Origin of the sequence: Calidifontibacillus erzurumensis (assembly GCF_013303125.1) — a bacterium.
Lineage (GTDB): Bacteria > Bacillota > Bacilli > Bacillales > Bacillaceae_J > Calidifontibacillus > Calidifontibacillus erzurumensis.
This window is the reverse complement of the sequence record NZ_JABTTE010000009.1, coordinates 1-57,671: the sequence shown is the minus strand read 5'-3', so window position 1 is coordinate 57,671 and position 57,671 is coordinate 1. Positions and strand designations below refer to the sequence as shown.

The window sequence follows — 57,671 nt, the reverse complement described above, 5'->3', positions numbered from 1 at the left end:
TCCTCCCTCTGTGCAATTAAATATAGGCCGTAAATCTCCTTCATTACGAAAAGTAATGACCATATCCTCAAAAGTTTTTTTCATCCCTAAAAAAACGTAATCACTATTTACTTCATCACCATAATAACCTTTCAATTTAACAAACCTTTTATTATTTTGAAAATCATATTGATTTACACTTTTCAAATTTCTGTTTCCTTCTGCGTGTGTTAAATTATTTGTATATGCCAAATCTTGTCCTATGAATGCTATTGGCCCAGTAGAAATATTTTTTGCTATAAAAAAACAATCATTAGCAACTGATGAACCTCCTTTTACAAAACCAAGCTCTTTACCAATAGTCTTATTGACCCACTTTTCCAGTTGCTTATCATCTTTATTGAAAGCCACTTTAATACCTGTATGTTTTTTCGGGATATCTTTATGAACAACTAAACTGTAAAATAATGGTATATTATCATATTGAATATTCTTAAAATGCTCCCAATTACCTACTCCTCCATCAATTGATACAATTAGATGCGGTTGAATGCCTGCATTTAATAGAGGATTTATCGTGGAGCCTGCTGCAATAATAAGCGCAGATTCATTTTCTTTCACTAACTTTAGTAGATCCAATTGTTTTGTTAGTGATGGACCGGAAGATGCAATAATTACCGGACAGTTTAATTTGTTTTTAAAGTTTTCGAAAGGAAGTGACTTCCATAATTCTTTTAAATTGCATAATAAATTTTCTTGCCAAACTTTTGAAAAAAGTGTCATCGTATTAATATTCACCAAAGCTAGATATACATTTTTTTTAATTATATCTTTTAATACATTAATAAAAATTGGATAAATCTTTTCATAATTAGGGGAAACAATAAATTCGACTTGTGCCATATACTTTGTATGTATTAAATATTCTATCTTTGCCTCAATTTTTTTTTCATCAAAGCCTACTATAAAGAAGACGTTTGGATGATTTATTAACTGAGATAATAACCCTAATTTTTTTACACGATCAAATAAATTTTTACTAGGTTCAATTATTAAAAGAAAATCACTTTCATCAATTTTTTTTAGGAGCTCTATTGCTAAATAAGATGAACTTAACCCGAATAAAATATGGACATGGTTCTTTTTATAATGATGTTCTGCGAGTAATTCGGCCTCTTTTATTGGGGAGTATTGGCTATTCAAAAACAAACCATTAAATTTCATAATCGGCAGACCGCTTTTGCTTTTTAACATTATGATATTTTCATTTACCCGTTGCTCATCGTTATCGGCTATGCATATGTTATTCATAGTTTCAGCACTCCTTATTAATTTTAAAACAGGCAACCAAAAAGGTTGCCTGTTTTAAAATATAAATAATAAATTAGCGTAATAATTGTAATACATTTTGCGGCTGTTGGTTAGCCTGAGCTAGCATTGCTTGAGACGCTTGAGCAAGAATAGACGCTTTTGTTTGTTCCATCATTTCTTTTGCCATATCGACATCGCGAATACGAGATTCAGCAGCAGTTAAGTTTTCAGCACTAGTATTCAAGTTATTGATCGTATGTTCTAAACGATTTTGGTAAGCTCCTAGTTTAGAACGCTCTCCTGACACCTTTTCAATCGCCTTATCTAAAGTCGAAATAAATTCTGTATATTTACCATATGAGGTTAAATTAGAAATATTAGTACTTGTTATATTTGTTACACCAGTTCCAGCAACTAAATTAGAAGCATTCATTTGATTAAGTGTTAATGTTATCTTTTGGCTAGAGTTAGCACCAATTTGGAAATTATAAGTTCCCACAGCATTAATAAGTTTTTGTTTGTTAAATTCTGTATCAGTTGAAATACGGTCAATTTCTTTCTTTAATTCTAGCAACTCATCATTGATTGCCTTACGATCTGCAGTTACATTTGTGTCATTTGCACCTTGTACAGCTAATTCACGCATACGTTGCAAAATTGCATGTGTTTCGTTTAAAGCCCCTTCTGCAGTTTGAATTAATGAAATTCCATCTTGAGCATTACGAGAAGCTTGTTCCAAACCGCGAATTTGACCTCTCATTTTTTCAGAAATAGAAAGACCCGCAGCATCGTCTCCAGCACGGTTAATTCGAAGGCCTGAAGATAATTTTTCCATTGATTTAAGTTGTGCATTGTTTGCATTACCTAATTGACGATACGTATTAAGCGCTGCAATGTTGTGATTGATTCTCATTTTAATTTCCTCCCTGAATTTTTGTTTTTCACATCCATGTGATTTTTGTTTTGGTTAGTGATTAAATCGGCCGCCTTTAATACTAACCTTGTACATTTTTTATATCGGTACATGTTTTAGAAGTTTAATAGATTTAAAAAAATTTTTTTGATTTCACATTTTTTTCACAAAAAAACCACTTAGACAAATGTTGCTCTAAGTGGTTTAGGCCAGTCTTTTCGACCGCGGGAAATAGAAGCTAAGATATGCGAGAGGACTCTTTTTATTTTTTTCGTAATTGCTTGGACAAGCTTTCCAACACATCTTTTGGAATTGCTGAGGCCTGTGCATTTTCTTGTTGAATAGCTAAATACACTTCTTTTCTATGAATATCAATATGCTTTGGCGCGTTGATGCCGATTTTTACTTGTTCACCTTCAATAGCAAGGATGGTAAGTTCGATATTGTCGCCAATTTGAATCGATTGGTTTATTTTTCTTGTTAATACAAGCATGATCAACCCTCCTCGCCGATCGGAGCAGGGGATTTTTTGATAATGCGGTGTTTTGTTGTGTATTTGTCATTGTTTAAGATGACTTGTTTGCCGAGCTGTGCTTTTGTATTGACAACGATTGGTGCGCGCAAGTTTGCCGTTGTATTTTCGAACGGTTCATGCACCGTTAAAATTGTAAAAACAACAACTTCATTTTCATTTTCTATTTTTAATTTTTTAACAGCCGCATCCGGTAAGACTGCATCATAGTCAGGAAAATATTCAAATGGGCTGATGAGCACAAAGCCAAGGCTGGCCGTTTTTACCGATTGGAGGATCAAAAATGGACTGTCTTCTAGCGGCAAGATGATAAATTGTTTTTCATCTTCGAAGCTCGGAATGCCTTCTTCAAAATGAATGATCTTTTTTTCGTCTATTTCAAGTTCACCGTGATATTTTGTTTGAATGATCATTTTTTTCATCACCATTTTCTATTTTGTATTTACTTCACGCATAGAACAAATGAAACAACTATTTTCAAATAGCTTTAAATCGTGCGGTCGTAAGTTGTCCGAGCACTAAATTCAATGGATGGTTTTTGTCTCAGATAAACTTGCACATCACCAGGACGATACTTTATGATCGGTTTGTTTACCTTGACCGCAATTTTTGGCTCATATTCACCCACATGAATTGAAATCTTTGACGGCGTGTAGTGGAACTTGACCTTTAACGGTGTTTCCGGAATGAAAGCGATATTTGCTTGTTTGTAGTCAGGCTCACTTTTCTCCTTAGCGATTTGAGCGATGGCATTCGTATGTGATTCGATTTTCATTAGACGACTGCCTTCCCTTGCTTCTTCTGCAAGGTATTGCAGCAATATTTGCTTTGCTTGTTGTGCTCTTTCTTTTATCCATCTATGAACCGGCTTTAAGTTTGCATCGGCAAATGCTTCGGATTGATCGATTTCCAATTTGCTATTTGTTTTTGTGATTGTCACATCAGGTAAAGGCTGCCGAATTTTCATGTCAGCAGGCGGCTGGCGTATTTCTAAGACAGCATCATAAGAACGAATACCGATTTTACCGAATTGGCTTGTAATTTCAAGGCGTGGAAGCTGCACGGATCTCACCCCTCTTTTCGTAAAAACAGTTCTAATTTTTATAGAAATTGAAAATGTAATCAAAAAACATATAGGACAATTTACAAAACTTACAGTTCTATTTTTTCCGCAAAAATGTGCCCAAGATATTGCAAATGATCCGACGACCTATATAAGCAATGTTTTTTCTTCGTATCTTTTGAATGCCCTACATTAATGTCATAGGTGATTAGTAGGTTCTAATTTCCTTATATTTTATCCAACTTCTTAATTTCAAAAAAGCAGTTCTATCATATTTTATCTGTGGACGCTAAGTTGACACCAAAAATTCCCTATTAAAGAAAACAGCAGGGATGTGTTCCCTACTGTTTAGCTTCCTTATCGTAAAAAGTCTAGTAATGTCGGTTGAATGATGCGTGCACCGGCTGCCAGTGCTGCCCGGTGAAGGCTTTCTTGGGTGGTCAAATCGATGATCGCTTTTTCAAAGTCAATATCTTCGTTATCGGACACCGTTTTTTCAGCAATAACTTGTTGCATTAACAACCGGTTTTCTACTAAATCAGCACGGTTTTGACGGGCACCGACCTCCGCCCTTGTAGAGTTGACACCTGATAGCAATTGATCGATCGATTGAATGGCTTTGTTAATGTCTTTCCCTTCCGCATTTTCGTTTTTCAACATTTTTATGATCGATTCAATCGAACTGAATAATTCAATAGAATAAGCATCTTGCGGACGAATATTGATCGGGATTGTGACACCCTTCATTACTTCAACTACTACATCTTCTGTATTCGCTGACACTGCATCAATTGCAGAAATAACTAAATCACTGCTATTTATAGTTTTTTCAATAACAACTGGCTGGCCGTCTTTATATTTTAATTCCTCTTGATATTGATAGATAACTTCGCCTGAATTAGTATCTATGAGAATCTTATTGCCGAACTTAGATTCAAATTCCAATGTTGTCCCATTGGTTGTCTGGTATTTATACGTCTCCCCGTTGTAGCTAACTACATAATTCTCAGGTTGACTGGTGCTTTCAAGCTCATTAAATTCGATGTTTATTCGGTTGCTATTGACTGGCTCTGAATCAGTTTTCGTTCCATTAAAAATATAATTATCTCCCACTTTTGTATTGGCCATCGAGACTAAATGGAGCCTAAGCTGTTCGATTTCTTTGGCGATGCTGTCGCGTGCAACCGGATCGTACGTATCGTTTGATGCTTGTACAACAAGATCACGAATGCGGTTCAGTACTTGCGTCGTTTCTTCTAACGCTGCATCACTGTTTTCCAGCCAAGTAAAACCTTCTGTTAAATTGCGGTAAAACTGTTCTACTTCCACTAATTGGCTGCGATAACGCATCCCTTTCATAGCAACGACAGGATCTTGAGAGGGACGGGTTATTTTTTTGCCTGTATTAATTTGATCTTGTATTTGAGCTAAACGTTCATAATTTTTGCTAATATACTTTAAAGTGTTGCTTGTCAGCATATTTTGCGTAACTCGCAATTGTTCTCACCTGCCTTATCTACCTGAGACGCCCATGCCATTAATCACTTTATCCAACATTTCGTCGATCATTGTGATCATGCGTGCTGATGCGTTGTAGGCGTGCTGGAATTTAACCATATTTGTCATTTCCTCATCCAACGACACATTACCAATCGACATGCGCCGGTGGTCAACGGACTCTTTTAAAACAGCTGCCGTATTCGACATGCGGTTTGCTTCAGATGCCATATCGCCCATTGATCCGATCATACCTTGGTAAAATGTATGGACGTTTGTTTGACTTCCGCCATAATTTAAAATAGCATCTTTCACATTGGCCAAATTTAATGCATTGGAACCGTCCCCGGCATTAGCCGTACCGCTAGTAGGATTGGAAGCGGCAGCAATATAACTTACATCCTCTAATATTTTTTGGTGCACACTTATATTGCTAGCCGAAGGAGGATTTCCGAAGTCAAAAAAGTCATATCCATTTGGGTCATAAGTGTTGGTTCGAATTTCATGCAAGCTCCAACCTTCACGATGTACTTTGTTAAATTCTTCTGCAAATGTAATAGCCATTTCATCAAGATCTGCGAGCATTTTGTTGTAAAGACCTTTTACATCTGCTCCTTCAATATAACCATATCCTTCAATATATCCTTTTAAACTGCCATTCGTATTAAAATTAGAAAATGAAAGACTTTGATATTTATCTACCGTATTTTCAAAACCTTCTTCAGTCTGTTTGAGTTCGTAAAAATGAATTTGTTCAACAGGACTATCAAGGTTTGTCCCATTATATTCAATATAAATTCCAAAGGCTGTATGCGTACTTGAATCAATCAATTGATATTGATTCGTACCATCGTTTAAAATATCACCTTCAGGTGTTGCTAAGTAAATATCATATAAACCTTCCGCATTCGGTGAGGCTAATCCCCCGCTAGATTTTGGTACTATTTTAATATTGATATAAGTTGATAGCTCATCAACTAAACGATCGCGTTCATCGTACAAATCATTTGGAAGATATCCATGAGGTTCAATTGCACCAATTTGTTTGTTCACCTGGTTAATTTGTCGTAATAACGAATTGATCCGCTTTTCGGTAATATCGATTTCATTTCGATAGTCAGATTGAACCGCTTTTAACGAATTGTATATATAGTTAAACGTGTTCGCTAAAGCAATCCCGCGCTGGCGGACGACACGTCTAGCGCCATCATTTTGTGGTTGCACCGCCAAATCTTGCAATGAATTCCAAAATTCATCCATCGATTTAGCTAAACCTGTATCAGACGGCTCATTCATAATGTCTTCCATTTGCCTTAACATATCCGCTTTTGCTTGCCAATAGCCAAACTTGCTGTTTTCACTACGAAATTGTGCATCAACAAATGAATCCCGAATGCGCTGGATTTCTCCAGCCGTCACCCCAGTTCCCAACTGTCCCGGCATTTGAGGTCGGTTTCTCGCTGGAGCAGGATATGGTTCCGTTTGTTCAAAATTAACCCGTTGTCTCGTATATCCAGGTGTGTTTGCGTTGGCGATATTATGACCGGTTGTATAAAGGGCAGCTTGCTGGCTCATCATTCCTCTTCGCGCCACTTCTAAACCGTGAAACGTTGAAACTGACATCGATCGGTTCACCTCCAAGGTTAGTCCGTTCATTATTACTCTATTTAAATAAAAAGAATGCTAGTTTGCGAGAATTTGTATATTTCACTAAAAAATGAAATTTAGTTTGATACAAAAATTAAGTAATGATTCTTTGTTAAAAAAACATCCATGGGCTTGCGACCGCAACCCAGAATGAAAATAATTTCAAATGCCTTTTTCATCGAAAACATTCATGAACTTTTGTTTTAAAAATTTTCACGCCTTTTTTCGCAGAAATAAAAAATGCCTATGTACTTAATTTCTATTGATGAAAAAAACATTCATTGTTTTTCGGCCACAACCCCGAATGTAAATAATTTTCCACCATTATATTTTCACAGAAAACTACCATGATGTTTCGACCACAACCCAGAATGAAAATAATCTCCGTCAACATTTTAATAGAAAAATGACGGTCAAACTTTCGAGTTAAAAAACGAACGCCCTTCCCCATACGGCTGGGAAGTCTGTCCAGGCCGTTCATAATTGTAAGCATCAATTTCCGGCATGAATAAATCCAGCGATAAGTTAACAAATTGCAAAGATTGAATGAGCAACTCTTGATTTAGTTTGTTCCGGTTTGACAATTCATTAATTTCTTTTTCCAAATCGTTTTTTAATTGCTGCAATTTCTGTTTCTCTTTTCCATTGGCATACGTAATGCAGTCAGAAATCGTCGCATTGGCAGGATTCTGAGGCTGCATTGTTTGGCGAGCGGCTTGTTGAGAATGTTGATTAAAAGCAGGGCTGTTAAAGCCTAAGGCAGGATATTGATCGAAAGCTTGGTTTGGCTTACTCCCTGATAACAACTGTTTAGAATCGTCATTTTGTTGATGAAGCCCACTTGCGGCTTCTGCAACAAATTGATTTGCTAAATATTGCCGTTCTTTCTCTAATTTTTGGATGGCTTCAATATGATGCTTTTCTTCATTTAAAAGATTGCTTAGGACATCAGTGTCCCCTGCCTTTAAAATATCTGTTTTTTTCTTAGCCAGCTGATGCAAGCTTTTATGCAAAACAAGCATTTTTTCTAAAATTTGAATGAGCGGCTTAGCTGATTGAGACACTGACAATCCCCTCCTTTAGCGTTTTAGGAATTCTTGTACTAGTGATTATTCTTCATGATTCCAAAATTCGTACATTTTTTTTGCAATTTCACGTGGGTTTACCTTGTATTCGCCCGCTTCAATTTTTTTCTTCAATTCTTCTACTTTCGCTTGTCGGTCAAGTTCAATGCGGTTAGCTTTTTGCAATTCCAACGCTTCAGCTGAAATTTGCACCTTATCAGTTTTCGCCGTTTTTTCCGCTTTGTCGAATTTTTCAATTTGCTTGCGATAAGGATTCATATGAACCGGACGAAAGTTATTAATTTTCAAGACTGTCACCTCTTTTCTAATTGAGTTTTTTATCCCATTTAACACCATACAATGGTTAGCTTTGTTTACGGTTAGCGTGTATCTTTTTAAGGTTGGTGCCTTATCTTCTACTCCATCTGGAAGGAAATGAGTAGGTTATCTCTATAAGTTTTAGAGGTACTCTCCCCTCTCCCCGTACTAATCCAAAAATACAAGCAGTTGTGTATTTCATTTGCTTTTATTATTTATATCGGCACTTTTGGCACAAAGTTTACATACTGTGTTAAGTTAATCATCAATTCTAGAATCTTTTGTATAATAAGTTCGCTCTCTTCTTTCAGCTTCCTCTCGTTCCCGCTTCCATTTTTCTTCCTCTTCATGTTTTTTAAGATCAGTCTGAAGTTTTTGCGTACATTTTATACAAAGCTTGCCTTGTTGAATGAGCGTTCCGCATTTCTCACAACGGTAGCCGAGGTTTGGAAATTGCGCTGTCCGTAATCGGCCTTCTTTCACAAAACGCATAATGGTGTCTTCAGGAACACCAGTTGCCTCTACAACTTCTATAATTGTAGCAGATCGGTTTTCACGTTTTCTAATATATTGATAAACTTTCTCGAATAATTTATCTTCTTCTTTACGGCAAACATCACATATCCGGCGAGCATTACGTACGTATAGGCGTCCGCATCTCTCACAATTGTCTAGTTCTGGCATGCTGTTGTTCCCCCTTAGACGTTCTCTACTATAGTTATTATATCGTCAAAAAGAGATTAGATATTTAGAGTAATAGAAATTTTTTTAATCTATTAGCCCCGCGCCAATGTTAATGCACAAATTGATTTGGGAGAAAGAGGCTTTAATACTTTCGAAATTTGCCGGAGCGTTGTGCCTGTTGTGTATATATCATCAATTAATAAAAGCTGTTTATTTGCGTATCGGTCTCTTTGGATGTTGTGTCTGAGGGAAAATGGGGAATCAGCCAAAACTCTTTCCGTCCGTTTTTTCTTGCTTTGTTTTTCTGTATGCACTCTCTCAAGAATATCATCAATCGGAAAGTGCAAGAGACTTGCTAGTGAGTAAGCTTGGTTAAAACCTCTTTCATACAAACGTTCGGGGCTAAGGGGAACAGGTATTATAATTGGAGTATTTTTTCGGTCAGAGATTTGTTTAAATTTTTGTCTCATGTAGCTGGCGAAAATGTTGACAAGTTCGTGATCGCCGCGAAACTTAAAACGGGCAAGAACTTCTTTTAAAAATTCATTGTAATGAAAAATGGATAGGTTTCGTTCTAGCAAGCCGCTCCATTCCGGCTGCTCTTCCCAAATAAAACAGTCGTTGCAAAGGTCTCCTTTTCGATACTTCGCTGCAAGTTTTGAAAAAGGCCGGCTGCATAGGCGGCATTGCTCTCCGCTGATTTCTTCTAGCTGCTGCATACACTCTGTGCAAAGCGGTGATTTGTGTTGTGATCTAGAGAGAGAAAATAACATATTCCAAGTCGTTGTGTTTGAGATAGTCTGATTACAGACGAGGCATAGCATTTATTTTCCTCCTTGGTGTTCTTTCTTAAAAGATAAAACACAGCAGTTTGCATTTACATTCCAATCAAAAGCTTATTCACCAAGTATTCTTCCAGCGGATTCTTTTGAAAATGGCTTTTTCAATACGAGGGGTCACAATTCGAAGTTTGTTTTCTCATTAATCTAATAACCCTAGCCTTTTCCCTTCTTTATTCATTTTTAAAATTTGCGCTCTCGCGGCAACCATTGCATTTGTTTTTCCATAATGAAAAAATATAACTTCACCAGTAGGGTATTTGGGATTGCGGCCGACACGTCCTGCGATTTGGACTAGGGCACTTTCTGTAAAAATCGAATCTTCAGCACCTAAAACGGCTACATCTGTATTTGGGACAGTTACGCCTCTTTCAAGGATCGTTGTTGTTACTATAATTGGAATCTCACCAGATCGGAATGCTTGTACTTTTTCTTTCCGTTTCTGATCTTCCGCATGAACACCTTCAATAGCCGGATGTTCTTTTTGCAAAACTGCAACGACTTTGTTGAGCGTTTCAATATCAGGAACAAACAAAAATGCTTGTTTTTCTGTTTGCAAATGGGATACAACCCATGATTGGACTTTCAGTGGAAGACTACGTTTTCGATGAAGCTGTTTCTTCCAGTTTCCGCACCAGTGGAAAGTTGGAACTGGCAAAGGGTGGCGGTGATATCTTGCTGGGATTGTAACAGTATCAATCTTCTTCATTTTTGCTTTTCTCTTAAATTCTTCGCTTGGGGTGGCCGTTAAGTAAATGGTTGCTGCATCTTCTTTTTTAGTCTGTTCGACCGCATATTGCAAAGTGGCATCGGCTGAGTATGGAAAAGCATCGACCTCGTCGATTATGACGACATCGAAGTTTTTATAATAGCGGAGCAATTGGTGAGTTGTTGCAATTGTAAGCTGTGCTGATTTGCAGCGGTCATCGCTTCCTCCGTATAAAGAAATGACAGGTGTTTGCGGGAACGCTTGCTTTAACCGAGGAGTAAGTTCCAAAACGACGTCAGTCCTTGGTGTCGTCACACAGACGTGCTTTCCTTGTTCGAGAGCCGTTAATATGCCTTGAAAGAGTACTTCCGTTTTCCCAGATCCACACACTGCCCAAACGAAAAGATCGTTTTTGTTAGTAATCGCTTCAACTACTTTTTTTGATGCTAGTTGTTGGCCAGGTGACAACTGGCCTGTCCAATTTAGTACATGAGTGTTGGTCTGTTGCCCGTTTGTAACTGGAACAGTCCATGTTATGAGAGGAGTACATTGGCTGACACGGCCCATCATGATGCAATGACGGCAGTATGTACAAGCTGGTTCATGGCAGCGGGCACAAGCAAAGGAAGCAAAAAGCGCATCGTTTTGATTGCCGCACCGCTGGCATATAAATTGCTTTGGAATTTTTGATTTCGTAATAATTCCGTGTTCGTATTGAATATAACCGTGGAGATAGTGGTCATGAAGTTCTTCAAGTGAAAACGGGATTTCATCCAAAAGTAGTCGTTTTCCTTGTAAAAATTTCTGGAGATCGCGGGAGTATTCGAATTCGGGGTTTATCGGTTGTGGTAGTAGATTTTGAATTTTACTGATGGATTGAAATGGGTTATCGTTGTTTTTCGTTTCATCACCGAAAATTTCTGGAACAAGAAACATTTTGTCATCCCGTTTTTGGACGGAAAACCTCACATGTAAGCACCTTCCTTTTATATAATAAATAGCAAGGCCACTTTTTTGAGAACCAAAGACCCACTAAAATTATAGGTTTAGAGCGTGGATTTTTTCGATGAACATTAGGTTCAAGTTAATATGAATAAGGGAAATTGCTGATATAAAGAGGAAATGATACGAGTGAAAAGTTAAGAGAAGGCACTAACAGCCAGGCAACCGCTAGTGCCATTTATTTATATCTCAAATCGAGGTATTCTTTCACGAATGAAAAAAATTTTTACCATTAATCAAGAGGTCCTACTATTATTTTTTATACCATACTAATCCTAATGCACCTTCACCTAAATGGGTGCCGATGACCGGTCCAAAATAGCTGATACTTATTTCTACATTTGGATAATTTTCTTGAATTTGATTTTTTATCTGTTCAGCTGTTTCAGGGCGGTTGGCGTGAATAACCGATGCTACAATTGGCACACCTGTATTGGCATCTTCATCAAACAACTCTAATATTCGCTTAAGCGCTTTTTTCTGAGTGCGAATTTTTTCAAACGGAACAATTTTTGTATTTTCAAAATGCAAAATCGGCTTTACTTGAAGCAAGCTGCCGATCAATGCTTGTGCTCCGCTCAAACGGCCACCGCGCTGTAAATGGGACAAGTCATCAACCATAAAATAAGCAACCATTGAATTTTTTATTTCGTCAAGACGCGCAAGAATTTCGAATACTTTCTTTCCTTGCTTTGCCATTTGTGCTGCTTCAATGACATAAAATCCTTGTGCCATACAGCTAATTTCAGAATCATAAGAATAGACAGTAATACCTTCGACCATATCAGCAGCCGTTCGCGACGCTTGATACGTTCCACTTATCCCGCTTGATAAATGGATGGATATGACCGCTTCATACCCTTTGTCTTTTAGTTTTCTGTATGTTTGTTCAAACAAGCCGATCGCCGGCTGTGATGTTTTTGGCAGTTCAGTTGAATGTCTGACCTTTTCGTAAAATTCTTCAATCGTTAGTTCAATTTCTTCTTGGTATGATTCTGTTCCAAAAATTACATTTAGCGGGATCATTTCGATCTCCAATTGCTCACGCACATTTTTCGGAATGTAAGCGGTGCTATCTGTAACGATGGCAATTTTCATATTAGATACCTTCCTTGTATTTTAATTCATTGCGGCATTGGTAAAACATATTCTGTTTATTATTCTTTGATAGGAATAGCCATCTTAGCCGCAATTAGTATTAGTCCCCCTATGATTGTACAAAAATTTGCAAGGAATTTCAGCTTGAAATTACACACTCTGAAACAGATAGTGAAAACATTAAAATATACGAATAAATAGTGAGGTTAAAGCTTTACGTGTAAATATTTATCAACAGACCTTTAATTTCGCCAACCATGCTCAAAATATCTAGGCTCTTTTGTTCTTTATCTAAAACTGTATTCGTTAATTCAATCAGTTTTTTATCGACTTCTTTGACGATCTTATAAATTTTTGTCCGTCCGCGCCGGTTGAAACCGCGGCGTTCTTCAAGCTGCAATCCATGCTGCACCGCTTCATCCATAAATTGTTTAACCATTTTTTTATATTTACGCAGTTCATCAATTGTTCTCGATTCTGCCAACACTTTTCCTTGTTCTTCGATGTCTTGGACAAGTTTTGTCAATTTTTCATAGACCATTTCTTGGCGCGACTTTCCCATCACTTCTTGAAAAGAAATACTCTCAGTTGGTACAGATTTTTTTGCTTTTATTTGGTTCAAGCCTATTTTTCCAATTTTTTGTACATCCATCATGACCACGCCTTCGTTTGAAATTTCACATAAGTAAATCGTATATTTACAACAAAAATTTTGCTCGAACAAGGTGATAACTTCTATTTTGTACAAAATTGTTTCAAACAAATGATTGCAATAAACTACCGATAGATTGGTAAGATGCAAGGTTGGTTCTTTTGATTTGATTCGAATGATAGGTTGACTGCTCCTCCACTCGAGAAACTTTTCTTCCTAGCTTGGAAACATTTATTGGATATCCATTCTATTATAACATAAGCATTTTTGAAAAAGAGAGCCTGTCAGAAAAGTGGAAAGCTTTATAAATTCAGAAGTTAGTTAGCCGATGGAAGGGCGTTGCCAGGTTCGAAAATGAGGCTATCTGAACAATCTTTTAAAAAAAGAGGCTCGTCTGATGTGAGATCAAACAGGCCTCCATATAAGAATAAAATTTATTAACTTTGCAATAATTGCAAGACTCCTTGCGGCAATTGATTTGCTTGAGCAAGCATCGCTTGGGCGGACTGGTTTAAAATATTGTTCTTTGTAAACTCAGTCATTTCTAGTGCCATATCAGCATCGCGGATGCGTGATTCTGCTGATGATAAGTTTTCATGAGTGACTTGTAAGTTGTTAATCGTGTGTTCTAAGCGATTTTGCGTAGCACCGAGTTTAGATCGAACTGCTGAAATTTGCGTAATAGCTTTTTCCAATTTAAAAATAGCGTCATTAGCTGATTCATGGTCCAATACATTAATTTCATCAATACCAAGTTTGACTGTGCTAAGCTGTGGTACGTCAATCATGACATTTTGGTTTGTGTTGGCACCAATTTGGAAGGATAGCGCCTTGTTCGTTAAAGTAAATTGAGAATCTCCAGCGGTCATATTCGTTCCAAATAAAAGTTCCAAGCCTCCGTGCTTAATAACTCCATTTTCTGTTGTAATTTTCTTTTTAAAGGTAATATCTTGATATGTTGTACCATCATGTCTTTTAACAGAAAACTCTGCCTCATATTCAATTTTTATTTTTGCAGTCCCTGCTAATGAAATTTGACTTGTGTCTATTTCAATCATTTTAGGCGCAGTTCCAATTTGAATAACATTTGATGAGGCTTGAGCAATTTGACTTGCTTTTTTCCCTAATGAAAAGCCATCTGGATCAAATACTTCAATAGTCGCGCTCTTCGTAGCAGGAATAGTACTATCATCCACAACAATGTCTGTCACAACAATGGAATATTCGCCTAATTTTAGTTCTTGATCCTGCAATTCAGTTAAATCACTTGCAATAACATCTGTACTTTTTACCCCAGCCCCTGGTTGTGTTAATTTTTTAACTGCACTAATTGTTCCCATTTCAACTGTCACCTGATAGTCTCCGCTTTCCATAGCTGGGTCAACTACAGTCGGTACAGTTAATAAATTTGTTGGATTTGCATTTGAAAATTGCGTATCAACCGCACTGGAACCATCTAGTAATTTTCGGGTGTTAAATTCAGTTTTAGCTGCAATACTATCTATTTCTAGCTTTAGTTGATCAATTTCTTTTTGTATTGCTTCCCGGTCTTCTTTTGTATTTGTATCATTCGCAGCTTGAACAGCTAGTTCTCTCATCCGTTGGAGCATCGAATGGACTTCGGTCATAGCTCCTTCTGCTGTTTGCATGAGCGAAATGCCGTCCATGGAGTTTCTTTCCGCTTGTTTCAAGCCGCGGATTTGAGAGCGCATTTTTTCTGAGATTGCAAGACCTGCAGCATCGTCAGCAGCTCGGTTGATGCGCATACCGGATGAAAGTTTTTCTAAGTTTTTGGATATCGACATTTGATTTGTATATAGGTTGCGATATGCATTTAGTGCTTGGATATTATGATTAATTCTCACGAAATGTTCCTCCTTTTTTGCCCCAATTAAATGTATTGCTGAACCAGTAGAGCCGATTGTTTTTATTTATCATCAATTAGTACACTTTTTTCATAAGCCATTGCTTTATTTCTTACACCCGAAGTAGATGGAACAGATTTTTTCTTTAACGCATCATTCCAAGCTTGGGAGATTGGCTCCATCACTTTTAAAACATCCTCAATGAGTTTAATATCTTTTTTATAGTTCGCTTCGATGATTTTGTCAGCCATGTAGTTATAGAGAGCGTCGAGTTGGTCGGCAATGATGCCAGCTTCATAGTTTAACCCCGCCCCTAAACGGTATAAAATATCATTTGCTTTTTGCAGTTTTTTGTTTGCGATGACAAAATCTTTATTTTTTATATCTTCAATAGCTTCTTCTAAATTAGTAATACACGCTTCATATAAAAGGGCTGTAATTTCTTGAGGTGACTTTTTGAAAAGAGCTTCTTCTGTTAATAGACCAGCCACGTTTGGGGCACCTCCCATTTTTGTCTCTGTTCTTATTATCGGTTCAAGTTTGTCAATTTTTATAGAAGATTAATAGTTTTTTTCCATTTCTTCAATAAGCAGTAATATTTCTGCCATCACAGCATAAAGCTGCGGTGGAATGCTTTCTCCTAGATCCATATCTAATAGATTTTCAACAAGCATCGCATCCTCTTGCATGTGAATATTGTTTTTCTTTGCGATTTCAATAATTTGCCGAGCGACTTCCCCTTTTCCGTGGGCAACGACAACCGGAGCTTTACCGGATTCTTCATCGTATTTAATAACTGCTGCAGACGGACCATTGATTTCTTTGCGCCTTTTTTGGTTGTAAAACTTTGAGATGATCATATTTTAAAGTCCATTCCTTTCTCTCCAAAAACAGGTTTGTTTTGGGTTTGTCCTTGGTGTTGCTTTTCATCTGTTGATTGGACTGCTGTCGTCATTTTTGCAAATTGAATGCTGTTCACTTGATAGCCGAGCTCTTGCAGCTTTTCCTTTGTCATGCTTGCGAGCGGCTCCATTTTTTCTTTAAAGCCCGGTTTATCATTTTTTATCGTAATCGAAAGGTTCCGATCGATGGATGTCAGCATTATGCCAACATCTCCTAGTTTTTTTGTTTCGATTAAAAAGTAAAGGCTGCAGTTTTCCCAGTCGACTTGGTGTCCTTTATTTTTCGAATTCACGAACACTTGTAGATTTTCTGGGCGTTCTCCGATTAATAGCGGCAAGCTAAAAAACAATGATTGGAGCGTTTGCCCACCGTCTGCTTTACTTAATAGCTGCTGTCCGGTTAAATTCGTAAGGGCTTGTTCAGTTAGTTGGGCAACTTTTTGCGTCGTTTCCTCCCCGCCGGTTTGTGCTAGTTTCAATAAGACTGCTTTTAAATTTTGTTGGAGTTCTTCTTGTTTTTGTTGAAAAGCTGGATCTCCACCTTTTTCGGACACGAGCGACCGGGCCAATTCACTGTCATGGTTAAGGCCTAAAGAACGGATGATTTCATACATTTGACGTGCTGACGGCTCCTGTCTTGAGAAAGAACGGGATGCTTCTTCAAACGTTTGCAGCAACTGTTGTTGCGCACGTCCTTGTTCCATGTTCATGCTTTCTTTTGCAACATAATGAAAGACTTTTTGTTCGGACGGTTTGAAATTTATTTTTTCAAGCAATGTTTTTACTTGTTGGACGATTTGGGCAGCTTCTGCATGATTGCCTTTTGCTAACAGTTTTTTAGCATCTGCTAGCTGTGTGCTCGCATGCAATAGCTGTTTCTCTGTTTTCATATCGGTATAAAGCATGACATCGCTTTTTAAGATCGCATTGTCCAGCTTATTTATTGTTGCTTCTAGCATTTGCTTCGCTTGCGGATAAGCATTTTTCTTCAGGATGTTTATGAACCGTTCGACGGAATCTAAATTTCTCGTAATCTCTCGCTTCAATTCCCGAAAATCGTGGGTAGCTTGAGCGAGTTTCGCAGTTACTTTTGTAACGAGAATATTTTTCGTTTGAATCGGCAATGTTTGAAATTGTTCGTTTTGTTCAAAATGTTTTAGAAACCCTTCATGGATTTCTTTTTGTTGATCAGTTTTTTGCTGCACGTTCGGATTTTGATTTTGCATTTGTTTAGCCAGTTCTTGTTCTATTTCAGTTAAAATATTTGTCAAGTGCTGTCTTGCGCCAAGTTCACGACCTTTGTCCAATAATTTGGCAGCTTCTCCTGCTGCTTGTTCCACTTTGCGAATTATATTTACGTCCAAATTTGCATTTTTTGAGAAGCTGTTTAGTAGTTGATCTAGTGCATGTGTAAGGTTTGCTTCTTTTTGGATCATTTTTAAAGCTTCTTTTATCAAAGTGCTTGGCTGTTTATTTGAATCATTTGCTGTCGTCTCTTCATTAATGAGATTCGCAATGAGTTTGATCCAATTTTCACTGTCACTCATCTGTTGATTTGCGTCTGTTTGCTGAATCCATTTATTGATTGTGTTCATTATTTCGGATTGGCGTAAATTTTCTAGTTCAGCTGCTTTTTGTATTGCATTGAGCATATCGATTGGCTGTTTTTCGTTCATCGAAGTGGCCCCTTGATTTTGGAGGGGAATTTGCCTCTGTGCTTCTTGCGGCTGCTTATTCCAAGATATCCCTTGCTGTTCCAGTAAAATTTGCCTTCTTGTATCTGTTGGGTATGAGTTTTTCGGCACGACAGTTTGAACGATTTTCGACGTTTCTCTTAATTCAAAACTTGGTTCGATTTCTCTTGCTAAAGCTGTTAACACTTCATGCAAAGGTTTGCCATGCAGTGCTTCATGGATTGATTGCAAATGGGCATTTGTTACTTCTAAACGTTTGTTGGCGAGTGCTTTCACTGTATTTAGCATTTCCGCAGGACTTCCCGATGCTTTTTCAAAAAATTGCCGCAAAACTTGAACAGTCTCTTTTGTAACTGGCATGTTTTTATCTAATAACATTTGCACGCTTTGTTTTAGTTCGGGGATGTCTTTTGATGTAATCCCGACACTTTGAAAGATTTGGGCATTGCTGGATGACTGCACTTGCGGCTGTGAAGGAGCTGAATTTTGTTTTATCGATTCAAGCGAGACTGACTTCAATAAAACAGCATCGCCCTTTTGGCCACTTACCTGTACAACTCCCCGGTCTTCTGCAGGTACTTGTCCTTCAAAAACTGCTTTAATTTCCTTGCCGCGAATTTGGACGATTGCTTCGTTATCGGAAAAGCGCTCTTTAATGGAGGCGTAATAAACCTCCCCTTGTTTTAATTCAAGCGGACGATCGGACTGCTGCAGTTGATTTGGTGAATACTGATTGTAAATCTGCATCATTTTCCACTCCCGAACAATTACTTGTACTCTTTATATCGGCTGAAATGAAGCTGTTTTAATGGACATTTATTCCCATATTGAGGAGTTTAAGCCCTTTATTTGAAATGTAACTATTGGCTGTCGTTTATTACAGTATTTTTATCAATATTTACTAACTAATCTAGGTCATTAGGCTCCTATAGGTAGACTTGTACTTGTAGATGCAAAACCTGGCGGCGATTCTAGAACAAATCTTTATAGCATGGAGACTGGCCGCCCTTCCCTAGCAAAAGATAAAATTTTTTCACCCTATGTTTTCTACCAAATTGACTGAATTTTTCTTTTACTTAGAAAGTTCACATTTTCACAAAAATAAGCCCTTTACCAGTTAGATGCCTACCGGTAAAGAGCTTTATTGTTTCTTCTATTATTTTTTAAAGCATCACAGACGAAAAAAATTTTTTGTATGCGCCTTAACATTCAAAAAGTCTTAGCGCTACCACGTTTAACCCTACAAACAGTTGTATTATTTCTGATAACTAGTACGGTGAGCTCAAGTTCGTTCCTGCACTGTAAACCGAAATTAACGCACCTTCACCCAACCGTTTTTAATTGCAACAATAACAGCTTGAGTGCGGTCGTTTACATTCATTTTTTGCAAGATATTGCTGACATGGTTTTTAACAGTTTTTTCGCTAATAAACAAAGTTTCTCCAATACTGCGGTTACTTTTGCCATCTGCGAGCATTTGTAAAACTTCACATTCTCGGCGTGTTAAAAGGTGTAGTGGCTTTTGGTATTCAACGTTTTTCAACGTTCCATTTGATGAGTTATTTCCTCCTTCGGTTGCACCCGCAGCTAAGCGGCGAAATTCTTTAACGAGATTATGTGTGACTTTATGATGCAAATATGAACCGCCTTCTGCTACAACTTTAACTGCTTCAATAAGTGAATCTGCATCCATCTCTTTTAATAAGTAACCTCTAGCACCAGTTTTCATGACATGAGTAACATAGCTTTCATCATCATGAATCGATAAAATGAGTACTTTTACATCCGGGAATCTTTCTACGAGCTTTGCTGTTGCTTCTACACCGTTCATTTGTGGCATATTAATATCCATCACGACTACATCAGGCTTATATTGTTCAACAAGCGCAATGGCTTCATTCCCGTTGCTTCCTTCTGCAACTACTTCGAAACCTTTTTCAAATTCTAAAATTCGTTTAACACCTTCGCGAAACAATTGATGGTCGTCGATAATAACTATTTTTATTACCCCATCCATTATGAGTTCCTCCTCCGTTCATTAGTAAGCCGCTTTTCATATTACGTCTGATATATTAATAGTTTTCTATCTTAACAATATTTCGAATATATTCCATGTCTTCATTAATCTTGTAAAACCTACTATTCTATAAAGTCTTTCAAATTACTGGCTAATACTCATTATACTACCATATTTTACCAAAAGAAAAATAACATAGTCTATGAGGATGCAGCATTAGAAAACATCAAACATTGTTCACACTTCTCATGCACTATCCATCTATGGCGGAGAAATGTGAACACAAAAGCTTTTAAGATTTTTGAACATTTGAAAGATCACCAGCCTATATCAGTGCAGCATATTCTCCGTCGGCCAAAATAGCCACCTCTTTTAACAATATCATTCTGTAGAAGTCAAACGTGCGAGGCAAATTGCGTTATTGGGACAGATTTCCAATTGATCCAGTGACATGAGTCGCATGTCATACGACACAGCCACTCTATGAAAGCGCATAACGAAGACAATAACGATTTAAGATACCGCCTCTCTATTTGGTCACTCGAATAAAAACAACATTAATGAATGAAACCCTTTATCCAATGATTCCCCCATCTAAGAACTCTATCAACTATAAAAGAGGATCACGCGAACCCCATTGAAAATAACCACATATCATCTTTGACTAAAGAAATCGTAACAAAATCTGCTTCATCCAAACATCTTGTCCAATGTTAGCACAACATGTGTATATCTCATCCTAATGGGTCTACATCAAACCTCAATCATCCTCCATGATTGGCACGTTAATCCTAATTGTAGTTCCTTTGCCGGGTGCCGAATTAATATGAAGTTGCCCTTTTAAAAGTTCTATGCGCTCCTTCATGCCGATAAGGCCAAATGAATGTTCCTTTTTTTCAGATGGATCAAAGCCAATCCCATTATCTTTAATAATAATTTTGCCAGCGTTTTTTGTTATTTCAACTTTCACTTGAATTTCTGTTGCCTGGGAATGTTTCACTGCATTTTGAACGCCTTCTTGTACAAGCCGGAATAAAGCAATTTCCAATCTTTGAGGTAAGCGTTTTTCTTCACCTATACTCACAAACGTTATTGGCACTTTATTGTAATCCTCTGTGGCAGCTAAATACCGCTTCAAGGTCGGAATCAATCCTAAATCATCAAGTGCCATTGGACGCAGATCATAAATAATTTTGCGAACTTCATACAAAGCCGAGCGCGCCATCATGCGCATATCTCTTATTTCTTTTAAAGCTTCTTCCATACCCCGCTCACGGGAAATTCGCTCTATTAGTTCTGAGCGCATCATGACATTGGCAAGCATTTGCGCTGGCCCATCATGAATCTCCCGCGATAAGCGCCTTCTTTCTTCTTCTTGGGCTTCGATAATTTTCAGACCAAATTCTTGTTTACCTTTTGCGTCCAGCAGCCATTTATTCATTTTCATTAAGTCGCCCATTAAATAGTTCAAAATGACTGTAATCTGGCTAACTAAATTATCGGCGCGTTCAACGGTTTTTTCCAGTTTCTTTAGACGGATTTCTAAATCATTGCGTCGCTCTATGAGCATTTTTTCCCTTTGACGTGTAAAGGTCAGATCAATTTGCAATTGATGCGCTTTTTCATAAGCTTCACGCACTTCTTGCTCGGAATACTTTGTAAAATTTTTACTCACTTCTGCCAAACGACGCCGGGCCAATTTTTCATAAAGCTCCAGACGATCGCTTTTCTCAATAGTTGCTTTTACATCTTCCCTTATTTGAATTAATTCAATAGTTAAATTTTCGTATTCTTGTCTCGATTGTTCACTAATTTCAATAACTTCTTGTTTACTTTTTGAAACGGTATTAATCATTTTTTCTAAAATTTGATCTAATACTTTTTCATCAAATTCTACTGACACAATGGTCGCCTCCGGGAAAAGCTTCGTACAATTTTATGTACGTTTGATTCTTTTGATATTTATTATACGTATAATGGAAATTTCACAATCCAATTTATTCCTTCATTATAATTACTTCGAAAGTCCCATTTATATTTTGGGGGCCTTTTTAAAAAATATGAAAAATGAATTTTCATTCATGGCTGATATCTTATTAAAATTCAAATTAACCTCTTTTAAAATATATGAAAAATGAATACCGTCTAGTTATAATGAATATGGTGGGGACATCCCCTGCATAAGAGTTTAAATGCAAAATCATAGGCAATTTATTCTCTATTTCTTACTATATTATTTGTTCCCCAAATCTAACATAGCGCAACTGGCGCATTTTTTACAGTTAAAAAATATGTAATTTTTGGGCAATCTAAGCATCATATCGTCCATATGACGCAAATATAAGGATGCCATATGGACCTATATTAGGGAGTGTTTCGACATGTTACGACAATATTATACAGTAAAAGGTACCGGAGAGCATGAAATTATAATTGAAAAATCAAAATTTATTGCTCATATTAAGCGGGCGACCACTGAAGAGGAAGCTCAAGCTTTTATACAAGAGATTAAAAAGAAACATTGGAATGCGACGCATAACTGTTCTGCTTATTTAATCGGCGAGCATGATCAAATTCAAAAAGCTAATGATGATGGAGAGCCAAGCGGAACAGCAGGTGTGCCGATGCTTGAAGTGCTGAAAAAGCGGAACTTGAAAGATACAGTCGTTGTCGTCACCCGTTATTTTGGCGGCATTAAACTTGGAGCCGGAGGGCTGATTCGCGCTTATGGAAAAGCAGTTTCAGAAGGCTTGAATGCCATTGGTGTCGTTGAACGACGTTTAATGCGCGTGATGCATACGAAAGTTGAGTACTCATGGCTTGGAAAAATTGAAAATGAATTACGAGCCCATGAAAGATTTCTATTAAAAACGATTCATTATTCTGATCAAGTCGAAATTGAAACATATGTAGCTGAAGATGAGAAGGATAATTTTACAGCGTGGATGACAGAACTCACAAATGGACAAGCGGACATTTCTGAAGGAGAAACGGAATATTTGGAGATTGATGTTCAATAGATGGAATGGCAGATCAGTCCAACGAGATACAGAATGTTTGGAGAGCGGTGTTCATTAAATGGTGAGGCTGCTCTGTCCAGGAGATATGGAACGTTTGGAGACCGATATCAGATAAAAGAGCAATAACCGGATTAAGTGTTAGGGGTTCCGTACCTATATTTGAAGATTAAGGTTCTCAAAGTGGTATGCTGATGAATCTAGTCCAACGGGATACGAAATGTTTAGAGAGCGATGTAATATAAAAGCTGGAACTGGACACTTTTATTTGAAGATCGATGTTTTCTAAAATGGTGTATCAGCTGACAAATCCAGTCCAGATGAGAAATCCCGATATCGGAAAAAATTATCGAATCGAGCTTCTTTCGTTCATTTTGAACGAAGACGCTTTTTTTATTCATTGAAAGGACGCACCATGGAAGAGTTTTTTGTTGGTGGAGAGGAGCATTGTTCTATTTTTATATTTTGCTTTAATCAATGGAGCACGTAAAAAACAATCATTCTGAAAGAAAGATTTGACAAAATTTTGTTATTTTCTTCAATCTGCGGGTACACTATTAAAAATAATGCACTTGAAAATATAAAAACTTGAGATATTTTCGGCGAAATAACGATATTTCCAGGCTTTTTGGGATCAAGAAACAGCAAAGCACGTAGACTATTCAATGAAACGAAAACAGAAAGATGAGAAATTTAAGGGTACACTTTTTATAGGAAGAAAAGGGAGTTTTCATGTATGACCCGATTAAAAAAGAAATCGAAAATAACAAAAGTTTTGTTGGTCATATTCGTTCCATTGTTGGTTGTTTGTGCCGGTATGGCTGCTTATGGCGCTTATTTAACGAGCACCGCTAAAACGGTTGTTGAAAATGCCCAACATAAATTGGACAGCCGGAAGTTTGAAGAAAAATCTGAACTGCGGGTCGAAAAAGTAGATCCGCGTGTTGACAATATTTCCATCCTATTTTTAGGTATTGATGATGGGAGCGACCATGTATTTAGCGACAAGACAAGAACCGATGCGATGATATTAGCGACTTTTAATGAAAAAGAAAAATCTGTAAAAATGGTAAGTATACCAAGAGATTCCCGAGTGGAGCTTGTTGGGCGGAACCGGATGGATAAAATTGCACATGCCCATGCCTATGGCGGTTTGGACATGGCTGTAAAAACGGTAGAAAAACTTTTTGAAATCCCGGTTGATTACTATGTTCGCCTAGATTTTGATGCTTTTATTAAAATTATTGACGCACTCGGTGGTATCGAAATTGATGTACCATTCGATATTGTCGAACAAAATAGCCATCGTGTAAAAAATACCATAAAAATAAAAAAGGGGTTGCAAACCCTAAACGGTGAACAAGCATTGGCTTATGCAAGAACCCGCAAATATGACGGAGATGTTGAAAGAGGAATGCGTCAGCAGGAAATTTTAAAAGCGGTTCTTCATAAAGGTTTGTCGATCCGGGCAGTCTCAAAATATGGGGAAGTTATTGAAAGTATTGGTGATCATCTTGTCACAAATATGACTTTTGATGAAATGCTTGCTTTTCATGATTATGTTTACAAAGGAAAAAACATCGATGTGGAAATGCTAACATTAAGCGGAAAGAATGCAAGAATTAACCGTCTCTATTATTATTTGCTTGATGAAGAAAAACTCGAGGAAGTAAAAACAAAGTTAAAAACTCATTTGGAGTTGGAAGGCACAAGCACAGTAAGTTAAGGTGTATTTTGAGCCCGAAAAAAGCGAAACCCAAGAATGTTCGTTTACCATTCTTGGGTTTTCCTTTGCTATTCGTTTTTGATTCATTGAATGCTTCTATCTATTTATAAAATTCGATAAAGGAATCAAACAACGCTTGGGCTGCTTTTTGGCGGAATTCATCAGATTTTAATAAAGCTTCTTCTTTAGGATTTGACAAGAACGCAAGCTCCACTAAAATCGCTGGTATTTCTGTTTCACGGATGACATGTAAACTTTTGTCATTTGATCCACGGCTGACAGTACCAAGCTGTGATGTCAATTTTTTAATCGCTATATCTGACAACTGTTTACTTTGCTGCCAGCTAGGGTTCTTTCCGGAATGATAGAACGTTGTTGACCCTTGAGAAGTAGCATTAAATGAATCAGCATGGATACTGATAAAAGCATCAGCATCATTATTATGTGCGACTTTCACACGATCAGCTAATGACAAGAACGTATCGTTAGATCTTGATAATATAACTTCAGCTCCTGCATTTCTTAATAAATCAGCAAGCTTCAGTGCAACCGCTAAATTGACTTCCTTTTCAAGTAATCCTGTTGCACCTTTAGCGCCAGGGTCATGATCACCGTGTCCAGCATCGACAACAATCCGCTTCCCTGCTAAACCGCTAGGAAGTATCGTAACTCTTACACTATTCGTAAAATGACGAACGACCAAATGATAACCTGGATTTACATAAATACGAATTTTTGAACCGTTATATTCAATTTGTTGGATACCTGGATGATTTTCTTTCCATTTGTCGATTTGAGAAGCCGTAGTCGAAATTTCAATTCCATTCGTTACCAACGAATGAGATGTTGTGACAGAACCGACTTTCGACCAGGTTAACCATGCCCGATTGGCATCATAGATTTCTAATTTTGGTTCACTAAGGGCTGAATATGTTTTTTTGTTCATTTGCATTGTTAAATAATTTGTATGCACATAGCCCCATTGGCCGTTATGTTTAATACGTGCCCACTCGCCTATGACTTCAAATACGATGATTTCTTGGCCTTTTGGCAACGAACCAATCACCGCTGAAGTTGTATTGGCTTGTTCGCGTATATTTAGTGAAGTTGCCGTAACCTTGCCTTTTAACGTTTCTGATTGAGGTCTTACTGCATCAGCTGCAATATAGCCTACTTTGTTTTTATAATCGATTTCAATCCATTCGTCTGTGTCGATATCCGCACTTGGTTTTTCATAAATTTTAATCGTGTCGCCTTCTTCAAGCTCTCCAATCTCGTCACTTCTTCTCGAAGGTTCTTCATAAACAGTTGCTCCATTAGGATCATCAATCACAGCTAAAACAGTTGTGCGAGAAGGTGGCTTTTCTTCACTTGGCATCGGCAATACAACATTGCCATTATTTGATTGTTTTTTCACGATTGTCACGATTTTTTCTTTTTCATTCCATTGAACATTGGCTCCGTAAGTTTCTGCAAAAAAGCGAAGTGGAATAACGGTCGTATTTTTTACAATTAACGGTGCTTGATCGAGCGTCAATGTTTGACTATTCACCAAAACTTTATTTTTGTTGATGGTGAATAATACTTTTGTATCCGCATCAATGGCTTCAATTTGTTTTGTTTCTGACAACCAATTGACATTGATGCCCAAATTCTCTCCTATTACACGGAAAGGCACTAAGACTCTCCCATTTTCTACAGGCGGATCAATAGGAAGAGTTAGGAGATTACCATTGACATAGACGGAAACTTTTTTTGTAGATGGATTCGTAGTGGTTGTGTTGCTTTTGTTGGCAGTTGAACTAGATTGGCTTGAGGAATTTGCTTTGCTATTTGTCGAACTATTTGCTTTATGTATGACAATATAATCTCCATGTACATATCCTTGACCGACTTTAGAGGATATTTTTAGCCATTCCCCAACTTTTTCAATAATTTTTACTTCATCACCATCCTGCAACTTGCCAACGATTTCCCCTTGTATCGAAGGGGCATTTCTTACGTTTAAATTCCCATTCGCAAGAACTTTCCCAACTTCATTTGCACTCGCAAACTGCGAAGGTAAAAATAGAATGGATAGTAAAGCGAAAAAAGTACAAATGATGATGGACTTTGGAAACCTCTTTCCCATTCTTCGACCAATCCCCCTTCAATATTTTGTTGTTCAAGTTCACTATTTCAAATGTAATAGTTTAATAGAAGAATATCAAGGTAATTTATCCAAATTGCAACAAAATGAGACAATTGACGTAATTTTGTCATAAAGATGAAATGTTTGTATTATTTTCCGGGAAATATTGTCGTTTTACGTATTTGGAAATTGTTTCAAAATGCGTTTGAAAGATTTTCCTTGTCAATTGGAGTGGAAGGTTGAGGATGGGAAAAGTAGTGTGTGATTCAGGACTGAACACTATCGATTGGCAAGGTAGAGTGAACAAGTAAAGTCTATTCTAGAGAATAGCAAGTTCTAGTAGGTTTTTGTTGAGTAGCTGTACATTTGACATCGTTACAAGATTCCTCAAAATGGTCCTTTTTGGTTAGGAAGGGTTAAAATATTCAAGATTGTAATTAAATTTAAATGATGCGGTGAAGAATTTGATCGGTTGTTGGATGAGTGTTTAGATCGAAACATTTTCAATAGTATGTCGAAAAAGAAGTGAGATTAAGCGAGTTGTCGAAAGAGATTAGAAATACAAAATAAATAAAACGGCAAAATCATCATGGATGTAAAAGAGTGTCTGTCGAAAAAGGATGCTGGCCACAAATTCGATGTCTCACTATAATTTTGTCAAAAACAATTATGAAAATACAAAACCCAAGAAAGCAAAGAAAACTTTCTTGGGTGGATGTGTGTATATTACAAAAAAAATACATAGCTTTGCAGTGCACTTGCTCTGTAGCAACTTTAAATGGAGTGGCGGCATGATAGCCTTGGATGGTGAAGCAGTCCTTGATACTCGCTTTCTGGCTTGGGAATCATGCACGCACAGGAACCGTGTCAAGTCGCAATTCTCTGTATTCGGTTCTACAATACTATGTATTTTTCGCCTGCAAAAAAAGATGTATTGTACTCACTTGATTTGAAGCTTTAGACAGCTGCTCTACTACTTTATTTCCATCTCTAGCAAACCAACAACTTTCTGAGCTGTTTCATTTGCTTTTTGCTGAAGTGGATTCGCTTTTTCTTTCAAAAGTTTAACTTGATTTTCATAGTCTTTTAATTGGTTGGAAATCAACAGATATAACTGTTCAGATGTCCAATCTTCGTCAACATGACCGATCAATGGTTGGCCGACTTGCTCGATAAAAGCATCAATTTTCGGATCGTATGATAAACCCACCATCGGTGTATGGGCCACAGCTGCAAAAATTAGTGCATGAAGCCTCATTCCAAAAAGCAATGAAGAGGCACCTATGATAGAAATTTTTTCTTCAATAGATGCATTATATGGAAAAATATGCACACGAGAACTATTTTTCATCGCATCTACTATTTCACGTGAAAACACATCATCATGCTCCCCGTGCATAGGCAAAAATACAACACGGTACTCTCCATCTGAAACAAAGCGATCCAATGCTTCTACTACTTTTCCTTTACACACTGGAAAACCAGCAGATGGCCAGTCGCGCAGGGCAACGGTAATAAACGGCTCGTTGGAAAGCCCTGTTTTCTCCAGCCAACTGCGATTTAAACTTGGATCGTATTTCATCCCCATTACTGGATCGGGAACGAGATCAATGTTACCTTGAATGCCAAGCGTCTGCAACAATTGTGCAGATTCCTTATCACGCACAGATATATAATCTGCTTTTGACAATGCATATTTGACAAGTATCTGACTAACCCGCTGTTCAAGCGGGCCGATGCCTTGCGCATATATATAAAATGGCTTTCTGAGCGTATAAGCAATCATCATAATCCCCGTATAATAAGGGACGCTTTTCAGGCCTGTTTTATCTTGAAGCAAGCTGCCGCCGCCGCTAATAACTCCATCACTCCCAGCAATTGCACGAAACACTTCACCAAGCTTCCAACGGTTGACCGCATCAACACCGTATGTTTTTTTCGTATATTCTGGATCGTTTGAAAGGACAATGATTTCAATATCTTTTTTTTCTTGACGCAGCGCATGAATGATCGCCTGCAAAATTGCTTCATCACCAACATTATGAAATCCATAATAACCGGACAAAACAACTTTCATACTATAACCTCTCTTGAAGAAGCGGCCAATATTTTTTTGCCAATCGATATAAGAAAATCAACACAAGCCCGATTAAAGCGCCAAATATGAAACCGTAAACCGTGCGTAAAACAGAAATGTAAATTGGGATATGCAAGTGGGTAAAAGTATTGACTGTTGATAAGAAGCCGATCGCTCCGCCAGCCAGTAAATATCTGCCGATTCGCTGTTCCCATCCTTTGCCTTGGTAGATGATGTACATCGCCAACACGAAAATCGGATAACCAATTAAAAACTCTTTTGTGCGCGGACGAACGAACAATAAATCTTCAAGCCCTTGCCGCACCGCGAGCTCTGCCCCCGAGACCATTTCAGTCGCATCGTTTCCGGAACGCATAACCAAAATGGCTAAGGCAGCACAAATGACGGCAAAAATAATGAAATAATAGTTGCGTGCTACAGCCATTGCCACTTCTTTCACGTGGTCGCGCACCATATGAAGAGCCGTCAATAAGATTGGTAAAACAAACAGCAGTTTGACTCCTCTAAATTCAATAATTTTTACGAGGAATAAATTGCCGTACAAGAGTGCCATGACGAACCATGCACCGATAAGAGCGATACATGCACCTTTCAAAAATTTAAGAACGATCTCTTTCTTACTATTAATATATTCACCAGAAACTGCGGCCCAAGTGGCTGCTACAATCGCCACAGCCAATGCAGCCAGTTGTAAAAACATTACTGAATTTGTAACGAAATAGCCTGCTGCTACAAGAAGCATGCCGGCAAACGTAAGAATAGCAATTTTTTCTGAAACCATAAGCGCTGCTAAAGCGATAAATGCGGCAACACCAATGAGCGCCGCCATGGTCATCCATTTAGCAGGCTCTAAAACATCAAACGATTGAGCAATGCCAGCTTCATGCTTGTCCGCCATTTGCTCGCGAATGGCTCCAATTTCTTTTGCAGCAATTTCAAACGATTGCTCAGCTGTTATGACTTCTTCTTCCAATTTTTTAATGTCAGCAATATGTAAATATAAACCGCGAATGTTACGTTCTTTTACAGCACGTGTTGCCCGTTCTGTATAGCCGCCTCTGCCATCGAAAAAGTCGAGGCTGTGCAAGCGAACAATTTTATTATTGAACTCTTTTGCATATGTTTGTAATCCTTTTTGTTCCGAAAATTCAATTGGCATGATTACGAACCCTTCATTTTTTAAGCGGAGTGCATATTGTTCGGCATCATCCAATTCTAAATCCGGATGTGGCGGAACACCTAACATTTGATTGCCGGTAAAAATAATTTTGTGGCCGCCGAGCTCATCTTGCAGTTGTTTCATTTGCTCAAGGACAAACTCATTGTTCTCGTCAATATTATTCCCAATGCGGAACACTGGTTCAAAGCCGTAAGAAGCGTACGCTGCCATCAGTTCTTGGTCAAATCCAATCGGTCTTGTCAAAATAGGGTTGATGATGGAACCCATGCCACGGTTAAGCTCTTGTTTGTTCAAACCTTTTATAAAATAAATGGATTCTCCTTCAAACATTGGAAGATCGGTTACTTTTTCAATACGGTCGCCAAACGATTGGACGATTGCATCTTCCCAACGCTGTTCTAAATCATTTCTTATAAGTACATACAAACCATTTGCTCTTGAGTAAAGGATTTTTTCCCGCGTACTTTCATCTTTATTTTGTACCATGCTAATTAAATCGCTTTTTGTAAGTGTTAACACTTGCCCTTTTCTCTCAAGGTCTTGAATACCCATCGGCTCAAAAGATATACCCCGTACACCGTTTTCGTTCAGTGTGTCAATGATCATTTTTTCATCAAGACCACGAATGACCAACTCGCGTATTTCTTCATAAGGAACAATCATTTCATATGTATCATTTTTCCATTCTACTTTGGCGCGAGTATAAATGAGCGGCGCCGTTAACAATATCGATAGTGCGACGATCGCCAAAAATATTTTCTTCAAAAGTTTTACATCCCTTCTATATTAGGTTTTGCAAAAATATCGATTCAAGATTGTTTCCAATCGGTGACAGACCTTTTACTATTTTTTCTAATGTAAGAGAACCAGCTATGCCACCTCTTCATCTATATTGGCGGAAGTTTTTTTCCTAATGAAAAATAAATCAATCTAAACTGTATCTATCTACATTTGCCCATAATATTTGACTATTGAAAATGGAAACTGCATCTATCTACATATGTATAACCTTTTCCTAATGAAAAAGGAAAGCTATGCCAGCTCTCCCCTTTTCCCCTTCTTTGTTCACTTGAAACGAAGCCTCAAATTATGCAGACCGCTTGCCATGTGCAACAATTTTTCTAAAGAATCGCAGCATCGGCTGGTAATTTTCTGACACTAACCCAACCCGTTCAGCGACAAGTTGAACGACAAATAGAACAACTGCGATAATGAGCGTTGCCACCCATAATGTTGAACGAGAAAGCACAATAGCCGCGATGCCGAAGAAAGCGCTCATTGCATAAATGATTAACACCGTTTGCCGGTGCGAAAATCCTAATCTTAATAGGCAATGATGCAAATGCGATTTATCCGGCGCTGACAATGGTTTTTTATTAACGATGCGACGAATGATCGCATAAAATGTATCAGAAATTGGCACGCCTAAAATGATTACAGGTAAAAGTAATGAATAAACGGCAATGCTTTTAAATCCTAAAATAGAGATTACTGAAATCATGAACCCTAATAAAAGCGCACCAGTATCGCCCATGAAAATTTTCGCTGGGTGGAAATTGTAAATTAAAAATCCGAGCGTACTTGCCAGCAAAATGACGCTGATTACTACTGCAAACATATTGCCCATAAACAACGCCATGGAAGCAATTGTAATTAATACGATGGAAGATACACCTGCAGCAAGTCCATCCAGACCATCGATTAAGTTAATCGCATTCGTAATTCCAACAATCCAAAGTAATGTAAATGGAATGCTGAAATATCCTAAGTTAATCGTTACTTCAAAAGGCAAATTAATAATCGGCACTTGCACGCCACCATAAATTACAACTGAGGCTGCCAATATTTGGCCTAATAATTTCAATTTCGGTGAAATTTCAAAACGATCATCTAAAATCCCTGTAATAACTATAATTGTTGCTCCAATTAGTATAGCCCACGTAGAAATTTCATCATCAACCGGTCTCGCTATTAAAAAACCGATGACCATACTAATAAAAATGGCCAAGCCCCCAAGGCGCGGCATAATTCTTTGATGAACTTTCCTATGATTTGGCTTATCAACAGCGCCGATCGAAATTGCAAGTTTTTTCACAATCGGAGTTAAACCTATTGAAGCTAGAAAACAGACAATTGCTGTAATGATTAGCATAAAATTTGCACTCCCCAGACAATTTTTGCCTCACATAAATATGTTAAGGCAAATTTTCTCCTTTATTTTCCACTTCTTCTAGCATTCAAAACCGATTATACCACATCGTCCATGAATAAGTAAGTTTTTTTGCGACAAAATAACAACATCTTTGCTTTTCTACAATTTTTTCGACAAAATCTTAATTCATGTCACGCGATTTTTGGAAAATAAAGGGACTTGTTTTATAGATCAGCAAATCAAATTTTTTCAAAATGCGAATGCTTTTTTAATGAATTCGACCACTCATAACTCTTAGACGAATTTTTTTCTTCCACGTTTCACCTTAATATAGTATGTAATTTTTGCAAAAGTAACGTTTTTCTCGAACACGCTAGCGCCAAAATAACAAACCTTTCCTTTAATAGCTATTTTGACACACAACTTTTTATTATATATTAGAATAACTCATATTTGACGCTCTAATTTGCGAAAATAGCGTCCAATTACTGGCAATGCCTGCAATTCCTCCCTGCTTACGCCTTTTAGGACGATTACAAGGAATGCATAAACAATTGCACCTATTGGAATGATAACGACTAAATAAAGCAGCGCTTCGATTCTAGACCAATCGGTGACCGTAAAAAAGTACATAGGTACAAATGCTACGAGCCCCATTACAATACTTGAGACTACAAATACAAGACTTTCTTTACGCCATACTTTGTAATTTGTTGTTTGAACAATAAATAAAATATTAGCGACCGTAATTAACACATAAATTAGAACTGTCGCATAGGCTGCTCCAACAATTCCCATTTGGGATACAAATAAGAAGTTCATGCCGCCTTTTACAACCGCACCGAAAACAATGATCCATGCCGCAAGTTTCGAACGGTTTAGTCCTTGCAAAATGCCAGTAGTTAATACGGCAAAAGAAGAAAAAGCAGAACTGAAATTGATGATCGCCACTACATCGCTTCCTTGAAAGTCCATGAACAATGCCCGATTCACTGGCATTGTTAGCGCCAAGAGGCCTAGCGCAGCTGGCCAAGAGATAAGATGGGCATATTTAAGCGACCGTTCAATATATGAATTCGCAAGTTCAATGTCTTTTTTGGCCATTGCTTTTGTAATGGCAGGAATTAACGGCAATATAACCGCACTCGAAAAAACAGAAGCAATGCCGACTAACGATATACCGCGACGATAAAGCCCCAATTGTTGTTGCACATCTTCTGTTTCATTTCCAAGCCATGTTAATCCATGAGGAATCGTTACAGAATCTACTAGATTTAATAATGCCATTGACAATGAACCAACGGCAATCGGAATCGATAGTGCCAAAATTCTCTTTGCCCACTGCCTAAATATATTCATTGAAAAAGATTTCATTCCTTTAGGACGGGCTTTGAATTTTTGATATAGAATCCGCAAATAAATAAGTGAGAACAGTGCTCCAACAGAAGAGCCAACCATGACGCCTCCGGCGATTACATCGCTTGTTTCGCCCCGCTTCACTAAAATAAACGCAATGGTAAGGATGAGAGCAACTCTCACAAATTGTTCAATCACTTGGGACATTGCTGTCGGTTTCATATCTTCAAAGCCTTGGAAAAAGCCGCGATAAACGGCCATATATGGGGCAATTAAAAGTGTAAACGAAACAATTTCCACCGCTGGCTTCGTAAATGAACCGCCTAGCATGAGCGCAATTTGCTCTGAAAAGGTGAACATCACCGTAAAACTGAAAATACCAAAGAAAATCGCAAGCACACTGGCAGAACGAAAAATATCATCAATTTCAGATTCCCGTCCTGAGCCGCGTGCTTCTGAGATCAGCTTGGAAATAGCAATCGGAATACCAGCCACCGATAAAATTAACGCAATCATATAAACCGGATAAACAAGTCCAAAAATACCAAGAACCTTGTCACCGGCAATATTTTGCAACGGTATTTGAAAAATACTTCCTATAAATTTCGAAATAATAGTTGCAATTGTAATAATTAAAGTTCCTTTTAATAAAGAAGATTGGGCCATGCTTAATTAAGCTCCTATTTCGTAAATTTTGGCATTGTTAAATTTATTTTTGTAAAGGTCTTTCAAAGATTAATTCATAATAAGAACCTGCTCCAACTCCTGAAGTTGCAAAGTCAGGAGAGAAAATTTGAACAAAACGCCAACCTTGTTCTGCGTGACTTTTAATTACTTCTCGATAGTCTTCCTTAGGGTTACCAGATAATTTTTTAAACTCTATTTTGACAAACTTATATTCAAACATATTATTTGTCCTCCTCTTGGATAAAACAATTTGTTCGGTTTCAATAAAAAAAGGGCAAATAACTCGTTTATTTTTGAAAAGTTATCAAAAATCAACCCTATTTTTTAATAGAACCTAAATAAAATTTTCATTATTTTATACGCCCAGAAATACCTCCGGCAGTAGCCGCAGACGGTGCCAGAGACGGTACGCCAGAGGGGTCTGGCACCTCACCCCAGATGGTGCCGCAGAAGGTGCCGGAGACCGTGCTCCAGAGGGGTCTGGCACCTCAACCCAGATGGTACCGCAGACGATGCCGGAGACCGTGCTCAAGAGGGGTCTGGCACCTCAACCCAGATAGTGCCGCAGACAGTGCCGGAGATGGTGCTCCAGAGGGGTCTGGCACCCCACCCCAGATGGTACCGCAAACGGTACCAGAGACGGTGCTCCAGAGGGGTCTGGCACCTCAACCCAGATGGTGCCGCAGACAGTGCCGGAGACCGTGCTCCAGAGGGGTCTGGCACCTCACCCCAGATGGTACCGCAGAAGGTGCCGGAGACGGTACGCCAGAGGGGTCTGGCACCTCACCCCAGATGGTACCGCAGTCGGGGCCGGAGATGGTGCTCCAGAGGGGTCTGACACCTACACCCAGATGGTGCCGCAGTCGGGGCCGGAGACGGTGCTCCAGAGGGGTCTGGCACCTCACCTCAGATGGTACCGCAGAAGGTGCCGGAGACCGTGCTCCAGAGGGGGCTGGCACCTCACCCCAGATAGTACCGCAGTCGGTGCCGGAGACCGTGCTCCAGAGGGGGCTGGCACCGTTGCGCAGACGCCTAGCTTTTTCCTGTTAATTTTTGTCCAAATACTTTAAGGGCAAAGTGTGGCAATGCTAGCATGCGGCGCCATCTTGATGGCTGCTTTAATAAGCGGTAAAACCATTCAAGGTTTAGTTTTTGCCAAATTTCCGGTGCACGTTTGACTGTTCCGGCGAGGACGTCAAAAGAGCCGCCGACACCAATAAATACCCCTTTTTCTACTTCTTCCAGATGTTCGGCAATCCATTTTTCTTGTCTTGGTACGCCGAGGGCCACTAATACAAGATCAGGCTTTTTTTCCTTAATTTCATTAATAATCGACGGATCTTCCCAATTAAAAAAGCCGTGATGATAACCTACAAGCTGTAGATTCGGATATTCTCTTTTAACCGTTTCAACCGCTTTTTCAATTGTTTCTTCCTGCGCACCGAGCATATACAATTTTAATTTTTCCTCATTTAATATAGCTAACAAATTTCGCATTAAATCATATCCCGCCACTCGCTCCGGCAGCGGTTTCCCTAATATTTGCGCACCCTTTACGACACCAATGCCATCTGCCGTTACATAATCGGCCAGATCAACGTATTGCTTGTATGTCGGATCTTCCAACGTTTTCATGACAATTTCCGGATTTGCTGTTACAACGAATGTCTTCTCTTCGTTCAAAAGGCGCTTGCGAAGTCGTGCCACCATATCTTTCATCGTTGTATGTATGAAATTCACACCTAAAATTGAAACAAATTTGTCCTGCATTTGTTTTTCACCTTTTTTCACTACATAATAATCTACATTTGAATTGAACCCTGCAAAATAGGGATTGTACAGCCATGCTTGTATTCATATAGATGTAAAAACTCTACATTGAACTATAACAAAATAGGCCCCAAAATGAAACATGATTTAAAAATATACTTTATTGCCGCTTGATTAATTTTTCACAAAAAACATTCATGATCTTATGCCCTCTACCGGCAATGAAAATAATATTCTCGTCTTTTTTTCACAGAAAACTACCATGATCTTTCAACCAGAACCCAGAATGAAAATAATTTCCCTAACATTTTCATAGAAAAATACAAAATAAAGGGAAACAAATATAAAGAAAAGAGGAGACAACCAATAAGTTTTTCTCCTCTTGCCTCATTATTATAAGACTTTTTAATTCTCCGTTAATCGAATCACGCGCTCCATGAAAGATGAAAATTCAGCACGAGTGGTCGGGTTCGCTGGTCTAAAGCTGCCATCTTCATAACCGCCTGTAATTTTGTTAGCAGCTAATGTGTTGATAGCTGATGCTGCCCAGTGATTAGATTTTACATCTGTAAATGTTTTGTTTGTTTCACCTTTTAAATTGTAAGCACGAGTTAAAATAACTGCCATTTCCGCTCTTGTCAGCTTATCATCTGGAGCAAATTTTCCTGCTTGTTTTCCATTGATGATGCCTTCTTCAGCAACAGCTTTGATGGCATTATAAGCATAATGATTTGCTTTTACATCTGTAAATGGAAACTTCTTGTCATCAGATGGAGTTAATTCAAACTCGCGGGCAATCATTGCCGCAGCCATCGCTCTTGTAATTTCAGCACTCGGTCTGAATGTTCCATCATCATACCCTTTAATAACGCCGCGGTCTGTTAAAAATGCAATTGAGCTGTAAGCCCAATGGCTCTTTGTTAAATCTTTAAATGAAATGCTTGGTGCAGGCACTTGGCCGTTTCCACCATTTCCATTATTTCCACCATTATCTGTGCCGCCACCTGTATTGCCTTTTGGTTCTGGATGATTATTTACATATGCAGCATATAAGCCATCAAAATAAATGGCACCTTTATTTTGTTTTTCTTTCACAGCTTCCGCTACATAAATACGGTCAAATTTTAGCGGCAACGGCAAGTTTGCAGGAATTTTTGCACGGACATACTTCCAGCCTGTCCATGTTAACCCATGTTCTTCAGTAAAGTTGATCGTATGAGTTTTACCCGATCCATCAATGATATGCGCACGAAGCCAGTGAGCTGCTCCATCGCCTTTCACCCATACACCTAACTCTTTCGGATAACCTTTCAATTCAATCGGTGATTTCGCCTGTGCATAGGCCACTTTAATGCCTTCTTCTGCAGTTGTAAAATCATAAGAAAGTTTCAACGCGCTTTTGCCTTCTTTTACATTGCCATTATCAGCGGCTGCTTCAATAGCTGCATTTGCTCTTGCTTGGTCAGCTTTCCATTTTGCAATTGATTCAAAACCATCAACTAGGACTGGATCGCTGCCAACTTTGACTGGAATGGAAGCTGTTATATTTTCAAATTGGGCGATGATATTACCTGATCCTTTTTCACTTCCGGCAGTAAATGTACCGTCTGCTGAAATTGTACCGATATTGCCGTCAACGGACCATTTAATAACAGAGCGGTCAAAGATAATAGGCTCGCCGCCGTTATAAGTAATATTTGCTGTTAGTTTTATAGATTCATTTGTACCGATTACGAGAGATTTTGGTAAAATATCAATTTTGTCCACTCTATCAATGACAGTAACAGGAAGTTCACCGTAAGCTCCATTATATGTTGCAACGATTTTTCCAGTTCCAGCATTTTCAGCAATAAAAGTCTTGCCATTTATTGATCCAATATTTCCTTGAACAGATAAAGAAATATCGTTTGCATTCACTTTTACTGGGTTGAAATATTGGTCAAGTGCATATTCCAAATTAATTGGTACCGCTGTACCTTTCAATACTTTTCCTTTAAGGTTTGCTAGTTTAAGAGTAGTTGGATCGCTTGTCGGTGCTGAACTAATAACTTGGAAGACCGATGATACTTTGCGTTCCACTCCCTCAGATGGACTATTGACAAGCGCCGGTTGGAAACTTCCAAGCTTACGTACGACCATAGCCGTAGAACCGCCGCCATCAAGATTAATAGCATTATAGGCACCTATTGAAACTAAATAATTCGCTAATTCCCTTAATGTTGCACCATTGCTGTACCCGTTCTGTCTACCGTCAACAGTAACTAAAAAGACGCGGTACCCCGTCTGATCTACAGCAATTGCTGTGCGTGGGTGGCGAGTTTTTGCAAAAGAATCACTTTCATCCATAGAAATGGAAACTTGTCCATTTTTCACAAGTTGCGGACCTGTCCCAATTATATATTGGGCACCTTCCCATCCATTTCCTAAAGAAAGTGTTAAATCAACTTGGTCGCCAACTTGGACATTTTTTAGTTTTTCAGCCCACTCACCGCCGTGTGCAGAAATGACAAAACCATTGGCTGGGATTTGGGCATTCCCGCCTTCTCCAAATCTAGTAATCTTTGAAACTGTACCCGTCATCGTTTGGCCGATATAAAGATCGGTCGGATTTGGTGTTACATCAGAAATGACAATCTCTGTTCCCCATTGGTTTGTACCTGTCGTTTGTTTTGGAGATTTATAAATATGAATCGCATTTTCTCCGCGCTCACCGTTAATTTTGCTAATCGGAATCGTTTGTCCACCAAGTGTTGTAATCATTTCAATTTTGTAACGGTCAATCACTGCTTTTCCATTGCGATCGATCCCAAAAGCGATCGGCTCATTCGTCGGGCTTTTCGAAGTCTTCGTGCCAGCGATACCGACGTTAATCAATTTGTTGTTTAAAACAATTAAGTTAACCGGCATTTTGCCAACCATATCAAAGAAGCCTGCGTTGGTCGCCCCTACAACAAAATGGCCTTCATAGTGATTTTGCAGCGCTCGGCTAGTAACCGTTGTAGTTGCAGTCAACGGGTTCGGCAAACTGACTTCCAATGATGTAAACGGATCGTTCAAATTGATGTTTAATAGATTTACTGCACGAGAATACGTTCCATTATATTGTTGGTTCACATATGTGACCCCAGGAGAAATTTGCGCTTTTTCTTCTTTTATTAAATTACCAAATGATGCAAAGGCTGCACTTCCAAAACTTTGAAAAACTAGTACAACGAGAAGCAAGAGTGTTATCGTGCTGCGCTTCCTACGTCTCATTTCATCCTCTCCCCTTCGTAGTTTTCAAAACTGTGATGATGGCAAAAAATTGTGTTCCCTTGCCGTTTTTGCCAGTGCGGTTTGGGCTAATCAGACGAAAATGCCTTTGATTGCAAATGAACAATTGGGCTAAACGTATCAAAAACTTTATTAGTACAAGCTGAGCTCATTGAACGTTTGTCCCAGCTGTATGTAGAAAAATCGATTATGTTTTGGTGCGAACGCGGATTTGGCTGTGAGTTTTATTCTCGCAGAGCCATACGCGGGTTGAGCGGTTTGAGTGGCGGTTGGATTTTTGGGCAATAAAAGTGATTTGGGCTGGGTGATTGAAAGGTTCAATGTTAAACCTTTTAGGCTGAGCGGATAAACAATCGATCTTTTCGGCCAAAATCCTTTTTGGTTGAACGTTTGGTCGCTTCACTTCAAAACTTGTTTGGCTGAACTTTTAAGTGTTTCGGCGCAACTCTATTAGACTGAACTTTTAATCCTTTCAGCTTAATTCCTGTTAGGCTGATTGATTGAGCGTTTAGGCCAATATTCTTTCAGATTGAACGTTTGATCTTTTCACGTCAAAACTAGTTAGGCTGAGCGTTTGAATATTTCGGCACAAAACCGGTTATACTTTTGAGCTGATCGATGATTGTTTCGACCAAAACCTATTTAGTGAGAGTTTAAATCTTTCAGCATAAACCAAACTAAGTTTGAGAGTTTCCAGCCGCAAACGAGGTTTGAAAATAAAAGTTTTAGCACCCAAGGCAATTTGGCTGGTCGATTCAATCTTTAGCAGTAATGGTTCAGTCCTTCGTTTCAATGGTTCTTCAGCAAAAGCGGTTGAGCCGCCCAACGTAAAGCAATGCAGCAAAACAGATTTTTAGTCTACTAGAATGAATACTTCAGCCAATATACGATAAACTTCGCCCATTCGGTCAAAACGATTTGCTGTTTTTCTGAATCCTTCCACCAGTTTTTGAGACTATCAATCCGCTCATCAGGAGCATTGGCATATGTCAGCTTAATATTTGTTTCATCAAAAACTTTGTCAAAAATAAATTTGCTTCTTTTTGAATGCCAGTCGGTTGTCACGACAATAGCAGATTGATAGTTTTTATCGAGCATAATCTCTTTTGAAAACACTGCATTTTCGTACGTACTTCTAGAGCTAGTTTCTTTTTGAATAGCATCTTCCGGAACACCGAGTTCACGCGCCAAATCGACCATTTCATCAACGGCTTTCGTACGCCACGACAGGTCTGTTCCATCTGAAAAAAGCAAAACATCCGCGTATCCTTGATTAAAAAGCTCCACGGCCCGCTTCGTGCGTTCACCTTTGATTTCACCGCCAAGAACGATGATGACATCACTTTTCTCCATCGTTTCATCGGCAATTAAAAAATCCGCCACTGATTGCAACAACGGATTCTTCACAAGAAAAGCTATTAAAATGAAAAATAAGAATGTTCCAAGACTAAAAACGAGGAAACGATTCAACTTCCGCTTTTTCATTGTTTTGTGCCCATTGATTCCATTTGTAAAATGATGTCTTGTACCATTTCCTTCGGATTTTTAATAACCATTTCTTCTCCCTTCTGATAGGCAGACTGGAGAATCGCCAACAGTTCACGTTGATTTAGCATACTACCCTTTGAATCACTCATTCTCTATATCACCTTCAATTCTATTATTATATGATAATATATTCGACAATCCATTGCAGATTTTGTCTGATACACTCACCCATTATATCACACTTGTAAAATATTGTCTTATAGGTAACAGGAATTTAATGGAATTGTAATATTCTGTTGAGAAGAGAAGAAAACTGGAAAAAAATAAACCTAATCCGGTTCTAGAGAGCGTTAAAATTAAGGGAAAGGGGTAAAATTACCACGGATGAGAATACAATTTTTAACAGGAAAAAGAAAAAATCGCTTTTTCCTGTTACTAAATTAAAGAGATACGCCCAATTTTACGTGAAGGAGAATTCTATATATTTTATACAAAATAAGGTAATTTTTAGATGAAAGTATCATTCTATTTTTCATCAAAGAAAGGTTTTCCTTTACCAAATTCCCCTGTTATTTTGCACCTATCCTTCTTTCCGTTTCTATATCAAAGAAATGTGCTTTTTCCATATCGAAAGCAAATTCAACGTTTTCTCCAGGGCTTACTTCTATACGAGAATCTACCCTTGCTAAAAATTCTTGACCTCCAATATTTGAGTAAACTACGATTTCAGCACCCAATAATTCTACTGCATCAACGGTACCTTTAAATTTTGAAGTCTGGGATGGAAGGGAAGCATTCAAATCCAAATGAATATTCTCTGGGCGTATGCCAAAAATAACCTCTTTTCCAGCATATCCCTGATCCTGTAATATTTTTTGTTTTTCTGGCTTGAGAGCAAAAGCTGTTTTCCCAATCAATAGCTGCCCTTCTACAATTTTTCCTTTAAAAAAATTCATAGCCGGTGATCCAATGAATCCACCAACAAAGACGTTTGCTGGTGTTTCATAAACTTCCTTTGGAGTCCCAACTTGTTGGATGATGCCGTTTTTCAATACAACAAGTCTCGTTGCCATTGTCATAGCCTCTGTCTGATCATGTGTCACATAAATTGTAGTCGTTTGTAAACGCTGATGAAGTTTTATAATCTCGGAACGCATTTGAACGCGAAGCTGCGAATCAAGATTTGATAAAGGTTCATCCATTAAAAACACTTTAGCATCCCGAACAATCGCACGTCCTAAAGCAACACGTTGGCGCTGCCCCCCTGACAAAGCTTTTGGCTTACGGTCAAGATACTCCTCTAGACCAAGAATTTCTGCAGCCTCTTTTACTCGACGGTCAATTTCTTTTTTTGAAACTTTTCGCATTTTTAACCCAAAAGCCATATTGTCGTAAATCGACATATGAGGGTACAGAGCATAGTTTTGAAAAACCATTGCAATATCTCTATCTTTTGGCAAAACATCATTCATTCTTTTTTGATCAATATAAAGATCGCCTTTTGTAATTTCTTCAAGACCGGCAACCATTCGTAAAATCGTTGATTTCCCGCAACCTGATGGCCCTACTAAAACAATAAATTCTTTATCTTTAATATGCAGGTTAAAATCTTCAATGGCAGTTACACGATTGTCATAAACTTTATATATATGCTCAAATTGTAATTCAGCCATTTTCCTGCTCCCTTCATAAGAGGACATTTCCGTTATGGCAAAATCCTTCTCTCACTCTCATTGTATTTTTCTAGAATAATTATGAGTGAATTTCCTGTGTGACAATGCACCGCAATAAATGAAGATTCAAGTATACATTTGTCGAAACAAAAAGTTATTGTTGATATCACTTTGATAAAGTGCAGTTATTTCAACCTGTGCAATTTCGAGATAAAAACTTTTTCAATCTCACATCTCATAAATTAAACGCCAAAACAAATGTTTTTATGGATCATGTTTTCATTGAGAATAATAAATTCAGCTGTGCACTAGTCATGACAAAGTTTTTTCTATCATGCTTATTCAACTGCGCTCGGGTCATGACAAAAGTTTTGTGGGTCCTTACTTTTCATTAAGAGAAACAAATTCATCTTTGCACTAGTCATGACAAAGTTTTTCTATCTCGCTTAGTAAATGAAATTTAACTTTGCACCTGCATGACAAAAGTTTTGTGAATCTTGCGGTTCATAAAGTGATATATGTTCAATTTTGCACCTAAGAAACAAAGGCTATGTATATCTCGCTTCTTTATAGGTGCAATATATGATGCTTTTCACTAGTCATGTTATCTCGCTTCTCATACATTATGTTGCAGATGCTTCGTTACCTTTAAATATTTTTTAGCCTCCGTTTGCTATCATTCACAATTTTTACTGTTAGCGGGATTAGTAAAAGGCACAAGAAAACAACGCCGCGCCAGCCCAAAGCACTCCAAATAAAACCGGTGGCGGTACCGCCTGATGCTACCCCAATGTAATAACTAACTAAATAAAGGCTTGATGCTCCGCCTTTATGATGAGTAGCTTGCATGCTAACGAAGGCAGCTGTCATCGAATGGGCAATAAAAAATCCGAGACAAAGTAGGCAAAGACCAATGACGACCATTGTTGCCGATTGAATTAATGTTAAGAAATCTCCTATCATCAAGATCATGACACCAGCGATGATAATAGATTGATGGGAAAAGCGCTGTGCCAACTTTCCAGCGACCGGTGTACCGATAATGCCCAAAATATAAGCAGCATACGTCAAAGAGATAGCCTTCATCGAAAGAGAGAATGGTTCTTCCCCTAAGTAAAATGGCAAGTATGTCCAAATGCCAGTAAATCCTACTTGAAGAGCAATTCCCATCAAAAAGGCATTGATTAGAACAGGATTTTTGAGATGGATAAGCATCCCTACAGCGTCTTCCTTCACTTCCAGTTTGCTAGGCTCAAAGTTTTTTGATTTTGGAAGCATAATGAAAAACAGTAGTAGTATTGCTGCACTAAACCCACAAAGGGCCCAAATTGCCGCTTGCCAACTTGAATAGTCAGATAGAATACCGATTAAAATACGGCCAACCATTCCGCCAATTGCATTACAAGCAATATAAATCGTTACACCGAAACCAACGCTTTTACGTTCAATTTCTTCCCCAATATATGCAATAGCGGCCGCAGGAAGACCTGCTATAAAAAATCCTTGAATTGTTCTTAATACCAATAGAAAAGCAAAATTATTTGCAAATGGCATGATGAATAATGGAATAACAGTAAGTGTCAACGTTACTTTCATTAATGTTGTCCTGCCGTAGCGATCCGAGTAAAAACCGAAAAATAAAAGCCCGAAAATTAAGGCGATGACCGATACAGATAAAGATAAACTCGAAGTTGTCGGCGAAATATTAAATTCGTCCACAAACGCCGGCATTAATGGATGAACAAAATATAGATTTGCAAACGAAAGAATCGACCCGATGCCAACAGCCAAAATCGCAAACCAAAACTGCCGATCTTTCGGAGTCAGTTTCACAGGCTCATCTTTATGTTTCAAAACTCCCGCATTCAATTCCACTTTCCCCAACCCCAAGATACAATATTTTTTCTTTGTAATAATTTAAAAAAATTGTCGCACTTTGACATCCTTATTTCAAGCAAAATATTTTCGGAATATTTTTTTAATGCAATATTATGTGTTTATTCGCTTAATTATTTTTAATTATTGGAGGATGACAAAAGGACCATAAGAAGGTGCAAAAGAAGGGCTCAATAAAGCGGCAGAAGGGGCCGGAGATGGTACAGGAGATGGTACAGGAGAGGGGTCTGACACCCCATCACAGATGGTGCCGCACTTGGTGCCACAGACGGTACATGAGAGGGGTCTGGCACCACATCCCAGACGGTGCAGGAGATGGTGCCATAGACGGTTCACCAGAGGGGTCTGGCACCATAACGCAGATGGTACCGGAATTGGTACCGGAGACGGTACGCCAGAGGGGTCTGACACCCCATCGCAGATGGTGCCGCACTTGGTGCCACAGACGGTACATGAGAGGGGTCTGGCACCGCACCGGAGACGGAGGGTCTGGCAACGTTTTGCCATATGTTTTATAATAAAGGGATAAAACAGGTGTTTGATTTTAATTTGGTGGTGTAAGCTTTATGCTTGTAAAAAAAATTCCTAAGAAGAAAATTAAATCTTGCATTGAAGATGTTTTTGATTCGTTTGATCCAACTGATATCAAGGATGTTAAACATGTGAAACGTGCGCTTTCGTTATTTCGAAATGGCGCTGTTTATAATGTGGTCGTGGATGAGGATACGATTTCAGCTGTTGTCCAAGATTACAAATTCAAATTTCATGTAAATCTTGAAATAGATTTTTTTGAAATTAGCATGTGCGATTGTCCAGAAATTGATTTTTATTGCACCCATAAATTAGCAGTTCTTTTCTATCTATTTTCACTATTTGATAGTCCTGGAAAATTTTTTAACCGCTGGAAAAATGGTCAGCACTATTTTCCCGCTCAGACCCATGCCAAAACATCCACCCCTCTAACGAAGAATAACATTAGGCCTAAAACGGTCAATCGGCCTTATCAAGAAGATTCGCTTGAGAGCTGGATTGCTTATTTTAATGAACGTTATGAAGAATTTACAAAACAAAGAGAAGCAACTTATTCGTATATGAGCTTTTTCCAAAGTTACAATTTAGCAAGAGATTTATTCGAAATCTATTATGCAACGCTGCTTGATACACCCAAGCCGTCTTCCCGCTTTGGAGAATTTTTATTTCAAATCCATGCGGCAATTACTGTATTTGAAAAAATATTACAGACATCTTTCGGCGTCTCATATGCTGATACAACCCAATATTTGGATAAGCTTATTTCTGAAATAATTGACCTTATATATATTTCTCAAAAGTACGTAGTTGAATGCACAGAAGCGGATGAAAAAATAATAGATAAAACACCTGAGCGAATGCTGGACATTTTGTTTATAACACGTGATTTCCAATACGAACGATTTTATCTTTTTCAATTTATATGTACAAACTTCATGTTCAAACCAAATATATTAAAAAATTTCATTCAAAACCTTGAAACACGCAGCAAAAAAGAAGAAAAGCTAAAAAAATTAGGAAAAGGAAACTTCTCATCAGAATGCCGGTTAGCACTGGCTCACTTTGACTTTATATATGAAAATGACGAAAAAGCGATCAATCGTCTCAGTACAGGACCTTCAAATGAAGTTTATTTTTATACAACTTGGTTTAAATCACTTGCCGAAAACAAAAGTTGGGATCGCTTTAAGAAATGGCTGCCTTTCATTGAAAAACAAATGAGTGCATTTATCCATGAATATGAAGATCATCCATTGAAAAGCCAACTATCATCCTTTTATTTATTTTTAATACAAGAATATGCCGATGAAATAGGCGATGAATCGGTCTATATTCATACATTGCAAACATGGCTCCCATATAGCTTTTTTAATTTTTCAAGCTATTTAATTGAAAAAAAAGAGTATCATATGTGGACGGAGCTCATGCTTTATATCGGTATACCGCTTGAAAACATCGATCCGAAACTTATCAAAGCTATTGAATCGGAAAATCGGGCAGCGCTTCTTCCTCTTTATCACAACGAAATTGAAGAATGTATCGCCGAAAAAAATCGAAAAGCGTACCAGCAAGCCGTCAAACATTTGCGAAAGCTTAGAACCTATTACCGTGCTTTAAAAAAAGAGGAGAAATGGAACGATTACATTCATATGCTTTCAACCAAATATAAAAGATTAAGAGCCTTTCAAGAAGAATTACGGAAAGGGAAAGGAAAATTAATCGATGACTAAGCAACTTCCATATGAAATTCAAATAGATTATTTAGAAAACGGAAAATTCCTTATTTATGCCACACATTTGGAACAAAAAAAAATTAAAGCCCTTTTAACCCACTGGCGCCCGCTCTTCTTTGCTTGGCATCATCCGAGTTATTACGGGACAAGCTTCGAAGAAATGAACGAAGGGGTTGTACTGTCTTCTTGGGAAACAATGGAGCTATATTCGGGACTGGATTCACGCAGGTCATTATTTACTTTTTCCTACAGTTCACCTGTCAAATGGCTGCAAAAATGGGCACCAGTAATTTTTGAAAAAATTAAAGCAGGTCAATTTATGCCTGATTTTGAACAATGGACGGCAGGGAAGTTTGGTTGGAAACTAATCGATGGGCTTCAAAACATTGATGAAGAATCATCCATTTTTACACATGAATTTTTGAGTGAATGGATTTCTTCTTGCATAACTGAGTTTATTGAAAACGATAAAGGATTACGCTCGCTTTGGGACGAGCTTACTAAAAAATATCCACTTCTTTTGAACACACAGCATCATCCTGCTAGTGATTCGGACGATGGGAAAGTCTCCCTTGTGACTGGAAATTTTTTCAATGAGGAACTTTGGTTAGAACGGATCGGTTGGATGGAAGACTTGGCTCCGTTTACAGTCGAACTGCGGTTAAGCGAGCCACTTGAGTACGACAATTTGAATGAGGAAATAGAAGATCTGAGTGATCGTTCGCTTGATGGGGAATTAGAAATCGACGAAGTGAGAATGCCTCCTGAAAACACTCATGCCCTATCCGACAAGTGGACATTAGATATTCTTTTACGGGATAAAACTAATCCAAGCCATTGGTACGTTTGGGAACCAAACAAAAGCGGAAAATACACAGCCACCATTCCTGCTGAATGGCATGGGTTTCTCCATAAAATAACGAGATGCATAGAGCTTACATGCCAAATCGTACCTTGGCTGAAAGCATCGGCAGTTGAAAGAAGTGATGTCGATGAAAAACTTCCGGGATTACATAGGATCGAAGGTTCAATGGAAAGCCGACTGGAGGGGAATAACTCCGTTGAAACTTTGGAAATTCAGCCAAATTTGCACAAAACCAATGAACACGTTGAAAAACAACTAGGATTGCACAACAAGAATGAAAACGTTGAGAGCCAAACGGGATCGCACTACAATGATGGGCACATTGAGAGCCAAATGGGATCGCACTACAATCATGGGCACGTTGAGAGCCAAACGGGATCGCACTACAATCATGGGCACGTTGAGAGCCAAACGGGATCGCACTACAATCATGGGCACGTTGAGAGCCAAACGGGATCGCACTACAATCATGGGCACGTTGAGAGCCGAGTGAGATTACACAACGATGATGGACACGTTCAGAACCAATCGAGATTGCAAAAAATTGAGGAGCGCGTTGAGAGCCAAATGAACATCGAAAAGCCAAATAATCCTATCAGCATTGCGCCTTCAACAATTAATCCAGCTGCTCATGGAATAGGCGATATCGATATAATCCACACACTTACCGAAGAACAGGCTTGGACATTTTTAACCGAAGCAAGTATTCAACTGGCTGAAGCAGGTATTGACGTGTTGTTGCCATCATGGTGGCAAGAAATTCGCGCCTTGAACCCTAAACTGAAAATACAACTTCGCTCATCGGTAGGAACATCCCAGCAATCATTGCTAAGTTTTCAGGCGATCAGCGACTTTGATTGGAAAATCGCAACGGGCAACACTGAACTAGATGAAAAACAATTTTTACAATACGTTGAGGAAAATAGGCGTCTCGTAAAAGTAAACGGCAAGTGGATGAAGCTTGATCCCGCTTTTATAAAACAAGTGAAACACATCATGTCCCGCGTCAAAAAAGAGGGACTATCTTTCCAAGATATCCTTGCTCAAGAATTATTAAGCTTGCAGGACACATCCAATACAGAAGAGCTTGATCTTGACAATCCGTTGTCGCAAATTCAAATCCGCTTAAACAAACACTTTGAAAAATTGCTATACCAGTTGCATCATATTTCATCGCTGCCAACGATTGAAGTTCCAACAAGCTTCAAAGGCAAGTTGCGTGCATATCAAAAGCAAGGTGTCGAATGGCTTTTGTTTTTACGCAAATTCGGATTTGGCGCTTGCCTTGCCGATGATATGGGGTTAGGCAAAACAGTGCAAATGATTACCTATTTTTTATATGTAAAAGAACACGAAAAACCGCAGATGCCAGCACTGATCATCTGTCCAACGTCTGTACTTGGCAACTGGCAAAAAGAGCTGGAAAAATTCGCACCGTCTCTTAAAGTATACTTGCATTACGGGAGCGCTAGAAAAAAAGGCGATGAACTGCGAACATTGGTAGAAGACTACGATATCGTTATAACAACATACGGTCTTGCTGCTATCGATGAAGATGATCTAAAAACAATTGAATGGAGCACCATTTGCATTGATGAAGCGCAAAATATTAAAAATGCCTATACAAAGCAATCACGAGCGATCCGAAGTTTGCGCGGCCATCATCATATCGCATTAACAGGAACACCAATTGAAAACAGGCTGACTGAATTGTGGACAATTTTTGATTTTATTAATAAAGGCTATCTAGGAAGCCTCAACTCGTTTTCGAAACGCTTTGTAATACCGATTGAAAAAAATAAAAATGATACGCGGCGCATTCAACAAGTACAACAGCTCGTCAAGCCATTTTTACTGCGTCGGACGAAAACCGATGAAACGGTTCAACTAAATTTACCTGATAAATTGGAACAAAAAGAATATATACCGCTCACAGTCGAGCAAGCATCCCTTTATGAGCAGCTTCTTCAAGATACTTTTGATAGAATTGAAAAACTAAGCGCAATGGAACGACGCGGCTTAATTTTGTCGATGTTAACAAAACTAAAACAAATATGCAACCATCCGGCTCTTTATTTGAAAGATGCTTCATGGGAAAAGTCGTTGGTGGACCGATCCAACAAAATGAAAAAGATGATGGAACTGCTTGAAAATATTTTAGATCAAAAAGAAAGCTGCCTAATTTTTACGCAATATGTTGGTATGGGTAAAATGATTCAGCACGCCATATCTGAGACGTTCCAAGAAACGGTTCATTTTTTACAAGGAACTTTAAAGAAACAAGAACGTGATGAAATTATTGAATCTTTTCAGGCTGGCAATGAAAAGCTGCTCATTTTATCGCTGAAAGCTGGCGGAACCGGTCTGAACTTGACCGCAGCTAATCACGTTATCCATTTTGACAGATGGTGGAACCCGGCCGTTGAAAATCAAGCCACTGACCGCGCCTACCGCATTGGCCAAAAACGGTTTGTCCATGTTCATAAACTAATTACGACCGGAACTTTAGAAGAAAAAATTGATGAAATGATTGAGAAAAAGAAAGCACTAAGCGACGAAATCATTTCAGGCGAAAGCTGGATCACCGAGCTATCAACCGAAGAACTGCGTGATTTATTCGCCCTTCGCAAAGGATGGAATGAGTGATTCGTTTTGGACAGCCACTAGTATTGAGGGTTGGTTGATAGTATTTTGGGAGATAAGTTGTCTGAAGCATTTCCGTTGCTCTGATTAGGTTGGTTGATTTTTTTTTTGAGCTGTAGGTTTGTGGCAACCTTCTCCATAAAAGGGTTGGCCGTAAGCTTTCGAGCTCAATAGAATCTATAGTTTTAAGTAATGCTGAGGATTTGCCTGTTGCCCTAGTACACTTCACCACCAGATCAAATGCAATTTGAACGACGCACAGATGGAGTGATGAATATGACCCAAAAGAAAAAGAAAAATAAATCAGTTCTTTCAAAAAAGCAACATACCAAAGCAAATAACGATTCCTCAAATGAGCCAGTTGAATTGAATCAACATTTGCAGTTTGAACATATGGATCCTCTTTGGCAAGAGTTTTATAAAAATTTTATTAAAAAAATAAACAACATCTAATTTTCATTTTTCTAGATAGACACTGATAGAGTTATTTTGCAGCAATTCTAGGAAATTCGAAAGTGCTAATAAAGAACTTAAAATTTTCAAGTATAATAAAGTTAATCTTGCATTTTAAAATTTAAACTTTCCTAAAGATTATAGATTTTGAGCATGGGACTTGGTCATCTCTCCCCTGCTCTTTTTTATTTAAAAAACAGATATAAAAACTTATTAAGTTTATTATAATTGTTATTCTTTTATAATAATTTCCTCTAAATGACTTCACAATTTAATCAAAGTTTAGTCAAAGATTTGCCACACCCGTCTTATTCCAGCCAACTTTGACCATGTTACAATGTAAGTGTAGTAAGTACCGTTACTACAGTAAAAAACGTAAACACAAAAGGAAGGTGGATTTCAGTTTCTGAGCAATAGATTGAATAATTTATTTAAAATGCTCAAAAATTTTTTGCTCGATTTGTGAAATAAATCACATGCATTCTAGTTCCACTCACAACACAGGTCAACAATAAATTTATTTTTATAAATTCCATGAGGTGATTAAAAATGGCAAAAGGTAAAAAATTTGCATTCCCTATTTTAGTTAGTGCGTCATTGTTGTTAGCAGCCTGTGGATCGAACGAAGCAACTCAAGAAGTAGCACCACCTCCAGCACCAAGTGAACAAACCGAGACTCAAGTGATTGCTCCTCATAAAGACTTAAATCAAGAACCAGTACCTTTAAAAATTGAACGTGTTAGCGAAAATGAAGTAAATATCGAAATGACTGCGCAAATTACAGATATTGAAATTGATAAAGGAAAAACGTATAAAGCATGGACATTTAATGGTCAAGCGCCTGGTCCTGTAGTAGTTGTAAACGAAGGAGATACTATTAACTTTACGTTAAAAAACATGGACCCTTCCATTCCACATAGTATGGACTTCCATGCCGTTCATGCGGCACCAAGCAAAAAATTCATCGATGTAATGCCAAACGAATCTGGAACATTTACCTATAAAGCAAACAAGCCAGGGGTATTCATGTACCACTGCGGTACAAAACCTGTGTTGGCCCATATTGCGAACGGCATGCATGGAACAATTATTGTAAAACCTAAAAACGGTTATCCAACTGATAACGAAGTTGACCGCGAATATGTGCTCATTCAAAACGAATGGTACAAATATAATGACTTAGATGATATGACAAATGGTGTTCCAAGCCATGTCGTATTCTCTACGAAAGCATTAAAAGAAGGACAATTAAATACAAATGGTGACACATTCACATTAAAAGAAACTCCGCTATTAGCTAAAGTTGGAGAAAAGGTCAGAATTTACGTAAACAACGTTGGTCCAAATGAAGTAAGTTCATTCCACGTCGTTGGGACAGTGTTTGATGATGTATATATTGACGGAAACCCTTACAACCATCAAAAAGGATTGCAAACAGTAATGCTCCCAGCAAGTGGCGGTGCAGTTGTTGAATTTACAGTTGTTGAAGAAGGCAGCTACTCAATCGTTACTCACCAATTCAACCATGTACAAAAAGGAGCTGCTGCAATTTTAAAAGTAACAAAAGACGGCAATGACGATGGCACTGCTACAATGTCACATTAATTGAAGTTAGAATTTTTTGAAATAGCACATGACGGCCAGCTTAGTATTTCCGAGCAAAACGGTTCTGCGGCTGGCCTAGACCAAATTTTTGATGCTAATGTAAAAATCCTTATTCCTTGAAGCAAAAAATATTTTGGAGCTGCTAAGATCTTAAACAAAAACATTTTGCGGATGAACTAGGCGATATTCTAATGCCAATATTAAAGTCCTTATCCCTTGGTGTGATAACTTTTACTGAAGGCCAAGACTATATTTTTGCTTCTAGTATTAAAGGCCAAAAACCTTGAGACGTAATCGATTGATGCTGTCCCAGACTTTGTTTTGATGCCATTATTAAAGTCAATTTCCCTTGATCCCATAACTTTTTGATGCTGTCCAAGATTTTATTTTTGATGCTAATATTAATATCCTTATCCCTTGATGTGATAACTTTTTGCTGAAGGCCAAGACTATATTTTTGCTTCCAGTATTAAAGGCCAAAAACCTTGAGACGTAATTGATTGATGCTGTCCAAGACTTTGTTTTGATGCCATTATTAAAGTCAATTTCCCTTGATCCCATAACTTTTTGATGCTGTCCTAGACTTAATTTTGATGCCAAAATTAAAATCCCTATCCCATGATCTAATAACTTTTTGACGCTGACCAAGATTTTATTTTTAGATGCCAATATTAATGTCCAAATCTTTTGGTGCGGCTTATTTCATTAACAAAATATTCTGTTGATGGCCTAGTTAATACTGAATGGGAATATTAAGTACAAAGCAGAACTATTTTGGAGCTCGCATAATGCTCTATCGTTTAAAAAAATTCATGCGACCTATTTAATTTATGAAGCAAGCCAAAATTATTTGTATGATGCTGAAAAAATTTTTATCCATGGTATAAAAACAGCTAGAAACACTCGAATTATTATATAAAGACTCTTTCTTTTTATCCTCCCTTATAAATATTTAGACCGAAGAATTTTGAAATGGGGCTGTTCAGAAAGTTGTACTTTAACCTCTGAACGCCCCACCTTTTTGCTTTTAACCTTTTATTCTAGAAATTTCATTTCCTGATACCACATTTAGTTAAACTGCCATTTCCCACTCATGGGGAGTTGTCAAAAAAGTGAAATTAGCAATGCTGGTCTACCCAAGTCTAATTGACTCCTCATTAAAATGTTGGCGTTCTAACTGGCATGTCATAAATTTCCATGCTGGAATTACGACTTTTAAGACAAGGCATTTAACGTCCTCTCTGAAATAAATTGAAACGATGCGGAGTTGATTTAGTTAGCGGCTTCTAATCCTTAATTGTTTCCTCTTCCTGCGAAATTTTTATTATCTCAGCTTTCTGATTCTGAATATTATTTTTTATGTTTATAAACTTTATTTCTTCAGCAACAACTTCTGTAACATATACACGCTGCCCCTCGCTATTGTCATAATGTCTTGATTGCAATCGTCCTGTGATACCAATTAAAGAACCTTTTAAACAATAATTAGCTAGAGTAACTGCTTGCCTCCGCCAAACGTGGCAATTAATAAAATCAGCATCATATTCACCATTAGTATTTTTATAATTTCGATTTAAAGCTAATGTAAAATTTGCTACTGGAATGCCATCCCCGGTAAAGCGCAACTCTGGGTCTCTTGCCATTCTTCCAACTAGTGTTACTTGGTTAAACATAGGAAATACCACCCTTCTTTTTAAATAAACATTTAATTAAATTTAAGTAGTTACCTATTTTACTAAGCTACAAATTCGTCTTTGAGCACTTTTTCAATTAACGTTTAAAAATAATAATATGATAATCTGGAAGTAGAAAATTGGGGGATGATCTTTCTTTTGCCCCACTCAACAGCAAAATAAGGAATCGTGGGCGCTGATTCTCTTACATTGGGGAAGGTGGATAAACAATTTTGCTGGAGTGGGAAAGAAAGACCATAAAAAGGGGGATCTTTACCACTAAAGTAGAACGATACACAGCAAAATTAGTTTTGATTAATATCACCAAACCTCTATGGGGACTTCGAACCGATACTATTACAGCAAAACTAGTAGGCTAATAGGGCAACGGTTCATTTGTATTTGAAATGATAGTTTTAGTATGTGGAAAATAAAGAAGATTGTTTCTTGCAGCTATATTTTTAGCAACTTGCAATGATAAAATTTCAATTTGTTTATGTAATGATTCATACTCATCTTTTGATACCGTATTTTCCCGTAATTGTTTTACTTCGCTAGATACGGCATTTAACTTAAGTATCATTTCTTCTAATATCAGCTTTAATGAAAGGTCCTCCATTTCTTCGCGCTCCTCTCGTTTTAGTCCTTTTTTTGAATTTGTAAAAAACATCCTATAAATCTAAATCGAACGATAAAACGACTTGAGCAACTACTCATTAGATCAAACTTTAACTTTGAGTAAAACTAGTCTCTGACGATCAACTCCTTATCAATCAATTAAAGAAATAAAAAAACTCGTTGGAGTTGTCCGAACAACAAACACCAAAAAAGCAATAATTAAAAGATTATCTATCAAAGGGATAAAATGGAAAAGACAATACTTCGTTAAAAACGACTTGTCTGGACAACCCCAACTTCTAAAAATAGTACTTGGCATTATTTTGCAACATTGCATCAATACTAATGCTGTTGCTAATAATACAATAAAGACTTTTGATACCGTTTTCAAATCAACAAAATTGGAAATTTCAATACTTTAGACCTATGAATTTTTAATTTTTCCCTGGGCAATTTTTAAAATTTCAAAGAAAAACGATCCAAAAATTCTATTTCTATTAAAATAAAAATTTTTTGTAGTCCAATAGGTACAGTAGACGGTACATCAGAAGGGTCTGGCACCGTTCCCCAGATGGGGCCGGAGATGGTACCACAGACGGTGAACCAGTGGGGTCTGACACCCTACCGCAGACGGTGCCGCAGATGGTGCCAGAGACGGTACATCAGAAGGGTCTGACACCGTACCGTAGATGGGGCAGAGATGGTACCACAGACGGTACATCAGAAGGGTCTGGCACCGTTCCCCAGATGGGGCCGGAGATGGTACCACAGACGGTACACCAAAGGGGTCTGGCACCCTACCCCAGATGGAGCCAGAGATGGTACCACAGACGGTGCACCAGAGGGGTCTGGCACCGTACCGTAGATGGGGCCGGAGATGGTATCACAGACGGTGCACCAGAGGGGTCTGGCACCCTACCGCAGTTAGTGCCCTATCCAGGGACAGGATAAAAATGTTATAATAAGGAGCAGGTTTGATCCGGTACCTTTGGAGGTGACTTTTGTGAAATCATTCCGCCTATGTTCACTTACAATTTTTGTTGAAACTAATCAAACAACAACAAAGCATAACATACCACTTGAAGATGGGTTGATTATTAATAAAGAGAACGCAAATGACCAGTGGCTTATTGAAGGGTTAATTCAAGGGGATTTTTTTGAATTTTTTTCCAACTTAAAGGCAACAAACGAACCAATGGTTGTTGAAGCCACGATTACGAGCAAAGAAAATCCACCAGCCTCATTTGCTGCAAAAGTCAGAGATATTAAATTTATCGGCAAGGAACTTCAATTGCTTCTCGATGCTAAGCGACTAAAGCGGAAAGACACTTTTTCGGAGATCATTTTGCGGGATTTAATCGAGAAAGGCTATTCCGGAGAAGAATTGTTAAAAGAATTTAAACGTATCAAAAAGGAACGGGGCAATGAATTGCAATCAATGATTGAAAATGATATTAGGGATCTTAAACTCAATAATATTTTTTTCGAATAAAAAAGGGCTCTCGTCGATCAATCAAACAATGCGCTTGGTCTTTTTTTGACAACAGTATTTCGACCAAGCGCCCCTATCGATCAATCGAACAAAGAGACCCATTCATTATATTGATATATTTTAATAATTTCTTCACCTTTATACTCTGACCAAATTCAAAAATTTTCCAACACAATCCATAGTGCCTCTACTATAATTGCATGAATGGTGTGTAATTTCCATACGCTTTCTACCCTATAAGTGCCTCTACAGACATGGATAACACATAAACTTTCTGCCCAAAGCTTCACTTGCCTGCTCATCTATCAAAAGAGGATATTTCCATACTCTTATTAGACTATACTACATATCATTTTTCTTCTATAATAAAGGCGCCAAATATCTTTTTAAATAATACAATTCTTCCACTTCATAATTGTCTTTTCCTTGTTTAAGGAAATCAATAAATCCATCATAGACTGGGATTATTTGATCTTTTTGCATTTGCTCATTTTTTTGGCCAAGGAGGGACATTAACTCTTGCACTTGATTTGTATTATCATATAAAGACTTTGAATAACAAAATGCTAGAGCAATCTGGAGGTTTGTATGGGAGGAAGCAGGCATAGATATAGTATCATTTTTCTGACATTCTGCTTTTGATTTCGTTAATAAACATAAAATAATCTCAAGGAGTTCATTAGGGTCTCTATTAGGCGCAGTCAAGTGCCGCTGCCCTATTTCGACATACACTTTTGCGTATTGAATTTTTGTTTGGGAAATTGCATGTTTCATAATCTCCTACTCCTTTCATTTTTTATTTTAATAAAATAATAAAGCTTTTAACTTATTGGGAAATTGTTGGATGAGGCACCATTATCTTTTTTTCAACAACAGATTTATAATGTTCAAGGATAATTTCATGTGGCTTTTGCTCTGAAAACAAAAATGCTTGGTAATTTTTTTGTTGCGGCTGTGGGAACAATGAAAGAAAATTACTTGTATCTTCTATGAGAGGATCAGGCTTATTGTGTACATAAGCATGATAACTGCTCCAAGGATATTCGTCCAAATTTTTTACGATGTTAGCCTTCAACGGATTTAAGTGTATATACCGATTCACTTCTAATTCATAGTCAGGAAACATAATTAGTTCAGCATGAAATCTTCCTTGAAAAACATGGCCTTGTTGATCATATTTGTTGTTAATATATCTTGCAAATTTTGAATGAAGAATTCTCATTATTTGACTTATATGATGTTCTTGAGTTTGAATTTGTAAATGAATGTGATTGGTCATCAAACAATAAGACTGAATGGTAAAAGGATAAGTATTTTTTGTTTCTTGCAATAAGGACAGGTATTTGTAATAGTCTTCAGAATCGTAAAATAACGTTTCCCTCCTATTCCCTCTGCTTGTAATATGAAATTTTGCCCCTGGGTACCAGCTTCTAAGTTTGCGTGGCATGTCTATGCATCACTCCTTTTTAGAACTTTGCTAGAAGTATACAGCAGTTATTGTTAAAGAAGATCATTAGGGAATTAAGATCTTCATTAGTGAACATTTTTAGAACCGGGACCTACAAACTATATTAAAGCAAGTGTTTATTCTATTAAATGAATACTTGATTCCATCAAATGGAAGCGTTTTCAATTTTGTTTACTAGTATACATCATGTATTTATATTTGTAAACTGGTTTACTGTAATTTTTTATAAAATATATAAATTTTTACCAAATTTTAGGAGGACGGTAATAGAGTAGAAAGAAGCTCTATCAAACATAGATAGTGCCGGAGATGGTGCCAGAGATGGTACATGAGAGGGGTCTGGCACCCCACCACAGA

The 57,671-nt window shown here is 38.0% G+C and carries 44 protein-coding genes (1 of these 44 running past the window's edge); 7 read left to right on the top strand and 37 right to left on the bottom strand.

The window, feature by feature from the left end; translation table 11 throughout:
- The 20 genes from HR057_RS08390 to HR057_RS08290 all read right to left on the bottom strand — a co-directional run.
- On the bottom strand, positions 1 to 1,290 hold the 5' portion of the coding sequence (locus HR057_RS08390; protein WP_173730991.1) for a motility associated factor glycosyltransferase family protein. It extends 492 nt beyond the left edge of the window; the window shows 1,290 of its 1,782 coding nt (coding positions 1-1,290); its start codon is at positions 1,288 to 1,290; the stop codon falls past the left edge of the window.
- Between the two features lie 73 nt (positions 1,291 to 1,363).
- Entirely contained in the window at positions 1,364 to 2,203 is an 840-nt protein-coding gene (hag, locus tag HR057_RS08385; protein ID WP_173730990.1) for a flagellin Hag, read from the bottom strand.
- Positions 2,204 to 2,465: 262 nt separating this feature from the next.
- Positions 2,466 to 2,696, bottom strand: coding sequence for a carbon storage regulator CsrA (gene csrA / locus HR057_RS08380; protein ID WP_173730989.1), 231 nt, complete (start codon positions 2,694 to 2,696; stop codon positions 2,466 to 2,468).
- Positions 2,697 to 2,698: 2 nt separating this feature from the next.
- Positions 2,699 to 3,148, bottom strand: coding sequence for a flagellar assembly protein FliW (gene fliW / locus HR057_RS08375; RefSeq protein WP_173730988.1), 450 nt, complete (start codon positions 3,146 to 3,148; stop codon positions 2,699 to 2,701).
- Positions 3,149 to 3,222: 74 nt separating this feature from the next.
- Positions 3,223 to 3,798: a DUF6470 family protein gene (locus tag HR057_RS08370; RefSeq protein ID WP_173730987.1), complete on the bottom strand. Its 576-nt coding sequence runs from the start codon at positions 3,796 to 3,798 to the stop codon at positions 3,223 to 3,225.
- 357 nt (positions 3,799 to 4,155) lie between these two features.
- Positions 4,156 to 5,295: a flagellar hook-associated protein FlgL gene (gene flgL / locus HR057_RS08365; protein ID WP_173730986.1), complete on the bottom strand. Its 1,140-nt coding sequence runs from the start codon at positions 5,293 to 5,295 to the stop codon at positions 4,156 to 4,158.
- A gap of 15 nt (positions 5,296 to 5,310) precedes the next feature.
- Positions 5,311 to 6,918, bottom strand: a complete 1,608-nt coding sequence (gene flgK / locus HR057_RS08360) for a flagellar hook-associated protein FlgK (protein ID WP_173730985.1) — start codon at positions 6,916 to 6,918, stop codon at positions 5,311 to 5,313.
- Between the two features lie 437 nt (positions 6,919 to 7,355).
- Positions 7,356 to 8,006, bottom strand: a complete 651-nt coding sequence (locus HR057_RS17005) for a flagellar protein FlgN (RefSeq protein WP_329955856.1) — start codon at positions 8,004 to 8,006, stop codon at positions 7,356 to 7,358.
- 45 nt (positions 8,007 to 8,051) lie between these two features.
- Entirely contained in the window at positions 8,052 to 8,315 is a 264-nt protein-coding gene (gene flgM / locus HR057_RS08345) for a flagellar biosynthesis anti-sigma factor FlgM (protein WP_173730984.1), read from the bottom strand.
- A gap of 267 nt (positions 8,316 to 8,582) precedes the next feature.
- A complete protein-coding gene (locus HR057_RS08340; protein ID WP_173730983.1) occupies positions 8,583 to 9,008 on the bottom strand; it encodes a TIGR03826 family flagellar region protein in 426 nt (141 codons plus the stop codon).
- A 92-nt stretch (positions 9,009 to 9,100) separates the two neighbouring features.
- Positions 9,101 to 9,832, bottom strand: coding sequence for a ComF family protein (locus HR057_RS08335; RefSeq protein WP_173730982.1), 732 nt, complete (start codon positions 9,830 to 9,832; stop codon positions 9,101 to 9,103).
- Between the two features lie 157 nt (positions 9,833 to 9,989).
- Entirely contained in the window at positions 9,990 to 11,492 is a 1,503-nt protein-coding gene (locus HR057_RS08330; protein WP_173731042.1) for a DEAD/DEAH box helicase, read from the bottom strand.
- A 318-nt stretch (positions 11,493 to 11,810) separates the two neighbouring features.
- A complete protein-coding gene (locus HR057_RS08325; RefSeq protein WP_173730981.1) occupies positions 11,811 to 12,656 on the bottom strand; it encodes a DegV family protein in 846 nt (281 codons plus the stop codon).
- Between the two features lie 214 nt (positions 12,657 to 12,870).
- Positions 12,871 to 13,308 (bottom strand): YaaR family protein, encoded by a 438-nt coding sequence (locus HR057_RS08320; RefSeq protein WP_173730980.1) that lies wholly within the window; start codon positions 13,306 to 13,308, stop codon positions 12,871 to 12,873.
- 437 nt (positions 13,309 to 13,745) lie between these two features.
- Complete coding sequence (locus HR057_RS17315; RefSeq protein ID WP_173730979.1) at positions 13,746 to 15,173, bottom strand: flagellin N-terminal helical domain-containing protein; 1,428 nt, start codon at positions 15,171 to 15,173, stop codon at positions 13,746 to 13,748.
- 62 nt (positions 15,174 to 15,235) lie between these two features.
- Entirely contained in the window at positions 15,236 to 15,664 is a 429-nt protein-coding gene (gene fliS, locus HR057_RS08310; RefSeq protein ID WP_173730978.1) for a flagellar export chaperone FliS, read from the bottom strand.
- 69 nt (positions 15,665 to 15,733) lie between these two features.
- Positions 15,734 to 16,033, bottom strand: coding sequence for an EscU/YscU/HrcU family type III secretion system export apparatus switch protein (locus HR057_RS08305; protein ID WP_173730977.1), 300 nt, complete (start codon positions 16,031 to 16,033; stop codon positions 15,734 to 15,736).
- Positions 16,030 to 18,516 carry a hypothetical protein gene (locus HR057_RS08300; RefSeq protein WP_173730976.1) on the bottom strand — a complete coding sequence of 829 codons (2,487 nt, stop codon included), beginning with the start codon at positions 18,514 to 18,516 and terminating at the stop codon, positions 16,030 to 16,032. Before HR057_RS08300 ends, HR057_RS08305 begins: the two co-directional genes overlap by 4 nt.
- A 565-nt stretch (positions 18,517 to 19,081) precedes the next feature.
- Complete coding sequence (locus HR057_RS08295; protein ID WP_173730975.1) at positions 19,082 to 19,786, bottom strand: response regulator transcription factor; 705 nt, start codon at positions 19,784 to 19,786, stop codon at positions 19,082 to 19,084.
- A 760-nt stretch (positions 19,787 to 20,546) separates the two neighbouring features.
- On the bottom strand, positions 20,547 to 21,692 hold the full coding sequence (locus HR057_RS08290) for a sensor histidine kinase (protein ID WP_173731041.1): 1,146 nt from the start codon (positions 21,690 to 21,692) through the stop codon (positions 20,547 to 20,549).
- Between the two features lie 475 nt (positions 21,693 to 22,167).
- On the opposite strand from HR057_RS08290, the gene HR057_RS08285 reads away from it, so the two are divergent.
- Both HR057_RS08285 and HR057_RS08280 read left to right on the top strand, forming a co-directional pair.
- Positions 22,168 to 22,806: a YigZ family protein gene (locus tag HR057_RS08285; protein WP_173730974.1), complete on the top strand. Its 639-nt coding sequence runs from the start codon at positions 22,168 to 22,170 to the stop codon at positions 22,804 to 22,806.
- Positions 22,807 to 23,539: 733 nt separating this feature from the next.
- Entirely contained in the window at positions 23,540 to 24,529 is a 990-nt protein-coding gene (locus tag HR057_RS08280) for an LCP family protein (RefSeq protein ID WP_173730973.1), read from the top strand.
- Between the two features lie 100 nt (positions 24,530 to 24,629).
- Here HR057_RS08280 and HR057_RS08275 read toward each other — a convergent pair whose 3' ends face one another.
- The 12 genes from HR057_RS08275 to HR057_RS08220 all read right to left on the bottom strand — a co-directional run bounded on the left by HR057_RS08275 (position 24,630) and on the right by HR057_RS08220 (position 44,212).
- Positions 24,630 to 26,660: an N-acetylmuramoyl-L-alanine amidase gene (locus HR057_RS08275; RefSeq protein ID WP_173730972.1), complete on the bottom strand. Its 2,031-nt coding sequence runs from the start codon at positions 26,658 to 26,660 to the stop codon at positions 24,630 to 24,632.
- 973 nt (positions 26,661 to 27,633) lie between these two features.
- Positions 27,634 to 28,737 (bottom strand): polysaccharide pyruvyl transferase CsaB, encoded by a 1,104-nt coding sequence (gene csaB, locus HR057_RS08270; RefSeq protein ID WP_173730971.1) that lies wholly within the window; start codon positions 28,735 to 28,737, stop codon positions 27,634 to 27,636.
- Between the two features lies 1 nt (position 28,738).
- Positions 28,739 to 30,703 (bottom strand): DUF5693 family protein, encoded by a 1,965-nt coding sequence (locus HR057_RS08265; protein ID WP_173730970.1) that lies wholly within the window; start codon positions 30,701 to 30,703, stop codon positions 28,739 to 28,741.
- Positions 30,704 to 31,025: 322 nt separating this feature from the next.
- Positions 31,026 to 32,090 carry a glycosyltransferase family 4 protein gene (locus HR057_RS08260; RefSeq protein WP_173730969.1) on the bottom strand — a complete coding sequence of 355 codons (1,065 nt, stop codon included), beginning with the start codon at positions 32,088 to 32,090 and terminating at the stop codon, positions 31,026 to 31,028.
- 447 nt (positions 32,091 to 32,537) lie between these two features.
- The gene (locus HR057_RS08255; RefSeq protein WP_173730968.1) at positions 32,538 to 34,112 is read right to left on the bottom strand and encodes a putative polysaccharide biosynthesis protein; all 1,575 of its coding nucleotides are present in this window, start codon (positions 34,110 to 34,112) and stop codon (positions 32,538 to 32,540) included.
- A gap of 43 nt (positions 34,113 to 34,155) precedes the next feature.
- Positions 34,156 to 34,353: a DUF4177 domain-containing protein gene (locus HR057_RS08250; RefSeq protein ID WP_173730967.1), complete on the bottom strand. Its 198-nt coding sequence runs from the start codon at positions 34,351 to 34,353 to the stop codon at positions 34,156 to 34,158.
- Positions 34,354 to 35,165: 812 nt separating this feature from the next.
- Positions 35,166 to 35,903, bottom strand: coding sequence for a WecB/TagA/CpsF family glycosyltransferase (locus HR057_RS08245; RefSeq protein ID WP_173730966.1), 738 nt, complete (start codon positions 35,901 to 35,903; stop codon positions 35,166 to 35,168).
- A gap of 405 nt (positions 35,904 to 36,308) precedes the next feature.
- A complete protein-coding gene (locus tag HR057_RS08240) occupies positions 36,309 to 39,158 on the bottom strand; it encodes an S-layer homology domain-containing protein (protein WP_173730965.1) in 2,850 nt (949 codons plus the stop codon).
- An 879-nt stretch (positions 39,159 to 40,037) separates the two neighbouring features.
- Positions 40,038 to 40,661: a YdcF family protein gene (locus tag HR057_RS08235; RefSeq protein ID WP_173730964.1), complete on the bottom strand. Its 624-nt coding sequence runs from the start codon at positions 40,659 to 40,661 to the stop codon at positions 40,038 to 40,040.
- Entirely contained in the window at positions 40,658 to 40,813 is a 156-nt protein-coding gene (locus HR057_RS08230; RefSeq protein WP_173730963.1) for a hypothetical protein, read from the bottom strand. Before HR057_RS08230 ends, HR057_RS08235 begins: the two co-directional genes overlap by 4 nt.
- A gap of 420 nt (positions 40,814 to 41,233) precedes the next feature.
- Positions 41,234 to 42,337, bottom strand: coding sequence for an ABC transporter ATP-binding protein (locus tag HR057_RS08225; RefSeq protein WP_173730962.1), 1,104 nt, complete (start codon positions 42,335 to 42,337; stop codon positions 41,234 to 41,236).
- A gap of 648 nt (positions 42,338 to 42,985) precedes the next feature.
- On the bottom strand, positions 42,986 to 44,212 hold the full coding sequence (locus HR057_RS08220; RefSeq protein WP_329955854.1) for an MFS transporter: 1,227 nt from the start codon (positions 44,210 to 44,212) through the stop codon (positions 42,986 to 42,988).
- Between the two features lie 587 nt (positions 44,213 to 44,799).
- On the opposite strand from HR057_RS08220, the gene HR057_RS08215 reads away from it, so the two are divergent.
- The 4 genes from HR057_RS08215 to HR057_RS08200 all read left to right on the top strand — a co-directional run bounded on the left by HR057_RS08215 (position 44,800) and on the right by HR057_RS08200 (position 52,063).
- Positions 44,800 to 46,494, top strand: a complete 1,695-nt coding sequence (locus tag HR057_RS08215; protein ID WP_173730961.1) for an SWIM zinc finger family protein — start codon at positions 44,800 to 44,802, stop codon at positions 46,492 to 46,494.
- Complete coding sequence (locus HR057_RS17360) at positions 46,487 to 50,008, top strand: DEAD/DEAH box helicase (protein ID WP_230474395.1); 3,522 nt, start codon at positions 46,487 to 46,489, stop codon at positions 50,006 to 50,008. The genes HR057_RS08215 and HR057_RS17360 overlap by 8 nt, the downstream gene beginning before the upstream one ends.
- A 273-nt stretch (positions 50,009 to 50,281) precedes the next feature.
- The gene (locus tag HR057_RS08205) at positions 50,282 to 50,458 is read left to right on the top strand and encodes a hypothetical protein (RefSeq protein WP_173730960.1); all 177 of its coding nucleotides are present in this window, start codon (positions 50,282 to 50,284) and stop codon (positions 50,456 to 50,458) included.
- 549 nt (positions 50,459 to 51,007) lie between these two features.
- A complete protein-coding gene (locus HR057_RS08200) occupies positions 51,008 to 52,063 on the top strand; it encodes a multicopper oxidase domain-containing protein (protein WP_173730959.1) in 1,056 nt (351 codons plus the stop codon).
- 339 nt (positions 52,064 to 52,402) lie between these two features.
- Here the strand turns inward: HR057_RS08200 and HR057_RS08195 are convergent, their stop codons facing one another.
- The 3 genes from HR057_RS08195 to HR057_RS08185 all read right to left on the bottom strand — a co-directional run bounded on the left by HR057_RS08195 (position 52,403) and on the right by HR057_RS08185 (position 54,355).
- Positions 52,403 to 52,732: a hypothetical protein gene (locus HR057_RS08195; RefSeq protein ID WP_173730958.1), complete on the bottom strand. Its 330-nt coding sequence runs from the start codon at positions 52,730 to 52,732 to the stop codon at positions 52,403 to 52,405.
- Positions 52,733 to 53,349: 617 nt separating this feature from the next.
- Positions 53,350 to 53,736: a single-stranded DNA-binding protein gene (ssb, locus tag HR057_RS08190; protein WP_173730957.1), complete on the bottom strand. Its 387-nt coding sequence runs from the start codon at positions 53,734 to 53,736 to the stop codon at positions 53,350 to 53,352.
- A gap of 376 nt (positions 53,737 to 54,112) precedes the next feature.
- On the bottom strand, positions 54,113 to 54,355 hold the full coding sequence (locus HR057_RS08185) for a hypothetical protein (RefSeq protein WP_173730956.1): 243 nt from the start codon (positions 54,353 to 54,355) through the stop codon (positions 54,113 to 54,115).
- 1,002 nt (positions 54,356 to 55,357) lie between these two features.
- Here HR057_RS08185 and HR057_RS08180 point away from each other — a divergent pair.
- A complete protein-coding gene (locus HR057_RS08180) occupies positions 55,358 to 55,846 on the top strand; it encodes a YwpF family protein (protein WP_173730955.1) in 489 nt (162 codons plus the stop codon).
- Positions 55,847 to 56,206: 360 nt separating this feature from the next.
- Here HR057_RS08180 and HR057_RS08175 read toward each other — a convergent pair whose 3' ends face one another.
- The gene (locus HR057_RS08175) at positions 56,207 to 56,620 is read right to left on the bottom strand and encodes a hypothetical protein (protein WP_173730954.1); all 414 of its coding nucleotides are present in this window, start codon (positions 56,618 to 56,620) and stop codon (positions 56,207 to 56,209) included.
- A gap of 52 nt (positions 56,621 to 56,672) precedes the next feature.
- Entirely contained in the window at positions 56,673 to 57,293 is a 621-nt protein-coding gene (locus tag HR057_RS08170) for an REP-associated tyrosine transposase (RefSeq protein WP_230474394.1), read from the bottom strand.
- Positions 57,294 to 57,671: the final 378 nt, after the last annotated feature.

Coding starts and splice junctions, on each gene's coding strand:
- hag (WP_173730990.1), bottom strand. CDS start 2,203: ATGAGAATCAATCACAACATTGCAGCGCTTAATACGTATCGTCAATTA.
- csrA (WP_173730989.1), bottom strand. CDS start 2,696: ATGCTTGTATTAACAAGAAAAATAAACCAATCGATTCAAATTGGCGAC.
- fliW (WP_173730988.1), bottom strand. CDS start 3,148: ATGATCATTCAAACAAAATATCACGGTGAACTTGAAATAGACGAAAAA.
- flgK (WP_173730985.1), bottom strand. CDS start 6,918: ATGTCAGTTTCAACGTTTCACGGTTTAGAAGTGGCGCGAAGAGGAATG.
- HR057_RS08340 (WP_173730983.1), bottom strand. CDS start 9,008: ATGCCAGAACTAGACAATTGTGAGAGATGCGGACGCCTATACGTACGT.
- HR057_RS08335 (WP_173730982.1), bottom strand. CDS start 9,832: ATGCTATGCCTCGTCTGTAATCAGACTATCTCAAACACAACGACTTGG.
- HR057_RS08330 (WP_173731042.1), bottom strand. CDS start 11,492: ATGTTTCTTGTTCCAGAAATTTTCGGTGATGAAACGAAAAACAACGAT.
- HR057_RS08325 (WP_173730981.1), bottom strand. CDS start 12,656: ATGAAAATTGCCATCGTTACAGATAGCACCGCTTACATTCCGAAAAAT.
- HR057_RS08320 (WP_173730980.1), bottom strand. CDS start 13,308: ATGGATGTACAAAAAATTGGAAAAATAGGCTTGAACCAAATAAAAGCA.
- HR057_RS08305 (WP_173730977.1), bottom strand. CDS start 16,033: ATGATCATCTCAAAGTTTTACAACCAAAAAAGGCGCAAAGAAATCAAT.
- HR057_RS08300 (WP_173730976.1), bottom strand. CDS start 18,516: ATGCAGATTTACAATCAGTATTCACCAAATCAACTGCAGCAGTCCGAT.
- HR057_RS08295 (WP_173730975.1), bottom strand. CDS start 19,786: ATGGATGGGGTAATAAAAATAGTTATTATCGACGACCATCAATTGTTT.
- HR057_RS08285 (WP_173730974.1), top strand. CDS start 22,168: ATGTTACGACAATATTATACAGTAAAAGGTACCGGAGAGCATGAAATT.
- HR057_RS08280 (WP_173730973.1), top strand. CDS start 23,540: ATGACCCGATTAAAAAAGAAATCGAAAATAACAAAAGTTTTGTTGGTC.
- HR057_RS08275 (WP_173730972.1), bottom strand. CDS start 26,660: ATGGGAAAGAGGTTTCCAAAGTCCATCATCATTTGTACTTTTTTCGCT.
- csaB (WP_173730971.1), bottom strand. CDS start 28,737: ATGAAAGTTGTTTTGTCCGGTTATTATGGATTTCATAATGTTGGTGAT.
- HR057_RS08260 (WP_173730969.1), bottom strand. CDS start 32,090: ATGCTAATCATTACAGCAATTGTCTGTTTTCTAGCTTCAATAGGTTTA.
- HR057_RS08255 (WP_173730968.1), bottom strand. CDS start 34,112: ATGGCCCAATCTTCTTTATTAAAAGGAACTTTAATTATTACAATTGCA.
- HR057_RS08250 (WP_173730967.1), bottom strand. CDS start 34,353: ATGTTTGAATATAAGTTTGTCAAAATAGAGTTTAAAAAATTATCTGGT.
- HR057_RS08245 (WP_173730966.1), bottom strand. CDS start 35,903: ATGCAGGACAAATTTGTTTCAATTTTAGGTGTGAATTTCATACATACA.
- HR057_RS08240 (WP_173730965.1), bottom strand. CDS start 39,158: ATGAGACGTAGGAAGCGCAGCACGATAACACTCTTGCTTCTCGTTGTA.
- HR057_RS08235 (WP_173730964.1), bottom strand. CDS start 40,661: ATGAAAAAGCGGAAGTTGAATCGTTTCCTCGTTTTTAGTCTTGGAACA.
- HR057_RS08230 (WP_173730963.1), bottom strand. CDS start 40,813: ATGAGTGATTCAAAGGGTAGTATGCTAAATCAACGTGAACTGTTGGCG.
- HR057_RS08225 (WP_173730962.1), bottom strand. CDS start 42,337: ATGGCTGAATTACAATTTGAGCATATATATAAAGTTTATGACAATCGT.
- HR057_RS08215 (WP_173730961.1), top strand. CDS start 44,800: ATGCTTGTAAAAAAAATTCCTAAGAAGAAAATTAAATCTTGCATTGAA.
- HR057_RS17360 (WP_230474395.1), top strand. CDS start 46,487: ATGACTAAGCAACTTCCATATGAAATTCAAATAGATTATTTAGAAAAC.
- HR057_RS08205 (WP_173730960.1), top strand. CDS start 50,282: ATGACCCAAAAGAAAAAGAAAAATAAATCAGTTCTTTCAAAAAAGCAA.
- HR057_RS08200 (WP_173730959.1), top strand. CDS start 51,008: ATGGCAAAAGGTAAAAAATTTGCATTCCCTATTTTAGTTAGTGCGTCA.
- ssb (WP_173730957.1), bottom strand. CDS start 53,736: ATGTTTAACCAAGTAACACTAGTTGGAAGAATGGCAAGAGACCCAGAG.
- HR057_RS08185 (WP_173730956.1), bottom strand. CDS start 54,355: ATGGAGGACCTTTCATTAAAGCTGATATTAGAAGAAATGATACTTAAG.
- HR057_RS08175 (WP_173730954.1), bottom strand. CDS start 56,620: ATGAAACATGCAATTTCCCAAACAAAAATTCAATACGCAAAAGTGTAT.
- HR057_RS08170 (WP_230474394.1), bottom strand. CDS start 57,293: ATGCCACGCAAACTTAGAAGCTGGTACCCAGGGGCAAAATTTCATATT.